General features: G+C 42.3%; 44 protein-coding genes, 7 tRNA genes, 1 other RNA gene and 1 pseudogene (2 of these 53 only partly in view). 22 read left to right on the forward strand and 31 right to left on the reverse strand.

The window, feature by feature from the left end; genetic code table 11:
- The 4 genes from HYD28_14550 to HYD28_14565 all read left to right on the forward strand — a co-directional run.
- Window positions 1-594 carry the 3' portion of a helix-turn-helix transcriptional regulator gene (locus HYD28_14550; protein ID QLE10077.1) on the forward strand. 252 nt of this gene lie to the left of the window's left edge, so the window shows 594 of its 846 coding nt (coding positions 253-846); its start codon lies off the left edge, out of view; the stop codon is at window positions 592-594.
- A 483-nt stretch (window positions 595-1,077) separates the two neighbouring features.
- Entirely contained in the window at window positions 1,078-3,312 is a 2,235-nt protein-coding gene (locus tag HYD28_14555) for a TonB-dependent siderophore receptor (GenBank protein QLE10078.1), read from the forward strand.
- Between the two features lie 59 nt (window positions 3,313-3,371).
- Window positions 3,372-3,827 carry a hypothetical protein gene (locus tag HYD28_14560; protein ID QLE10079.1) on the forward strand — a complete coding sequence of 152 codons (456 nt, stop codon included), beginning with the start codon at window positions 3,372-3,374 and terminating at the stop codon, window positions 3,825-3,827.
- Window positions 3,814-4,221, forward strand: a complete 408-nt coding sequence (locus HYD28_14565; GenBank protein QLE10080.1) for a hypothetical protein — start codon at window positions 3,814-3,816, stop codon at window positions 4,219-4,221. Before HYD28_14560 ends, HYD28_14565 begins: the two co-directional genes overlap by 14 nt.
- A 291-nt stretch (window positions 4,222-4,512) precedes the next feature.
- Here the strand turns inward: HYD28_14565 and HYD28_14570 are convergent, their stop codons facing one another.
- Window positions 4,513-5,232, reverse strand: coding sequence for a hypothetical protein (locus HYD28_14570; protein QLE10081.1), 720 nt, complete (start codon window positions 5,230-5,232; stop codon window positions 4,513-4,515).
- 872 nt (window positions 5,233-6,104) lie between these two features.
- Here HYD28_14570 and ltrA point away from each other — a divergent pair.
- Complete coding sequence (gene ltrA, locus HYD28_14575) at window positions 6,105-7,589, forward strand: group II intron reverse transcriptase/maturase (GenBank protein QLE10082.1); 1,485 nt, start codon at window positions 6,105-6,107, stop codon at window positions 7,587-7,589.
- A 250-nt stretch (window positions 7,590-7,839) separates the two neighbouring features.
- Here ltrA and gcvP read toward each other — a convergent pair whose 3' ends face one another.
- The 4 genes and pseudogenes from gcvP to HYD28_14595 form a co-directional block, all read right to left on the reverse strand.
- Window positions 7,840-10,731 carry an aminomethyl-transferring glycine dehydrogenase gene (gene gcvP, locus HYD28_14580; protein QLE10083.1) on the reverse strand — a complete coding sequence of 964 codons (2,892 nt, stop codon included), beginning with the start codon at window positions 10,729-10,731 and terminating at the stop codon, window positions 7,840-7,842.
- Between the two features lie 199 nt (window positions 10,732-10,930).
- Window positions 10,931-11,321, reverse strand: a pseudogene (gcvH, locus tag HYD28_14585) (glycine cleavage system protein GcvH).
- A 51-nt stretch (window positions 11,322-11,372) separates the two neighbouring features.
- Window positions 11,373-12,455: a glycine cleavage system aminomethyltransferase GcvT gene (gene gcvT, locus HYD28_14590; GenBank protein QLE10084.1), complete on the reverse strand. Its 1,083-nt coding sequence runs from the start codon at window positions 12,453-12,455 to the stop codon at window positions 11,373-11,375.
- 179 nt (window positions 12,456-12,634) lie between these two features.
- Window positions 12,635-13,234 (reverse strand): hypothetical protein, encoded by a 600-nt coding sequence (locus tag HYD28_14595; protein ID QLE10085.1) that lies wholly within the window; start codon window positions 13,232-13,234, stop codon window positions 12,635-12,637.
- A gap of 124 nt (window positions 13,235-13,358) precedes the next feature.
- On the opposite strand from HYD28_14595, the gene HYD28_14600 reads away from it, so the two are divergent.
- Together HYD28_14600 and HYD28_14605 are read left to right on the forward strand one after the other, a co-directional pair.
- Window positions 13,359-14,204: a LysR family transcriptional regulator gene (locus HYD28_14600; protein ID QLE10086.1), complete on the forward strand. Its 846-nt coding sequence runs from the start codon at window positions 13,359-13,361 to the stop codon at window positions 14,202-14,204.
- 1,064 nt (window positions 14,205-15,268) lie between these two features.
- Window positions 15,269-17,419, forward strand: coding sequence for a TonB-dependent receptor (locus tag HYD28_14605; protein QLE10087.1), 2,151 nt, complete (start codon window positions 15,269-15,271; stop codon window positions 17,417-17,419).
- Between the two features lie 423 nt (window positions 17,420-17,842).
- Here HYD28_14605 and HYD28_14610 read toward each other — a convergent pair whose 3' ends face one another.
- From HYD28_14610 to HYD28_14630, 5 genes are all read right to left on the reverse strand, one after another.
- Window positions 17,843-19,144: an MFS transporter gene (locus HYD28_14610; GenBank protein ID QLE10088.1), complete on the reverse strand. Its 1,302-nt coding sequence runs from the start codon at window positions 19,142-19,144 to the stop codon at window positions 17,843-17,845.
- A 208-nt stretch (window positions 19,145-19,352) separates the two neighbouring features.
- Window positions 19,353-20,519 carry an FAD-dependent monooxygenase gene (locus HYD28_14615; protein ID QLE10089.1) on the reverse strand — a complete coding sequence of 389 codons (1,167 nt, stop codon included), beginning with the start codon at window positions 20,517-20,519 and terminating at the stop codon, window positions 19,353-19,355.
- A complete protein-coding gene (ubiH, locus tag HYD28_14620) occupies window positions 20,516-21,697 on the reverse strand; it encodes a 2-octaprenyl-6-methoxyphenyl hydroxylase (protein QLE10090.1) in 1,182 nt (393 codons plus the stop codon). The genes HYD28_14615 and ubiH overlap by 4 nt, the downstream gene beginning before the upstream one ends.
- Before the next feature lie 8 nt (window positions 21,698-21,705).
- Window positions 21,706-23,031: a Xaa-Pro aminopeptidase gene (pepP, locus tag HYD28_14625; GenBank protein ID QLE10091.1), complete on the reverse strand. Its 1,326-nt coding sequence runs from the start codon at window positions 23,029-23,031 to the stop codon at window positions 21,706-21,708.
- A gap of 20 nt (window positions 23,032-23,051) precedes the next feature.
- Window positions 23,052-23,615, reverse strand: coding sequence for a UPF0149 family protein (locus tag HYD28_14630; GenBank protein QLE10092.1), 564 nt, complete (start codon window positions 23,613-23,615; stop codon window positions 23,052-23,054).
- Between the two features lie 194 nt (window positions 23,616-23,809).
- Here HYD28_14630 and ssrS point away from each other — a divergent pair.
- Window positions 23,810-23,993, forward strand: a non-coding RNA gene (gene ssrS, locus HYD28_14635) — 6S RNA.
- Window positions 23,994-24,372: 379 nt separating this feature from the next.
- Here ssrS and HYD28_14640 read toward each other — a convergent pair.
- The 10 genes from HYD28_14640 to HYD28_14685 all read right to left on the reverse strand — a co-directional run bounded on the left by HYD28_14640 (window position 24,373) and on the right by HYD28_14685 (window position 31,490).
- Window positions 24,373-27,453, reverse strand: a complete 3,081-nt coding sequence (locus HYD28_14640) for an efflux RND transporter permease subunit (protein QLE10093.1) — start codon at window positions 27,451-27,453, stop codon at window positions 24,373-24,375.
- Window positions 27,453-28,691 (reverse strand): efflux RND transporter periplasmic adaptor subunit, encoded by a 1,239-nt coding sequence (locus tag HYD28_14645; GenBank protein ID QLE10094.1) that lies wholly within the window; start codon window positions 28,689-28,691, stop codon window positions 27,453-27,455. The genes HYD28_14640 and HYD28_14645 overlap by 1 nt, the downstream gene beginning before the upstream one ends.
- A gap of 2 nt (window positions 28,692-28,693) precedes the next feature.
- Window positions 28,694-30,100 carry an efflux transporter outer membrane subunit gene (locus HYD28_14650; protein ID QLE10095.1) on the reverse strand — a complete coding sequence of 469 codons (1,407 nt, stop codon included), beginning with the start codon at window positions 30,098-30,100 and terminating at the stop codon, window positions 28,694-28,696.
- A 575-nt stretch (window positions 30,101-30,675) separates the two neighbouring features.
- Window positions 30,676-30,751 (reverse strand) — tRNA-Phe (locus HYD28_14655).
- Window positions 30,752-30,786: 35 nt separating this feature from the next.
- Window positions 30,787-30,862 (reverse strand) — tRNA-Thr (locus HYD28_14660).
- A 51-nt stretch (window positions 30,863-30,913) separates the two neighbouring features.
- A tRNA-Phe gene (locus tag HYD28_14665) sits at window positions 30,914-30,989 on the reverse strand.
- Between the two features lie 35 nt (window positions 30,990-31,024).
- Window positions 31,025-31,100, reverse strand: a tRNA-Thr gene (locus HYD28_14670).
- A 57-nt stretch (window positions 31,101-31,157) separates the two neighbouring features.
- A tRNA-Phe gene (locus tag HYD28_14675) sits at window positions 31,158-31,233 on the reverse strand.
- 35 nt (window positions 31,234-31,268) lie between these two features.
- Window positions 31,269-31,344 (reverse strand) — tRNA-Thr (locus tag HYD28_14680).
- Between the two features lie 70 nt (window positions 31,345-31,414).
- A tRNA-Phe gene (locus tag HYD28_14685) sits at window positions 31,415-31,490 on the reverse strand.
- A gap of 393 nt (window positions 31,491-31,883) precedes the next feature.
- Here HYD28_14685 and HYD28_14690 point away from each other — a divergent pair.
- A complete protein-coding gene (locus HYD28_14690; GenBank protein ID QLE10571.1) occupies window positions 31,884-34,646 on the forward strand; it encodes a response regulator in 2,763 nt (920 codons plus the stop codon).
- A 51-nt stretch (window positions 34,647-34,697) separates the two neighbouring features.
- Here the strand turns inward: HYD28_14690 and HYD28_14695 are convergent, their stop codons facing one another.
- Window positions 34,698-34,970, reverse strand: a complete 273-nt coding sequence (locus HYD28_14695) for an oxidative damage protection protein (protein QLE10096.1) — start codon at window positions 34,968-34,970, stop codon at window positions 34,698-34,700.
- Window positions 34,971-34,985: 15 nt separating this feature from the next.
- Window positions 34,986-36,065 carry an A/G-specific adenine glycosylase gene (mutY, locus tag HYD28_14700; protein ID QLE10572.1) on the reverse strand — a complete coding sequence of 360 codons (1,080 nt, stop codon included), beginning with the start codon at window positions 36,063-36,065 and terminating at the stop codon, window positions 34,986-34,988.
- Window positions 36,066-36,265: 200 nt separating this feature from the next.
- Here mutY and trmB point away from each other — a divergent pair, with 200 nt between their 5' ends.
- From trmB to arcA, 5 genes are all read left to right on the forward strand, one after another.
- Entirely contained in the window at window positions 36,266-36,991 is a 726-nt protein-coding gene (trmB, locus tag HYD28_14705) for a tRNA (guanosine(46)-N7)-methyltransferase TrmB (protein ID QLE10097.1), read from the forward strand.
- Window positions 36,992-37,008: 17 nt separating this feature from the next.
- Window positions 37,009-38,037 carry a 16S rRNA (guanine(1207)-N(2))-methyltransferase RsmC gene (gene rsmC, locus HYD28_14710; protein QLE10098.1) on the forward strand — a complete coding sequence of 343 codons (1,029 nt, stop codon included), beginning with the start codon at window positions 37,009-37,011 and terminating at the stop codon, window positions 38,035-38,037.
- A gap of 118 nt (window positions 38,038-38,155) precedes the next feature.
- A complete protein-coding gene (locus tag HYD28_14715) occupies window positions 38,156-39,778 on the forward strand; it encodes a HAMP domain-containing protein (GenBank protein QLE10099.1) in 1,623 nt (540 codons plus the stop codon).
- A complete protein-coding gene (locus HYD28_14720; protein QLE10100.1) occupies window positions 39,778-40,299 on the forward strand; it encodes a YfiR family protein in 522 nt (173 codons plus the stop codon). The genes HYD28_14715 and HYD28_14720 overlap by 1 nt, the downstream gene beginning before the upstream one ends.
- A 105-nt stretch (window positions 40,300-40,404) precedes the next feature.
- The gene (gene arcA / locus HYD28_14725) at window positions 40,405-41,121 is read left to right on the forward strand and encodes a two-component system response regulator ArcA (GenBank protein ID QLE10101.1); all 717 of its coding nucleotides are present in this window, start codon (window positions 40,405-40,407) and stop codon (window positions 41,119-41,121) included.
- A 6-nt stretch (window positions 41,122-41,127) separates the two neighbouring features.
- Here arcA and arcB read toward each other — a convergent pair whose 3' ends face one another.
- Window positions 41,128-43,455, reverse strand: coding sequence for an aerobic respiration two-component sensor histidine kinase ArcB (gene arcB / locus HYD28_14730; protein ID QLE10102.1), 2,328 nt, complete (start codon window positions 43,453-43,455; stop codon window positions 41,128-41,130).
- Window positions 43,456-43,629: 174 nt separating this feature from the next.
- On the opposite strand from arcB, the gene HYD28_14735 reads away from it, so the two are divergent.
- The 4 genes from HYD28_14735 to ampE all read left to right on the forward strand — a co-directional run bounded on the left by HYD28_14735 (window position 43,630) and on the right by ampE (window position 46,988).
- Window positions 43,630-44,550 (forward strand): GTP cyclohydrolase I FolE2, encoded by a 921-nt coding sequence (locus HYD28_14735; protein ID QLE10103.1) that lies wholly within the window; start codon window positions 43,630-43,632, stop codon window positions 44,548-44,550.
- Window positions 44,551-44,631: 81 nt separating this feature from the next.
- On the forward strand, window positions 44,632-45,225 hold the full coding sequence (locus HYD28_14740; protein QLE10104.1) for a DUF2726 domain-containing protein: 594 nt from the start codon (window positions 44,632-44,634) through the stop codon (window positions 45,223-45,225).
- 103 nt (window positions 45,226-45,328) lie between these two features.
- Entirely contained in the window at window positions 45,329-46,036 is a 708-nt protein-coding gene (gene mtnN / locus HYD28_14745) for a 5'-methylthioadenosine/S-adenosylhomocysteine nucleosidase (protein QLE10105.1), read from the forward strand.
- Window position 46,037: 1 nt separating this feature from the next.
- Window positions 46,038-46,988: a regulatory signaling modulator protein AmpE gene (gene ampE / locus HYD28_14750; protein QLE10106.1), complete on the forward strand. Its 951-nt coding sequence runs from the start codon at window positions 46,038-46,040 to the stop codon at window positions 46,986-46,988.
- A gap of 58 nt (window positions 46,989-47,046) precedes the next feature.
- Here the strand turns inward: ampE and HYD28_14755 are convergent, their stop codons facing one another.
- Window positions 47,047-48,246, reverse strand: a complete 1,200-nt coding sequence (locus HYD28_14755) for a tyrosine--tRNA ligase (GenBank protein ID QLE10107.1) — start codon at window positions 48,244-48,246, stop codon at window positions 47,047-47,049.
- 398 nt (window positions 48,247-48,644) lie between these two features.
- Here HYD28_14755 and HYD28_14760 point away from each other — a divergent pair, with 398 nt between their 5' ends.
- Entirely contained in the window at window positions 48,645-49,961 is a 1,317-nt protein-coding gene (locus tag HYD28_14760; GenBank protein ID QLE10108.1) for a peptidoglycan DD-metalloendopeptidase family protein, read from the forward strand.
- Between the two features lie 150 nt (window positions 49,962-50,111).
- Here the strand turns inward: HYD28_14760 and HYD28_14765 are convergent, their stop codons facing one another.
- From HYD28_14765 to HYD28_14780, 4 genes are all read right to left on the reverse strand, one after another.
- Complete coding sequence (locus HYD28_14765; GenBank protein ID QLE10109.1) at window positions 50,112-50,288, reverse strand: hypothetical protein; 177 nt, start codon at window positions 50,286-50,288, stop codon at window positions 50,112-50,114.
- Between the two features lie 97 nt (window positions 50,289-50,385).
- Complete coding sequence (locus tag HYD28_14770) at window positions 50,386-51,516, reverse strand: sodium ion-translocating decarboxylase subunit beta (protein ID QLE10110.1); 1,131 nt, start codon at window positions 51,514-51,516, stop codon at window positions 50,386-50,388.
- Window positions 51,517-51,528: 12 nt separating this feature from the next.
- On the reverse strand, window positions 51,529-53,301 hold the full coding sequence (oadA, locus tag HYD28_14775; protein QLE10111.1) for a sodium-extruding oxaloacetate decarboxylase subunit alpha: 1,773 nt from the start codon (window positions 53,299-53,301) through the stop codon (window positions 51,529-51,531).
- 15 nt (window positions 53,302-53,316) lie between these two features.
- Complete coding sequence (locus tag HYD28_14780; GenBank protein QLE10112.1) at window positions 53,317-53,565, reverse strand: OadG family protein; 249 nt, start codon at window positions 53,563-53,565, stop codon at window positions 53,317-53,319.
- Window positions 53,566-54,099: 534 nt separating this feature from the next.
- On the opposite strand from HYD28_14780, the gene HYD28_14785 reads away from it, so the two are divergent.
- Together HYD28_14785 and HYD28_14790 are read left to right on the forward strand one after the other, a co-directional pair.
- Window positions 54,100-54,273: a DUF1328 domain-containing protein gene (locus HYD28_14785; GenBank protein ID QLE10113.1), complete on the forward strand. Its 174-nt coding sequence runs from the start codon at window positions 54,100-54,102 to the stop codon at window positions 54,271-54,273.
- 49 nt (window positions 54,274-54,322) lie between these two features.
- Window positions 54,323-54,514, forward strand: a complete 192-nt coding sequence (locus HYD28_14790; GenBank protein ID QLE10114.1) for a hypothetical protein — start codon at window positions 54,323-54,325, stop codon at window positions 54,512-54,514.
- A gap of 546 nt (window positions 54,515-55,060) precedes the next feature.
- Here the strand turns inward: HYD28_14790 and HYD28_14795 are convergent.
- Window positions 55,061-55,984 carry a hypothetical protein gene (locus HYD28_14795; protein QLE10115.1) on the reverse strand — a complete coding sequence of 308 codons (924 nt, stop codon included), beginning with the start codon at window positions 55,982-55,984 and terminating at the stop codon, window positions 55,061-55,063.
- Window positions 55,985-56,107: 123 nt separating this feature from the next.
- Between HYD28_14795 and HYD28_14800 the strand changes: the two genes are divergently transcribed.
- Complete coding sequence (locus HYD28_14800; GenBank protein QLE10116.1) at window positions 56,108-56,575, forward strand: YcxB family protein; 468 nt, start codon at window positions 56,108-56,110, stop codon at window positions 56,573-56,575.
- A gap of 27 nt (window positions 56,576-56,602) precedes the next feature.
- On the opposite strand, the gene csrA is transcribed toward HYD28_14800, so the two are convergent.
- Together csrA and HYD28_14810 are read right to left on the reverse strand one after the other, a co-directional pair.
- A complete protein-coding gene (gene csrA, locus HYD28_14805) occupies window positions 56,603-56,794 on the reverse strand; it encodes a carbon storage regulator CsrA (GenBank protein ID QLE10117.1) in 192 nt (63 codons plus the stop codon).
- Between the two features lie 93 nt (window positions 56,795-56,887).
- On the reverse strand, window positions 56,888-57,671 hold the 3' portion of the coding sequence (locus tag HYD28_14810; GenBank protein ID QLE10118.1) for an aspartate kinase. It continues 434 nt past the right edge of the window; only the last 784 of its 1,218 coding nucleotides appear in the window; its start codon lies beyond the right edge, outside the window; the stop codon is at window positions 56,888-56,890.

Raw genomic sequence — 57,671 nt, forward strand, 5'->3', positions numbered from 1 at the left:
GGTGAAACGGAATGTTATTGCCTGTTCGTCGAGCCTGATGCCACACCGGATCTGCCAAAAACCTGCTGCACGATTGCAGTATCACCGCTGCTACGTGAATTGTTGCTCAAGGTGGCTGGCTTTCCCAAATTGTATGAACTCGGGAGCCGGGAAGAGCGGCTGATCGCTACGTTATTGGATGAGTTGGCGGCAGCTCCGGTAGAAAACCTCCATCTACCTATGCCGCGCGATCCGCGATTACGTCAGCTCGCCGAGATGCTACTGGCCAGCCCTTCAGACAAAACATTGAAGGGGGACTGGGCTACCCGCATCGGTATGAGTGAACGCAATATGAGTCGGTTGCTGCTGAACGAAATCGGCATGAGCTTCGGACGTTGGCGTCGACAACTGCATGTGATCCTTGCACTTCAACGTCTGAGCAAAGGCGAAAGCGTGCAGACAGTTGCGTTGGAGTTGGGTTACGAAAATGCCAGCGGCTTCGTCACCATGTTCCGCAAGGCCGTCGGTAAACCACCTGCTCGATACATCTCAGAACGAATGAGCAACGCGGAAACGACTGCTGTGCCAGGCATTGTGCTTTCTGACATAACCTGATAGGAGTTCCCGCCAGCACCGTTCCCATGCTTTCGTCAATGGTGAATGATGGACAGCCCACTGGCATCGGTGCAATCAGTAACCCCTCACAGAATTAATATCCCCACGGCTACCTTGCTGGAGCTGCTGCGAAGTCTCTATAAGACACTAATGCCTAAAATTCCGCTATCAAAATCAGAGCGAATCCGTGGTTTTGATATCGGTGTCTGGCAGGATAGACCTTTTCTGTATTAATCACGGATTCCATATTTGGCAAACCAAGCACGCTGGGTTGAAGAATAGCAGACCAGAAGAAAGCACAATCGACCTGCACGATGGGGATTCCACATGGCGAAATCAAGTCAATTCATTTTTCAGTAAGGCCAAAAACAGTGAGGCAAATATATTTGGCCGAAATGAATAACAATCAGGCCTAATTACACCATTACACCCAGGCAATTTTATTATTAAATAAAGCCTCTAATTGAAAATGAGTATTATTAAATGAGTTATAGCAAAACTATAAGGAAGCTTCGTGGGGAAATTGAGAAGAGCACACCCAGCACCGTACTTAGCTCTGTTGTTGCGGCGATAGTCCTCATCAGCACTCAGAGCGTATGCGCCAGTGAATCAGGGCAACTACAAAACAAGGATGGGGATAAAACGTCTAAGAAAACGGTAAACATGCCAATTATAACGGTAATAGGTGAAGGTACTAACGCCTACACCATGGGTGAGACTGCAGCGGCGACGGGCCTGCCGCTGTCGCTGCAGGAAACGCCAAATGCAGTAACGGTGATCACGCGCCAGCGCATAGATGATCAACAGTTGAATTCAGTGCAGGATGTGCTGGACAACACCACGGGCATCACGTTGAACCAGTCCGACAGTGAGCGCACGAGTTTCTATTCTCGCGGGTTCTTGATCAACAACGTTCAGTACGACGGTATTCCCATCGCCGTCGGCGATGTCGTCAATGGCAGCGGCATTGGTTCGCTCAATACCGCGTTCTACGAGCGGGTCGAAGTCGTGCGCGGTGGCTCCGGTTTGCTGACGGGCACCGGCAATCCCTCGGCCGCCATCAACCTGGTGCGCAAACGCCCAACCCGTGACTTCTCGGCAGCCGCCTCAATTGGTGCGGGAAGCTGGGACACTTATTGGGGCTTGACCGACCTATCGATGCCGTTGGCCGAAGATGGTCGTATTCGCGCCCGTATCGTGGGAACGTATCAAGACGGACATTCGTATCTCGACGACTACAAGCCGGAGCGGAAAGGGTTCTACGGTATCATCGAGGCGGATCTAACCAAGGACACCACGTTGAGCCTAGGTTATGACTATCAGAGCATCATGCCGAAGGGGGCGACCTGGGGTGGTTTGCCGTTATGGTTTAGCGACGGTACACAGGCGGAGTATTCTCGCGGCAAGAACTATGCGCAAGAGTGGAGCCACTGGGACAACACCCTCAAGACGGCGTTTGCCGAGATAGCGCATGTCTTCGATAATGGCTGGAATATTAAAGCCACCGCTAACCAGTACCGCACAGAATTCGATGCCGAATTGCTTGGTCTGGTCGGCCGCCCCGATCGTGAGACAGGCCTAGGCTTTTTTCCTTACGGGGCCTATCCGGTCGCGCTGGCATCCGGCGGTCGCAGTCGTCAAAATACCTTCGATGTGATGGCAAGCGGCCCCTTCGAATTGCAGGGGCGCAAACACGATTTAGTGGTGGGGGCGACAAGTTCACGCCGCACATCTCGCCAAGCGGATATTTCACCATTCTATGTCAGCACTGCAGCAGTCAATGTCTATGACTTGAGTCCAGCCCATCCCCGACCTGACTTCGAGACCATGGCTTCGGTACCGACCCATACCCGAGTCAAGCAGAGCGGTATTTATAGCGCAGCCCGGTTTTCGCTGGCCGATCCGCTAAAACTCATTATCGGCGGCCGCTTCAGTAACTACGAAATCGACGACGTCAGTGGTACCTCATTGCACTACAAAAAGAGCGGTGAATTCACCCCGTATGCAGGCTTGGTCTACGACATTAACAAAACCTATTCGAGCTACGTCAGCTACACGAGCATATTCAATCCGCAAACCGACTATCGCGACAGCAGCGGCAATGTGCTCACGCCGTCAAAGGGAAAAACCAAGGAAATCGGCCTCAAAGGTGCTTACATGGATGGGCGTCTGAATGCGTCGGTGGCCTTGTTCGACACCAAACTGAACAACGCGGCGCAGGTGGTCGCCGGAAGTTATACCCCTGGCGGTGCCCAAGCTTATAAGGGCGCTGATGGAACGAAATCACGGGGAATCGAGTTGGACTTGCAGGGTGAGCTGGCACTAGGTTGGAACATCTACGCAGGTATCACTCATTTCACAGCGGAAGATGGCGATGGCGTGCGTCTGAATTCAAAACTACCGCGCACTACGGCCCAACTTTTCAATACCTACCAGTTGCCCGGAGACTGGCACTCATTGACGCTCGGTGGCGGGATTAAATGGCAAAGCCGCTTCTACCAAACGCCCAATACCGGGACGAGCACATTGGGTGGGGAACAGGGTTCCTATGCTTTGGTATCACTGATGGGACGTTACGACATCACCCAGAAGTTCGATCTGTCAATCAACCTTAACAATCTTTTCGACAAGAAGTATGCGCTACAGAAGGGAGACTTCGACACCGTAAGCTACGGCGCACCGCGCAACGTTATGTTAACACTGAACTACAAGTTGTGAGTGTGGCCTTTATAGCACATTCGCTCTTGCTAATACCTAACTTAATAAGAGAGAAAACTATGTCATCCCCATCTAATCTATACCAACGCTACCCTACAGCTCCCCAACAACAGAACAGGGTTGCCCTATTTTGGCTGACCACCTGCGTGGGTGCCGTGCTTTTTGTCACCTTCCAGTTGTTCTTTTACGTCAACGGCTTTGTGAGAGCACATGGAGTAACGCCGACGATGACGTTTGAGCCCAACGTACTGTGGGTATTCCCCACATTTTATGGTTGTTGGATCATCACCGTGCTTATTGCGCTGATCGGAACCCGCAAGGCGCTGTGGGTAGCGCTGGTTCTCGGTAGTCTGATGGTTGTCCTAAATACTCTCGGCGGGATCGCCGATGGGGTTCGCGACGGTTGGTACGTTGCTTTCTCCGCCGTTTTTTTCATCACCTTGCCCGGTGTCCTTGCTATTGTGACCACCTGGCGTCAACTCAAAAGCAAAGGAGTACAAAATGTCGATGAATAGCACAAACTTCCCCTTCGTCTGGATGAGCTTTTCGCATGAGCCGGAACATGACCACGAGAAGGACTTTGAAGCATTCGAGGCCAATTTGCAGCGCGGCGAACCCTTCGTGATATTGACCGATACCGCACCTGCTGAAGACCATGCGCACTCACCGGAAGACAAAAGACGCACTGCGTTTTGGTTGAAAGAGCACAAGGCGGAATTACGCGAGCTGGTTCTGGCCATGATTCTGATTGAACCCAGCCAAGCCAAACGTCTTGCCATCAAGGCGTTTGCAATGCTTTTCGCCAAGTTCTGGGGCTACCCGTTAATGCTTGCCTCGTCGCACGAGGACGCGATGGAGATTGCCAAGGGACTGCTTTCTGGGCAATCCACATCATCCCCTGCGTCTTAGCACAAATGGCCTGTTGTTGATATCATCAAGAAGACCGATACCGCCGGAGAGCCCATTCTCCGGCAACCCCTTGGCCGACCATGAAGAGAGGAAATGCCTTTCTTGTAAGTTGTAGTAGCTCATATTTGATCTTACAATTCCGATAAATAGGTTTGAACTTTATCTGGCAGGCAGCTATGAGCCAGAAGCAGATGGCCGGACAAGCTCGTTTTTGGACAGTAGTGAGTTAGAGCTGAAGGACGGCTTTGTGCCATTTGCGGACTGTCGTAACCTTAGACTCTTGTTAGCCATTTACTCTGGTAGTGAAAATGTGAACTCTTGATAGTCGTGTTCTTTAGTCAGTGCTGAGGCTGTATTTTCAAAGTGCTGTAAAAAAAATTCAGACTCTACTGAATCAGGTGTCACATGCTCTTTCACAAATGGGTGCAATGCAATTCCTGCATTCAGAGACAAAGGCACAAAGTTGAAAAATATTTGAGATTTACTGAAACCTAAAGATTTTGCCTCTTCTTCAAATTTATCTGCATTTAAATAGTTACGAATTAGATCTCTAGCATTAGCTCTCAATCTTGATTCATTTCGTGGCAAAGTTAACAAATCGTCTAAATCAGACCAAGATAGAGGTATATCAAAGTACCCTCCACCTTCTTCCTCTTCAGGTACAACAGAATTTACGTATAGATACTTCTTTTTGTTTGTAGGCTTTTCACAAACTTGATTATGGTAGTTCCATAAACTTCTAATTCTGTTTGCTTTGTTATGGTGGCGAGCATTGCGAATTGCCAGAATTATGCAAAGTTCAGGGACTGAATACCAATCTACTGGCTTTCCTAATTCTTGCGCCATCAAATCATATAAATTATGGAATGCATTTAATTTTGCGTTAATTGCAGTTTCCACAGTACCCACGGCTTCTGCTCTATCAATATCAATTAATTGTTTTAATCTTTGATTCGATTCAAGCAGAACTCTAAACGTTTGAGTCAGGTCTTCGAAGGAATGGGTAAGCATATAAACTCCGTACGTATGAATTAATGGCTAACAGCTTATTGAACACCGTTTTGGTGGTTTATAACACACCAAAACGGCGTATATTACATACCCCGATAATTTCACCAATAATTTCCTTTGTAAACAAGTAATTAAAATAGCGAGATATTAAGCATGTTATTTTTCCCCAAAGCGGCGTTTAATAATGTTATCGAACAGAATTAGGCTCTTACTCAAAGAAGTAATAATAAATTTAACTTTTCAGTGTCCGCTCCTCGCTCAAAGCTGCCCTTAGAGCATTTACGTTAACTCGTTTTGGGGCGTGCGACGTGAAGTCGTATGAAGCGCTGTTCACCGCTTAATGAGTGAACCATCTGTATCACCAGATGATCCTAGGAGCCTGAATAAAGTAGCGGCTCTGACAATGTAACGAAGGTTGGTATGCGCCAATCGGGATCTTAATCGTGAGAGGACGATCCTCCTGATAACCACAAATCGGGTGAGTGCTAGGCAGTCAGTATGATGAACATAAGTGAATCCGCGTAAGGTGCGTTATACGATGAAACAGCGGAAGTGGTTAATACGCTGTAGCCAAAAGGCACGAGAGTCGGAAAGAGATTGCCCCATGCTCTTTCGTGATCACTGAACTCTCCGCACTATAGCGGGCATCTAACCTGACATTGCGCAACATACGGAACACGGTAAGCCTGTATCACTCCCTTTGGGAAAGCTTATATAGCCGATAGTGATGCAGGTAGAGGATGTTGGAGAAAGCAAAGGCTGGATTGTAATGATGCAGATACAGACGTCTGTCTGGCACGAAAGTGAGCTGACTTCCGACTGGTCTTCCGTTGCAAGAGAATTTGAAGAACTTTATTCAAGGAGAAACGCAAATGATGATTTCAAAAGAGATTAGTGCCTCCCCTGACAGTGCTCAATGGCAATCCATAAATTGGAAAACTGTTGAGTCGCACGTTTTAAAGCTTCAGATGCGTATTGCAAAAGCAACAAGAGAAGGTAAACACAGCAAAGCGAAAGCGTTGCAGTGGATACTGACTCACTCGCATTCGGCAAAACTTCTTGCTGTTAAGCGAGTATCACAAAACAAAGGCAGTAAAACGCCCGGAATAGACGGCGTCATCTGGAATACGGATACGCGCCGCATGAAAGCAGTCAATCAATTGAGCAGAAAGGCTTATCAAGCCAAACCGCTCAAGCGTATCTACATCCCTAAGAAAAACGGCAAGCTCAGACCTTTGGGTATCCCGTGCATGGTCGATAGAGCGCTACAAGCGCTTCACCTTCTTGCACTAGAGCCTGTGTCAGAAACACTTGCTGACCCAAATAGCTACGGATTTCGGCGCAATAGAAGCACTGCTGATGCTATTGCTCAGTGTTTTCTCTGTTTGAGTAAAAAGCAATCCGCGCAATGGGTTCTTGAGGGAGATATCAAAGCCTGTTTCGACAAGATTGGGCATCAATGGCTTATGAATAATATAGCTGTAGATAAACGAATGTTGGAACAATGGTTAAAGTCTGGTTTTATGGACAAAGGGCTGTTCTATCGCACTGACGAGGGAACACCACAAGGCGGGATCATATCTCCAACCTTGATGCTGATGACTCTTGCAGGTCTTGAGCAACGCATTAAGTCCACCGCACTTAAAAATGGGGCGAGAGCCAACTTTATAGGATACGCCGATGATTTCGTAGTCACATGCACTTCAAAGGACGTGCTGGAGAACGATATCAAACCGTTGATTGCTGACTTCTTAGCACATAGAGGCTTAACGCTCTCCGAAGAGAAAACGCACATTACCCACATTAGCCGTGGTTTTGACTTCCTAGGCTTTAACCATAGGAAGTACAAAGGAAAACTGCTCATTAAACCGAGCAAATCTAACACGTTAATATTTCTGAGTAACTTGCGCGAACTCATTAAAAAGCACGCAACTACCCCCGTTAACGATCTAATCAAGTTGATAAATCCGAAACTCAGGGGTTGGTCGAATTACTATCGCCATTGCGTTGCCAAACAAGTATTCGGATATGTGAGCCACAAACTATTTCTAGCGTTATGGCATTGGGCTAAAAGGCGTCATCCAACAAAATCAAAAACTTGGATCGCCATGAAGTACTTTATCAACCGTCGAGGCCAATGGCAATTTCACGGTTGGCAGAAGAGCATGAACATGAACATGAACATGGATTGTCAGTTTAATCTATTTCAAATAGCTAAGGTGCCAATAGAGAGACATGTGAAAATCAGGAGTGAAGCTACGCCTTTTGATCCTTTATACCAAGAATACTTGGCAAAGAGAAAAGCAAAGAGGCAATGCCGCAACTCTTGGAATGAGCCTAATCTCGCTGCTTTATAAGTTGCTGGGTACCAATTAGGTGCCTTCGTGAAGGCTTGAGCCGTATGCAGTGAAAGTTGCACGTACGGTTCTTAGGAGGGCGACACTTGGTAACAGGTGTCGTCTATCCGACAAAAACGAGTTAACAAAAAGGCGAACCTTTCGGTTCGCCTTTTTAGTGTTCAACTAGCTAGATTGTCACAATCTTAATTATCTGTCACAGACTTCATTAAAACTGTCACAAACTTCATTACCAGTTATCAATCAAACCTTAGTCACGGTATGTCTCAACCGCTGGGCATGAACAAACTAGGTTACGGTCGCCGTATACGTCATCGATACGGGTTACTGTAGGCCAGAATTTGTCTTTTGCTACGCTTGGTACAGGGAATGCTGCGTAGAAACGGTCGTATGCACGGTCCCACTCATTGCCTAGTACGTCTGCTTGTGTGTGCGGTGCAAACACTAGCGGGTTGTTTTCAATTGACCATTCGCCAGATGCGATACGGTCGATCTCTGACTTGATTGACACCATTGCTTCGATGAAACGGTCGATCTCAACCTTAGACTCAGACTCAGTTGGCTCAATCATTAGTGTGCCAGCTACTGGGAATGACATAGTTGGTGAATGGAAACCGTAGTCTTGTAGACGTTTAGCTACGTCCATTTCTGTAACGCCTGTTTGCTCTTTGATTGGGCGTAGGTCAACAATACACTCGTGCGCAACGCGGTTGTTACGGCCACGGTATAAAATTGGGTAGTGCTCGCTTAGCTTCTCAGATAAGTAGTTAGCGTTCACGATAGCCATTTCTGTTGCTTGTTTTAAGCCTTCAGAGCCCATCATAGCAATGTATGCCCACGAGATTGGTAAAATAGCTGCTGAGCCGTAAGGAGCAGCAGAAACCGCACCGTTACCGATGTTTGTGCCAGCAACATTAATTACGCTGTGGTTAGGCATAAATGGCGCTAGGTGAGATTTAACACCGATAGGGCCAACACCTGGACCACCACCACCGTGTGGAATACAGAATGTTTTGTGTAGGTTAAGGTGCGATACGTCAGAACCGATTGAACCTGGGCTTGTAACACCAACTTGCGCGTTCATGTTTGCGCCGTCCATGTACACTTGACCGCCGTGCTGGTGCACGATGTCACAGATTTCACGAATTGTTTCTTCGTAAACACCGTGTGTAGATGGGTAAGTGATCATGATACAAGATAGGTTTTCAGATACCTCTTCGGCTTTCGCTTTAAGGTCTGCCATATCAACGTTACCGTTTTTATCACAGTCAACAACCACGATTTTCATGCTTGCCATTTGTGCAGACGCTGGGTTTGTACCGTGCGCTGAACTTGGGATCAAACATACGTTACGGTGACCTTCACCGCGTGACTCGTGGTATTTACGAATTGCGATTAAGCCTGCATATTCACCTTGTGCACCTGAGTTAGGTTGTAGTGAAACTGCATCGTAACCTGTGATGTTTACTAACCAATCATGTAGCTCAGTCATCATGATTTGGTAACCCGCTGCCTGATCAAGTGGGCAGAATGGGTGTAAGTTTGCAAACTCAGGCCAAGTGATAGGGATCATCTCAGCTGTCGCATTAAGTTTCATGGTACATGAACCTAATGAGATCATTGAGTGGTTAAGCGCTAAATCTTTGTTCTCTAGGCGCTTGATGTAACGCAACATTTCAGTCTCGCTGTGGTACGAGTTGAAGTTAGGGTGCGTTAAAATTTCGTCATCGCGTACTAGGCTTGCAGGAATAGAGTTGCTGCCGTTTACTTCGATTTCGTTCGCCAGTGCGTCAACGCTTAGGCCGTGACCTTCACCTAAGATGATGTCGAATAGCTCAGCTACGTCTGCACGGGTTGTTGTTTCTGATACAGAAATTGAGTATTCACCTGCACGGTTAGACGCAAAGTTAACGCCGTTTGCTACTGCTCGTGCAACGATTTCGTCTTTGTTATCTGCAACAACAGTCAGTGTATCAAACCATGTGTCGTGCTTAAGGTTTACGCCTTTCGCTTTTAAGCCTGCTGCTAAGATGTCTGCAAAACGGTGAATACGCTCAGCAATCGTTTTCAGGCCTTGTGGACCGTGGTAAACCGCGTAGAACGCTGCCATGTTCGCTAGTAATACCTGCGCTGTACAGATGTTCGAGTTGGCTTTTTCACGACGAATGTGCTGTTCACGTGTTTGCATTGCCATACGTAGTGCGTCGTTACCTAAACGGTCTTTAGAAACACCGATAATACGACCTGGTAGTGAACGCTTGTACTTGTCGCGTGTTGCGAAGAATGCAGCGTGTGGACCACCGTAACCCATAGGTACACCAAAACGCTGTGCTGAACCAAGTACTACGTCTGCACCTAGTTTACCTGGTGCTTTAAGCATTAATAAGCTCATGATGTCTGCAGCAACACAGGCAATCGCTTTTTTGTCTTGTACTTGTGCGATTAGGTCAGTTACGTCAGTGATTTCACCGGTTGTTGATGGGTATTGGAATAACGCACCAAAAATCTCATGATTAGCCGCTTCGCTTGCAGGACCAACAACCACTTCAAAACCAAACTGGTCTGCACGTGTAGCAACAACGTCGATAGTTTGTGTGTGAACGTCATCAGCAATGAAGAAGATGTTTGCTTTTTTAGCTTTAGCAACGCGCTTTGCAAGGCCCATTGCTTCTGCAGCAGCCGTTGACTCGTCAAGTAATGACGCGCTTGCTAAATCAAGACCAGTTAGGTCTAGGGTCATAGTCTGGAAGTTTAATAATGATTCTAAACGACCTTGTGCAATCTCTGGTTGGTATGGTGTATACGCAGTGTACCAGCCTGGGTTCTCAAGTACGTTACGTAAAATTACGTGTGGTACGTGAGTTGGGTGGTAGCCTTGACCGATGTATGATTTGAACACTTTATTTTTGCTTGCTACTGATTTTAAGTAGCTTAGTGTTTCAACTTCAGTGCGGCTTTCGCCAATTGATAAACCTTGCTCTAAGCGAATGCTTGCAGGTACCGTTTGACCGATCAGCTCTTCAACACTCGATACTCCAAGAGCGCTCAGCATGTCGCTTACTTGCGCTGGGCTTGGCCCAATGTGACGGCGAATAAAATCTTGCTTTTGCTCTAATTGTTCAAGAGATTTGGCGTTTGACATTTGTCCAGATTCCTATGATCCAAAAAAAAGTGGTTACTGCCAATGGGTAACTGGCAATAACTTAAAAACAGGTTGATTCAGTAACTTACAGCGTATGGAAAAGTAAGCTATAAAATCATAAAAGCCCCAGTGAAACCCAAGCTACGCATTTAATTAGCTGGGGATCTAGACGGGGCTTTTAGTCGGCGTGACTAATTAATTAGTCTTCGTCGATTGTGTTAGCGTAGCCTTCAGCGTCTAACAGGTTATCAAGCTCTGATGTGTCAGATGCTTTGATACGGAATAACCAACCGTCAGTGTACGGGTCGTTATTTACTGTTTCAGGCGAATCTTCAAGCTCTTCGTTGATTGCAACGATTTCACCGCCGATTGGTGCGTAGATGTCTGATGCTGCTTTTACAGACTCAGCTACTGCGCAGTCTTCACCCGCGTCAACTTCATCACCAACTTCTGGTAATTCAACGAATACCATGTCGCCAAGAAGTTCTTGTGCGTGCTCAGTGATACCTACAGTAAACGTACCGTCACCTTCGTCGCGAAACCCACTCGTGTGAAGTAGCATATTTTAATTCGCTTGGGATATTGCTCATCTTTTTGTTCCTTTGGTTTATATTGGGTGATAACACCAAATTTTTTATAGTTTAGATAACTGATTTGCCGTTACGTACAAAGCAAGGTTTAACAACCTTAACGTTAACCAGTTTTTTACGCATCTCTACTTGGGCTGTTTCGCCAGTTGAACGCGGAACGCGTGCTAGCGCAACACTGTGACCAAGGGTTGGTGAGAATGTACCAGAGGTAATCACCCCTTCACCACCTTCAACGATTACTTTTAAACCGCTACGCAATACGCCTTTTTCTTCAAGCACTAAACCAACTAGTTTGTCTGTGCTCTTGTCAGCGCGTTGCTGTTCTAATACTTCACGACCAATAAACTTACGATCTTCTGGCTCCCATGCGATTGTCCACGCCATGTTTGCAGCAAGTGGAGAAACACTTTCGTCCATATCTAGACCGTAAAGGTTCATACCTGCTTCAAGACGTAATGTATCACGAGCACCTAGACCTGCTGGCGCTACGCCTGCGTCTAGAAGTTGTTGCCATAAATCAGCAGCTTGATCGTTAGGTACTACGATTTCATAACCATCTTCGCCAGTATAGCCTGTTGTCGCAATAAATAAATCACCTGCTTGCACACCAAAGAAAGGCTTCATACCTTCAACAGCAGCTTGTTGCTCTGTAGTAAGTACTGTTGCTGTTTTGGCACGTGCATTTGGGCCTTGAACAGCAATCATTGCAAACTCAGGACGCTCAGTTACCGTTACGGCGAAATCAGCTGAAACTTTAGCTAAATGCGCTAAATCTTTTTCACGAGTTGCTGAGTTAACAACTAAACGGTAGTTCGTTTCTGAGAAGAAGTAGATGATAAGGTCGTCGATTACGCCGCCTTCTTCGTTAAGCATACCTGTGTAAAGTGCTTTACCCGGTACTGTTAACTTAGCAACGTCGTTTGCAACTAGCTTACGTAAGAACGCTTGTGCTTGCTCGCCTTGAATATCGACAATTGTCATGTGAGATACGTCAAACATACCTGCATCTGTGCGAACCGCATTATGCTCTTCGATTTGTGAGCCGTAGTTGATTGGCATTTCCCAGCCGTGGAAATCAACCATTTTTGCGCCAGCTTCTAGGTGCTTAGCATGTAAAACTGTTTTAGAAGTCATAATATTCCTTCACTTTTAAATTAACCCACTAGTGTGGGGCGTGGCCTCAATTTAATGAGGGGGAATAACATGGGCGGCGATTATACATTAGTTGCACAGTTGTCACACCCAAATTGCGATTTTGTAACTAAAAAACAGCTAAACACCCAAGTGCGTAGCTGTTTTAAATATTTTATGTTTTAAGCAACGTTGGCTAAGGCTAAATCAAAGCCGAGCTGCTGTAAGTGCGTTTGCCATTTATCAAGCTCTGCTTGGCGCGCCACCAGCTGAAATTGCTGTGTTGCTTGGTTATCTATCGCAGTAATAAATACCTCACCGCTTTGTGCACCATAACAACTGCGCATGTCTGATAAACGCAGCCCCGGTGTTAGCTTAAAGCTGTCTACCAAGGCATCAAACGCCTGCTCACCACTTAGGGTTAGCGCGCTTAAATCGTCACGCATTACATAATCAATGTCGTAACGTAGTTGTTGCTCATTAATAAGCGACTGTAATTGCACGCTAGCATCTTTACCTAGCACAAAACGAAATGCAGTTTCGTTAAAGTAGTACAGGGCATAAGCGTAGCTGCTTGTTAGGTCATCGTCTAATGAACTACGTAAGCCTAAACCGCTAGCAGTTAGCTTATTAATATCAAGACCTAAAATAGCCGTTAAAAATGGGATTGCTTCAGTGCCACTAAAATCCATAATGGCAATATCGCTATTAGCTCGTAGCACATTATCTGCTGGAGTCTCAGCTTGGCTGTGGCGAGCAAACATTATTGGCGTAAAAGTCATATGTGACACCTATCAATCGTTAATGCTTGAAGTATATTGCGCCGTGCTGGCAACAACAAATTGTAATTATTTATCAATTGATAAATAATGCTTATATATATAGCCCTATAAATAGAATTTTTTAATGAAGAACATTTCTACCGATAGCTTACGTACTTTAGTAACCGTTGTTGAAGTTGGCGGGTTTGCCAAAGCAGGTGAATTATTGGGGCTATCGCAACCTGCTGTGAGCTTACAAATTAAGCGCCTAGAAGACATGCTGGGCCATAAGTTATTTAAAAAGCAAGGTCAGCGCCAAGTACTTAATCAATATGGCGAATTGCTTATGCCATTAGCTAAACAAATGCTGCAACAAAACGATGCTATTTTGCAGCAGTTCACCAGCGAAAATGTCACAGGTAAAGTGCGCTTGGGGATCCCAAGTGAATTTGCCGCACGTATTCTACCTTCAATCATTGGTGACTTCGTTGCCCTCTACCCGGATGTATCACTAGAAGTTCGCTCTCGCTTGAGTAAACATTTGTTGTCGGTCTCGCGCCAAGATCAATTCGATTTAGTACTGGCATTAAACGAAGAGCTAGAGTCAGCCAAGTTCCCTATTTTTATGCAAGACCAATTAGTATGGGTAGGCGATTTAAACCTTGCACAAAACGATGTGGTAACGCTAGTCACCGCACCTGAGGGATGTATTTATCGCCGCAGAGCAATAGAAGCACTACAAAGTGCCGGTATTAAATACCGTATTGCCTACAGTAATGCTGACTTAACCGGCCTGACTGCCGCGTTAAAAGAAGGCTTAGGCATTACAGTGCTTGCAAAAAGCACCGTACCTAATGAGCTGAATTACCAATTACAAACCAAAGACCTACCTGAACTTGGGCAAATAGGTATTAGTTTAATTAAACGCACTGAAGACCCAGGAACCGCCGTCGATAAACTTGCTGAGTTCATCGCCCTGCGTTTGACATAGGTGTGAGTTAGCAAGTTAGCAAGTTAGCAAGTTAGCAAGTTAGCAAGCTAGCAAGCTAGCAAGTTAGCAAGTTAGCAAGTTAGCAAAATTGTAGCAGCGATTTCATATCGCATAATAAAATGAATATTCACAAAGAGAAAAAGAGACGCTGCGCTTTAGAGGATAGTAACTAATAATTTTTATAGGGTTACTCATTCACTTCTCATTCTCTTCTCTTTGTGCAAAAAAAAAATTGAACCACAGAGTACACCGAGGCGCTTCGCGCTACATAGAGAAAGTAAAAATCACAAAGAGGACAAGAGACGCTTCGCTTTAGAGGAAAACAAAACTCTCTTTTGGCGTGTCTCATTCTCTTCTCTTTGTGCAAAAAAATATTGAACCACAGAGTACACCGAGGCGCTTCGCGCTACATAGAGAAAGTAAAAATCACAAAGAGGACAAGAGACGCTTCGCTTTAGAGGAAAACAAAACTCTCTTTTGGCGTGTCTCATTCTCTTCTCGTTCTCTTCTCTTTGTGCAAAAAAAATAATGAACCACAGAGTACACCGAGGCGCTTCGCGCTACATAGAGAAAGTAAAAATCACAAAGAAGACAAGAGACGCTGCGCTTTAGAGGATAGTAACTAATAATTTTTATTTGATTACTCATTCACTTCTCATTGTCTTCTCTTTGTGCAAAATAATATTGTAGATCGTCATTTATGGCGACACATAATCACTAACATTGACGGGCTAAAGCCCGACCTACGAATTACCCGTTGTTTAAGAAATATCGCGCGAAATAAATTTCACGCCTACAGGCGAGCATTTCAATTTAACTATGTGCAGGCACAATCTAGCTTAAAGCTTCTTTGCTCTTTCCCCTTTCTAACTCGCTAACTTGTTAAGTTTTACTTAACACATCACCGAACCAGAATGATATTACAATACTACTGTAATTTATTTAAATAAATGAATACAACAACTTACAGATAACAGTACTTTTATTACAAATAGGATTGATTCGCATTATATTACATGTTTTAATTGCGCCCGTTAAAAAAATCTAAATACACAGGACACACAATGACACCTAAGTTTATTGTTTCTACGCTTTCGACTGCGGTCGCTTTATCTTTAAGCGCGAATGCTTTTGCAAAAGATGTAACTAAAGAAGAGAAAAACTTTGAGCAGATCACTGTAATTGGCTCTGCATCTGCAATTAACGATATTCCAGGTTCTGCTACATTCATAGACGAGCAAGAACTAGAAAAGTTTGAATACACTGATATCTCTCGTGTTTTAAGTGCTGTACCTGGTGTATATGTACAAGAAGAAGACGGCTATGGTCTTCGTCCTAATATCGGTATGCGTGGTACAGGCACAGGCCGTAACGACAAAATCTCTGTAATGGAAGATGGTGTACTTGTAGCACCTGCACCTTACTCTGCTCCTTCTGCTTACTACTTCCCTACTATGGGTCGTATGGAGTCTATCGAAGTACTAAAAGGTGCTGCTTCTGTTAAGTATGGTCCGCGTACAACCGGTGGTGTTTTAAACTTAGTTTCGCGTAGCTTACCAACAGAAGGCTCTAAAGGTTTACTTAACGCTGAACTTGGTAGCGATGGTTTCTACAAAGGTCATGCTTACTTCGGTAAAAAGAAAAACAACGCTGCTGGCCTTGTAGAAGTATTTACTTACGGCGCAGATGGCTTTAAAGACTTACCAGTTGGCAGCGACAACACAGGCTTTGAAAAGAACGATTTCTTATTAAAGTTTGGTTTTGACTTTGGTGACAACGAAGCACACAGCCTAGAAATGAAATTAAAGTACTCAGACGAGCGTTCTGACGAAACTTACATGGGTTTAACTGACGCTGATTACCAAGCAACCCCTTATCGTCGTTATGCTGCATCGCAAAACGACGAAATGAACACACAACACAATGCATACCAAATTAACTATGCATACCGTTTTGGTAAAGGTTACGAGCTACTTGCTACAGCTTACTTAAACGACTTCCACCGTAACTGGTATAAAGCAAGTAAAGTAAGCACAAGTTACCTTGAGCAATATAGTGAATTTGAAGCAAACCCAACTAGCGAAGGTATTGAGGGTGTTGGCGTAAAAGCAAATAACCGTGATTACCAAGCAAAAGGCTTACAAACTGAATTCCATATTCCTGCAGGTAACCACTACTTTACTGTTGGAGCACGTTACCATGAAGATGAAATGGATCGTTTCCAGTGGGAAGACAAATACACGCTTAACCAAGACTTATCAATGACGCTAACAGAAAAAGGCGTTCCAGGTTCAAACAGTAACCGTTTAGATAGCGCCGAAGCGACTACCCTTTTCATTCAAGATGAGTGGTCACTTGATGCATTAGTAATTAGCGCTGGTCTTCGCTACGAAGACATCACAATCAAACGTGTTGAATGGGCTAAGTCTGATCCAAACCGTGAAAATGGTTTAACAAAAGACATCAGCAACGACACTGAGATCTTAGTGCCATCTCTAGGTGCAACATACACAGTAAGCGACAACCTAACGCTGCTTGCTGGTATTCAAAAAGGTTACGCACCAGCAGCCCCTGGTAATGCAAACCAAGAAGAAGAAGAGAGTGTCAACATTGAGCTAGGTGGTCGTTACGATTACGCTGGCATTCAAGGTGAAGTAATTTACTTTAACTCTGACTACACAAACATGCACGGTAACTGTACTGCGTCTGTTGGTTGTAGCGATGACAACATTGGCGATCAATACAACTACGGTGAAGTATCGGTGTCTGGTTTTGAGCTAAGCGCAGGTAAAGTGTTTGCTACAAACGCAGCTTCATTCCCAGTTCGCTTAACATACACTTACACTGATTCTGAGTTCGATAATGCATTTGAGTCAGATCTTTGGGGTAGCGTAGAAAAAGGCGATGCAATGCCATACGTACCTGAAAACCAATTAGCGCTTTCTGTAGGTGCTGAGTTCTCAAGCTTTGTATTCGATACACAAATGCGTTACGTGTCTGATGCACACGCAGACTTAACAGACTCAGGTCGCAATGCAATCGACAGCCGCGTTGTGTGGGATTTAGCTGCTAAATACTTAATCGACGACAAACAAAAAGTGTACTTAACAATAGACAACCTGTTTGACAAAACCTACGTTGCAAACCGTGCAAACGGTGGTATTCAACCTGGCAAACCACGTAGCCTACAACTGGGTTACAGCTACTCGTTTTAATAAAACGTTTTAGCGAAATTTAAAAAGCCGTGTGATGAAAATCCCACGGCTTTTTTGTGGGTGAGAGTTAGCAAAATTGTAGCTGCCATTTTATATCGCGTAGGATTGGTGCTAGGTGCTAGGTGCTAGGTGCTAGGTGCTAGGTGCTAGGTGCTAGGTGCTAGGTGCTAGGTGCTAACAGCATAGCGTTGGTTTTAGGTTGGAGTACCTCCCCCTTCAATTATTCAGCGTTATAACGCCTCCTACAACTCGCATCTCGACCCTCGAAACTCGTACCTTTCCCCTTTACTCTTTCTAACTCGCTAACTTTTTCTATCTGATAGCTGACGGCTGAAAGCTGATGGCTTTAGTTTACGATCAAAAAAGCCGCGGTGATGGGCGTACCGCGGCTTTACATAACTTTATAATTAGTTTGCTAATTTACTACCAGCTTCTCACCTTATGGCCTTTTAAGGCATAGAATAAAATGAATACATAACTTGGGATCATGACAATATATGCACCTTGTGCGCCAAGGCCAGCAACATTGCCTAAACCAATTAACAATGGGCCGAGTGCACCACCGGCAATACCCATAATAAGTAAGCCTGATGCAGTGCCTGTTAAGCGACCTAAACCAGCTAAAGCCAGTGGCCAAATAGCAGGCCAAACCATTGCATTAGCAAAGCCTAATAACGCAATGCACAAAAGAGGGTCCGGTAACTCAGGGCCACCAAATGGCACTAATAATAAGTTTGAAATAATGAATGAATCATTGCTGCCAAGTACCACTAGCAACACGGTAATAATACCAGCAATACCCGACATTAATAACGCTGTTTGTTGGCTCATAAAGCGCGGAATAGTCAAAATACCAATTGCGTAACCAATCAACATACACGCCATAGTATAAGAGGTCATGACTGAGTAGTCGGCAACGCCAATCTGTAATGCGTAAGAACCAATTGTGTCTGCCGCAATAACTTCAACAGCAACGTATAGTGCAATACCAACAACACCTAAAACCAAGTGTGGGTGTGCAAGCGTTTCTTTAATTTCACCTTTACCGTTTGATGTTTTGTCTTCATCAAAAACTAAATCAGGTAATGGAGCAAATTTAGCAAATGCGGCAAATAACATGATTAAAGCCGCAATCAATACATAGGGCATGATAAGACTATTAGCCATAATATCTTTTTGTTCTTGCGATAGTTTACCTGCGCCATCTACAACACCGCTTACTACCACTGCAGCAAAAATCACCGGCACGATCACGCCTGCAAATTTGTTTAATAAGCCCATAATACAAACACGCACGGCGGCTGATTTCTCAGAGCCCATTTTAACCACATATGGGTTAACTGCGGTTTGAAGCACGGTTTGCCCAACACCAATCATTAGCTGCGCGAACAAGAAAATCTCGATCATTTGCAGTTTTGCAGCGGGAATATACATCAGCGCCGATAAAGCCATAATCGCACAGCCAATCGCCATGCCATTCTTATAACCAACACGTTTGATCAGCATCGCCGATGGGATGCCGGCAACTGTTACTGCAATATAAAAAGAAGAGATGATAAACGAAGCTTGTAACGGCGAAAGCTCAAGCATTTGCTGCAAAAATGGTGTGATTGCACCATTAAGCCACGTTATACACCCTAAGATAAAAAACATTGAGCCGGCCAATACCATTGGCAGCCAGATGCTTTGTTTTGTGTTGTTGTCACACTCAACCGTTGCTTCCATAATTGTTCTCTTAGTTTAATTATTTTTATTTGGTTGGAATCTAGTATACAACTCGATAAAGCTGTTTAATTTCCATACCAATCACAAAAATTTAATCATACACTAACAAAAATGACAGCGCTATCATTTTGCGTTCATATAAGTGCAAAAAAGCCGCAGCTAATTGCTTAGCTGCGGCTTAAACTAAATAGTAACAACTAGTTAGATGTTATTTACCAATCGCTTCTTTTGCGAACAAATGTTTAATTGGGCCAAGGTTATCAACTAGGCTTAAACCAACACCACGTACGAGTTTTTTCAGTGGATTAGCGCCTGCAAATAGCTCTTTTAAGCCTTGCATCATGGCAATATGTTTTTGTGCATCAAGCTTGCGAGTACGTTCATAATCACGCAGTGTGCGTGCGCTTGCAAACTCACCTTGCTCATTACTTAAAAGCTCAATTAAATAAGCGGCGTCTTTTAGGCCAAGATTCATACCTAAACCAGCTAATGGATGAATGGTATGCGCTGCATCGCCCATTAATACCACTTTGCCAGACACCCACTGCTGGGCGTAACGCATTTTAAGTGGAAATGCCATGCGCTCACTTTGCACTTCACATAAACCACATTGACCATCAAAGGCTGCCATTACTGCTTTATTAAAGTTGCTATCATCAAGCGCTAAGAGTGTCTCGCAGTGCTCTGGACTTGTTGACCATACAATTGAATGCGTGTGTTTGTCTGGTAACGGTAAGAACGCCAGCGGCCCTGTTGGCAAAAATACTTGGCGTGCCGTGTTGTTATGCTCATCAGACGTTTTAACCGTAGCAACAATGGCGTGATGGTCGTAATCTTTAAAAGTAATTGGCATATTGAACTGCTTGCGAATAGCCGAATTAGCACCATCAGCAGCCACTAATAATTTAGCAATCACAGGCTCGCCGCTTTCAAGCGTAATAAATACATCAGATTCAGTTTGATGAATTTGCTGATAACGGGTTTCGAACAATAAAGTGGCATTACTTTGCTTTTCAAGTTCGCTAATTAAAGCGTAGCGAATAATATCATTTTCAACGATATGACCTAGCTGTGGTAAGTCGAGGTCGTTATGATCAAAATGAATTTTACCAAAGCTGTCTTGGTCACGTACATCCATCGACGTATAAGGTGTGGCACGCTGTTTAATGATCTCTTGCCAAGCATTCAAAGACTCAAATAAGCCCTGACTGGCAAGACTCAATGCGCTTACTCGAAGTGCATAATCATCACCCGGTAAGGTTTGATTTTTACTTGCATCAACAACTACAACACTGATATCTGCTTTTGCTAAACCAAGTGCTAGCGTAAGACCAACACAACCACCACCGACAATACAAACTTGTGCTTGTTTCATATCCGTTTACCTTGCTTAACCTGACCCATAAGCTGTTTTGCCAGCGGGGTTTTTAACGAGGAGAATAAATCCATTGAGAAAAGGCCAATGCTGCGACCAAGTGCGAGCAATCGTGATGAGTTTGAGAACAAACGCACTAGGCTGTCTGTGAGTGTCATCACAGTAGTAATGTCCTTGCTACGCGTTTGACTGTAATAACGGGTAAAAGCGTAATCACCAAGGTCGCTTCTATTAGCCATATCACACAATAGTTGTACATCTCGCAGGCCTAAGTTAAAGCCCTGCCCTGCAATTGGGTGAATAGCGTGGCCTGCATTCCCTATTAATACCGTGCGATGGCTGCTAAGTGACTCTGCTTTACCGTAAACCAGAGGGTAGCTTGCACGCATGCCTACTTTGCTAAATGAACCGCCGCAGTAACCAAATGCTTTTTGTAAAGCAGCTAAAAAAGCATCGTCTTCAAGTGTCATATAGTGCTCAACTTGCTCAGGCTCCATGCACCATACTAGTGAGTATCTGTTATTACTCATTGGCAACAGTGCCATTGGGCCGTATTCCGTAAAGCGCTCAAAAGCATGATGATGATGACCACCAGCCACTTCGATGTTGGCAATAATTGCCGCTTGCTGATAAGCGCGGGTATTAAACTCAATATTGGCCAACTTACGGCTTTGTGAATGAGCACCATCAGCAACCACCACAAGCTTTGCACTTAACTGCTCACCTGAGCTCAGCGTGATGTTGGCACAGTTGCTCAGGTATTCAAGTTTGGCGACTGTATCAGGGCAAAATAAACGGACATCAGTTCGCATGAGTTGCTGATGAAGACTACGCCCAAATGGATTCACTTCGACCACATAGCCAAGGGCATCATGGCCGTATTCTTGGCAATCAATATGTGTTTTACCAAAATGACCACGATCAGATACGGTTACTTTTTCAATCGCTGCCGCAAATGGCGCTTGGCAATCAAAGGCATTAATTGATTTTAAGTACTGCACCGACTGCTGAGCCAGCGCAATGCTTCTATCATCAAAGCTTGGGTGATAGTCTGCGCTTACTTCATTTGCCTCAATTACAGCGATTGATAACTGCTTATTGCTCTGTTTTAGGCCCAGTGCACAACTTGCACCCGCCATTCCACCGCCGATAATGACAACATCAAACTGCTTTGCCACGCTTGCTCCTAGCCTTTGTTTGCTTGCATCACTGCTTCAATGTCACTAATGGTTTTTGGAACCGAAATGGTCAGGTTTTCATGGCCATCTTGAGTGACAAGTAAGTTATCTTCAATACGAATACCGATGCCTTTATATTGCTCTGGTGCTTTTGCATCTTCGCTAATATATAAACCCGGCTCGATAGTTAGCACCATGCCCGGCTCAAATACACGCTCTTTTTCATCAAGCTTATATTCGCCAACATCGTGAACGTCTAACCCTAACCAGTGGCCAAGTCCATGCATGTAAAAGGCTTTGCACGCTTGGTTAGCCATTAGTTCATCAAGCTCGCCCGTTAGAATGCCTAAATCAATGAGCCCTTGCGTAAGTACCGTCGAGGCCAATTCATTGGCTTTAGACAAACTACCACCCGGTTTTACTTGGCTAAATGCCGCTTCTTGGGCTGCTAATACAATATTGTAAAGCGCTGCTTGAGGTTCGCTAAATTTGCCATTGATTGGGAAAGTCCGTGTAATATCTGCCGCATAACCTTCAAGTTCACAGCCAGAATCAATTAACACTAAATCACCATCTTTTAGTTCAGCGTCATTTTGTGTGTAGTGCAAAATATTGGCGTTGTCACCACTGCCCACAATCGTGCCATAAGCAGGATGACGAGCACCATTCATTGCATAATGATGATGCAGTTCAGCTTCTAATTGGTATTCAGTTGCGCCTGGTTTGGCAAACTGCATAGCGCGAATATGACCTTGCGCACTAATTTCGCAGGCTTTGCGCATAATGTTTAATTCTGCGTCAGATTTAAATAAACGCATTTCGTGCACTAAACCACGAATATCTTTAATGGTGTGCGGGGCTTTGTAGCCTTTTTTAGGTGCGCCGCGAAGTGTGCTTAATAAATCCCAGATCTTTGCATCGAAGTTTGGGTAAGTGCCTTGTGCATAAAATAAAATCTGCTGGCCGTTCACCAAATCTAATAATTGTTCATCTAGTTCAGTAAGTGGGCTAGTTGCGTCGAGTAAGTACTCAGATTTAGCCTTTTCGAAGCCTATTCTGCGACCATGCCAAATTTCAGCAAGTTTGTCTTTGTTACGGCAAATAAGAGTACTTGGCGTATCGCTCGACGGACACAATACTAAAACTGCATCCGGTTCGTTAAACCCTGTTAGGTAGAAGAAATCACTGTCTTGGCGAAATGCATACTCAGTATCACGACTACGTGTTACTTCTCCTGCAGCAGGAATAATAGCCACACTGTTTTTATCCATCATCGCAAGCAGACGCTCACGACGGGCTTTAAATTCAGCTTTATCGATTACAATAGACGACATGCTAAACCTCTGTAATTTGATTAGTGAAGGGTCTTCTTAGGATTTTTGTCTGTAGGCTCTTTACCTAGCTCAGCAAAACATAACAACGCAGAAACACGCACATATTCAATCACCTCGTGCAGTGCTTGGCTATCTTCTTCGGTCTCTTCAAACATGGTGTCTAAGCGGGTAATTTCACTAAAATCGCTAATTACTTCTTTCACATCAGCTGATAACTTGCCGTAATCTTTTTGTTTTAACCCAAAACCAAGCATAAAACCCGATACCCAAGATACTAATCCATTAGCTAAATCGATCAGTGTTTCATCATCGCTTGGTAAGAATAGATCAAACTGAAATTCTTCATCACTAAAGCTGGCCACAACCTGAGAATAAACGTCAGCAAAAAATGCTTTTAAATCTTTATTGAAGGCTAAGCCATCGTTGAATACATCACTTAGTAAACCTAAGTATTCTTCGGCTTCAATATTGATGCCACAGGCTAATAAACCACTGATCACACCATGGGCTTCGGCTGGTGCGACGAAAATTTCATTTTTTTCTAATAACAATTGGGCTTGTTGGTAATCAGGTAACGTGCTCATAACTTTTTCTTTGTTCGGCTAAGTAACGCCATGCTACCACTCGATAAATCGCAACTCCAATTAATTGTATGATTGAGGTCAAAAAGCAATCTGAAAAGTAAATAAGCAGTTAAAGGTGGGGAAAAACTACGCGAACGATCCGCTTTTTTTACTTCTATGGTTTAAGGATTGAAACTTGTCTTATATACTGAAGGTGTTCCCTAGGGTGTAGGAGCTTGGTTAAGTCCCTGAGCCGATAAATTTTATGTTAGGGTTTCTGTTCGTTTACTATTGTGCAAGCTCGGCATGTACCGAGAAGCCTACGGTAGACCGCAGATCCCCGCCCTGAAACCTCAAGGTTTCAGGACTGACACCGGGCACCGCATACTTGGGGAACACCATCAAGCTATCAGCTATCAGCTATCAGCTATCAGCTATCAGCTATCAGCTATCAGCTATCAGCTATCAGCTATCAGCTATCAGCTATCAGCTATCAGCTATCGAAAATCTTCCATGTAGTTTTTCTTTTATACAAGAACTTATTACTCTTATTCGCGCGAAATAAATTTCACGCCTACGGTATCGGGTTTAGCCATAGCAATGTGCGGGCACAATCTAACTTTACTCTTTCCCCTCGCTAACTTTATTCTTTTAAAACAAAAAACGCAGGATAAATCCGCCGCCACTCGTTACCTGTAGCAGCGGGTTTACCCCCGCGTCCTAGAACCTAGCTCCTAGCGCCTAATATCAACCAAGCGCTAACTGTTAACTTCGAGCTCTACTTAAACCACCCTTGAAAGCGCTCCATCAATAGATAATTAACCGGCACTAATAGCAAGGTGATAAGCGTTGCAAAGATAATCCCAAAACCAAGACTTACCGCCATTGGTATAAGAAATTGTGCTTGCGTAGCTTTTTCAAATAACAGCGGCATTAAACCAATAAAAGTGGTTAGACTGGTTAGCATAACTGGGCGAAAACGAGCTGCACCGGCAAGCTTAACGGTTTCAAGTAAATCACCGCCTTCTTCACGTTTCTTATTGATAAAATCAACCAGTACCAGTGAGTCATTCACAACCACGCCTATCAAGGCCAACATGCCAAGTAAACTCATAATGGTCAGATCCATTCCCATTATCCAGTGACCCATTACGGCACCTATCATGCCAAACGGTATAACGCTCATTACAATCAATGGCTGCATATATGATTTAAACGGAATCGCTAATAACGCATAAATAATAAAAAATACAAACACTAGGCCCCAAGCCAGTGAACCAAATGATTCACGCTGTTCTTTGGCTTCACCTTCTAGTGAATAATCAACTCCAGGATATTGCTGCATTAGCTCGTCTAAGTAAGTATTTAGATCTGCTTGCAGCACCGTCATATTGGTATTTGATTTTTCGACATCCGCAGTCACATTCAGTGTGCGATAGCGGTCAATACGATAAATAGATGATGGGCTTTGGCCCGGTACTAGAGTTGCCACATGCGAGAGCGGCACAGTCCCACCAGCAGGAGTTTTAATTAGAATGTCTTTCAAATCAGCAACAGAACGACGCTCTTCAATAGGTAAACGCACCATAACCCGCACATCATCGCGCCCACGTTGTATGCGCTGAACTTGCGCACCGAAGAACGAATTACGTACTTGCTGCGATACATCAACACGGTTTAAACCTAATGCTAAACCTTGCTCTGTCAGCTCTATTTGCAACTCCTCTTTACCGTCTGACATGCTATCAGCAATTTCGAAGACGGTTGGATAAGTCGATAATCGTTCTTTCACTCTTTCGGCTACTGCTTCAAGCATTTCAATTGAGCTACCATTTAGCTGTACATCAATTGGGCTCGATGTTCTGCCAAACTCAGCACGGAACGTTACACTTTCTGCACCCGGTATAATGCCAATTAAGTCTCGCCATTCACTAGCAAGTTCACGAGAGCCAATATCTGATTCTCGTTTTTCAGCTGGCATAATCTCAAATCTGACACTGCCCGTATTTGACGAGCCACCACGCCCCCCCGTAGTTGCCAAAATATTTAAAATTACACTTTGACCGTCTTCATCACGATATTTATCTTGTAACTCTTTTGCCTTGTCTGACATTTTGATTACATATTTATTCGTTACTTCAAACGGTGTACCTGCAGGAAAAGTAACAGATGCACGCACGGTTTCACTTGGAATTCGAGGGAAAAAAGTAAACTTAGTCCAACCACTTGTTATTAAAGTCATAATAATTATAAAAATACCGACAAATAAGCTCACAGTGGCTACTTTATTCTTTAAGGCTAAATTCAATAATGGTTGGTAATATTTCATTATTGCGTGTTCAAAACCGTCGGCAAAGCGCTGCTGAAGGCGTTCAAGTTTGGTCGGTTCACCCTTCTCGTGGCGCAGCTTTAAATACTTTAAGTGTGCAGGTAAAACAAACTTTGACTCGATTAATGAGAATAGTAAAACCGGAATAACCACGACAGGGATTTGTGCAAAGATAGCGCCACGCGCACCTTCAATAAAAGCTAAAGGTAAAAAGGCTGCAACGGTTGTCAACACACCAAAGGTCACAGGAGTTGCTACTTCCTGAGTACCACGAATAGCCGCTTGTTCACCACTTTCTGCCGTTTTTAAGTGGGTATAAACGTTTTCACCTGTAACAATGGCATCATCTACAACAATACCTAACACTAAAATAAAACCAAATAAGCTGATTACATTGAGTGTTATACCAAAGATAGGCATTATCAAAAATGCGCCCATAAACGATACAGGTATGCCAATAAATACCCAAAAAGCAATAGCTGGACGTAGGAATAGAGTTAATAGCGCTAGCACTAAAATTCCGCCCTGAATTGCGTTACTTGTGAGAGTTGCTATGCGGCTTTTTACAACTTCGGAGTCATCGTCCCAATAACTTAACTCAAACCCTTCTGGAAGTTGACTTTGATGTTCTGTGATAAAGTTTTTTACAGCATCAGCTACTTCAATCGCACTTTGTGGGCCAATACGGTATACATCAATAAAAGCTGCCTGTTTACCATTAAAACGAGTACGAACGGGTGTTTCTTCAAAATCATCACTAATACGGGCAATATCACCTAAACGGATAATAGTGCCATCGGCTTGGTTCTTAACCACTATATTAGCAAATTCATCTTTACGGTATGCTTGCCCTTTAGAGCGAATAAGTACATCACCGCCCTCTGTTTTTAAATTACCAGCAGAAACGTCTGTGCTTGAGTTCTTAATAGCTGAAGAAATATCCGCTAAACTCAAATCATATTGCCGCAAAGTATCTTGACTCACCTCTATGGCTATTTCGTAATTACGAACTCCACTTAACTCAACTTGAGTTACACTTGGCAAACGCAAAAGCTCATCACGTACAGTTTCAGCGTATTCAAGTGTTTCTTTTTCACCATAAATACTTGAAACAGATACTGCGATAACTTCGCGCTTCCATTCGGCAAGCGAAACTATCGGCTTTTCCGCATCAACCGGAAAGGTGTTAATCGCATCTACTCGACTTTTAATATCAGCCAATAGCTCCCTTGGGTCATAACCTGTCTCGACCTCTATACTTACTGATGAAGAGCCTTCTGATGAACGACTCGTGATCCGCTTTACCCCTTCAAGATCTTGAACAGCTTCCTCAATGCGAATAGAGACCCCTTTTTCTACATCCTCAGGCGTCGAGCCACGAAGTGATACACTGACACTAATGCGATCTGACTCAAACGATGGAAATACCTCAAGCGGGATTTGTGTCGAAACGCTAAATAAACCTGCTAATAAAATGCTGATCAGCAATAAGTTTGCTGCAACATGATTCTTTGTAAACCAAGCAATCATTATTGCGCTCCTTGCTCTTTAGGTTGCTCTTGATTATTAAGACGCTTAGCTTTCCCCCTCGTAGCTTGATACTCTTCGCTTCCCATCACAGTCACTTGCGTACCTGAGCTAACTTGTCCAAGCGGTGTAATAACTAAATTATCACCTGCAGACAGGCCATCAGCTACAACAGCTTGATTAGCATTTTGCCAAGCAAGTGAAATATTTTTACGACGTAAAACACCTTGCTCTTCAACATAAACATAAGTGCCTTGGTAAATCGCACTATTTGGGATCACAATGGCATTATCAATCGTCTTACCGGTGATCTGCGCTTTGATATATTGACCAATTTTGATTGGATATTGATTTATAGATGTTGCTTTATAAGGGTCATTAATTTGTGCAACCACATAAAGCTGCTGAGCGTTTTCGTCAATGGCACCTTCGGTGCGGACAACTTGACCTTGCCAATGCTGTTTACCAACAAGGTCTGAGCTGAATTTAACTAATGAACCCGCACTATTTTTAGCGCCGTCACGAAACTGCTCAGGTAAGTTAATAAACGGCAAGTCTTTATTTTTGATTGGTAAGCGGATCTCAACACGGTCAATCGCATAAATGCTCGCTAGTTCCATGTTGTTACTCACAACTTGGCCTAAGTCTACACTGCGACTTAAAACACGACCTGCGTAAGGTGCTGTAATTTTTGTACGCTCTAAGTCGAGTTTAGCTTTCTCAAGGGTGGCTTGAGCCGATAATACACTCGCTTCAGCTGCAGCTAATTGTGGTTTACGCAGCACTAAGCTACTAGCTTCTTCGCCCTTACCTAAGCGCTGCCAGTCAGTTTCAGCTTGGCGACCGCGAGCTTGTTCTTCAAGTAAGCCTTGCTCTGCGGTTAATAAAGCAGCTTGGGCTGATTTCACTTCGGCGCGGTGATCTCTATCGTCTAGCTGCAACAACACATCGCCTTTTTCAAAAAAACCACCTTCACGAAATTGTTCACTAATTTCTATAATTTGTCCTGAGGCCTGAGCAACTAACAAACTTTGCGTACGCGGCTTAACCGTTCCAAAACTATCTATCATCACTTGATAGGATTCTGGCGTCAGCGTTTTAACAGCAACATTTACTTTCGCTTTCGGTGGTGAAGAAAAGCGGTTTGCTTGTGGTGGGTTGCCTTTAATAAACATGACGAGCAGTACCGTCACAGCTATAACTACAAGTGGGATTAATATTTTACGTGTCTTACTATTCATGATTATTGCTCTTCTACTTCGCTGTTTGCTGCACTAAAGTCACCACCAAGGGCAATGTGTAAGTTAATTCGATTTTTAATAAGCTGATTTTTAAGCTCGATGACCGAACTCTGCGCGTTGAAAGAACGATCTTGCGCATCTAGAACGGTGGTATATGTTACTAAGCCACTTTGATATTGCTCAAAGGATAAGCGCTCAGCGGCAACCGCATTTTCTTGGGCTTCTAAGGTTTTTTCATAACGAACTTTTAAAGCTTGTTCTTGGCTAATTGCAGTTTCAACATCATTAAATGCATCATAGAGTGTGGCAAGGTAAGCTTGCTCTTGACGTTTAACGGTAAGCCTTGCTTGTTCTTCATTAGCTTGTAAACGCCCCCCTTCAAAGAGCGGCATTGAAATGCTACCAATCAGCGACCAAGCTAAGCTAGAAGGCGAAAATAAATCACTTACTCTATTGGTGCTGTCACTGATTGATGCTGAAAGATTTAAACTCGGAAAACGCTGTTTATGCGCATAAGCAAGCCCTGCGTCTGTGCTTAAAAGCTGATACCAGCTCGCCATTAGCGCTGGTTTGCGGGTGATGAGCTCTGAAGGCAACCCCAACGGAATAGTGTTCTCAAGTAATGGCAAATCTGCACTGACAGTTAATGCGCCTGCAGGATATTGACCTGTTAAACGCTCTAAATCACGAATCGATTGAGTTAGCTTGGCTTGCTGCGCGGCAATATTCGAGCGCTCAGTATTTAACTCATTACGCGCAAGATATACATCAAGCGCTTCATTTAAACCTTGGCGGTATCCTGATTCAATAATATCTAAATTTTTCTCGGCGTTTTGTTCTCGTTGCTTAAACAACTCAAGCAATTTGTGATTAGTAATAACATCAAACCAACCAGCTACTACATCAGCCACTAATTGTTGTTTGCTTTGCGCAAATATGGCTTTTTCTGCTAGATACTCAAGGTTTGCCTGTCTTTCTGAGGCCGATAATTTTCCCCATAAATCAACTTCGTAGCTTAATTCTAGCGATGCTGAGCTGGCATTACTGTAACTGACAGGGCGATTATCTTTACTGCGGCTAGCACGTGTTGATAAATCTAGGCTTGGCCATAAATCAGCCCCTGCAGCAATAAGCTGCTGCTCTTTAATTGCCACATCAAAACCAGCTTGTAAAATTGCTTGGTTATGCGCCAATGCTTGCTCAACTAAATTAAAAACTTGAGGATCGTGTAATTGCTGCAACCAGTTATCTTGAACTGCAAGCACCTTGTCGTCTGCGGGAAGCTGCTGCCATGCACTCGGTACCGACTCAAGTTCAGCAACTCGTTCATTGTGAGCCGGCTGGCTTGCACATGCACTTAGCAAAATTACACTTAAAGCCAAAAAACTCGGCTTATATTGCCAATTCATTCTAAAAACCTGAAAACATCTATTTATGAGTGTAATTCAAGCACCACGTTAAGTTTTGCTCAACTCACTTTACATAACATTACACTGCCTGGCATGTGGCTACGATGAACGGTAGGAAAATGGAGGTAAGTTGCAAACTATCAGCTATCAGCTATCAGCTATCAGCTATCAGCTATCAGCTATCAGCTATCAGCTATCAGCTATCAGCTATCAGCTATCAGCTATCAGCTATCAGAACTTTGATCTAGCTTCTCTCTTTTACAAGAGTTTATTAGCGTGTAATAAATTTACATATACGGGTGAGCATTTATCTGAAACTGAGTGTAGGCACTTTTCAATCTGACTTCTAACGACTGATATCTAATAACTCTTTTTTCGGCGTTAAAACGCCTCCTTCAACTCGTATCTCGGGCCTCGAAACTCGTACCTTTACTCTTTCTAACTCGCTAACTTTTTCATCTGATAGCTGACGGCTGAAAGCTGATAGCTCTAAATTTCACGCCTACGGGATGTAAAATCGTGATTTGGAGGAGCCAAAAACAAAAAAACCTCGCAATTGCGAGGCTTTGAATCAATGGTGCCCAGAGGCGGAATCGAACCACCGACACGAGGATTTTCAATCCTCTGCTCTACCGACTGAGCTATCTGGGCAAAACAATTAGCTAAATGCTAACTATTAAAATAAATGGTGCCGACTATCCGAGTTGAACGGATGACCTACTGATTACAAGTCAGTTGCTCTACCAACTGAGCTAAGTCGGCACACTAAACCTGTGTGCGTTGTGCACTTAATCACATTGTGATTATAAATAATGGTGCCCAGAGGCGGAATCGAACCACCGACACGAGGATTTTCAATCCTCTGCTCTACCGACTGAGCTATCTGGGCAAAACAATTAGCTAAATGCTAACTATTAAAATAAATGGTGCCGACTATCCGAGTTGAACGGATGACCTACTGATTACAAGTCAGTTGCTCTACCAACTGAGCTAAGTCGGCACACTAAAATCGTGTGCGTTGTGCACTATAATCACTTTAAAAGAGATTATCAAATAATGGTGCCCAGAGGCGGAATCGAACCACCGACACGAGGATTTTCAATCCTCTGCTCTACCGACTGAGCTATCTGGGCAAAACAATTAGCTAAATGCTAACTATTAAAATAAATGGTGCCGACTATCCGAGTTGAACGGATGACCTACTGATTACAAGTCAGTTGCTCTACCAACTGAGCTAAGTCGGCACACTAAATTTGCGTGCTATGCACTATACTGATGTTTTAATCAAAAATTAAACACCAATATATTTAATAATGGTGCCCAGAGGCGGAATCGAACCACCGACACGAGGATTTTCAATCCTCTGCTCTACCGACTGAGCTATCTGGGCAATATTTAGTTTTATGCAGAATATCCACAAGGATTTTCAATGCAATTCCAAAGGGCTCTAATACCGAGCTATTTTGGCACTAAATTTTAAACGCACTTTTAAGCAACAAAACTGGTTGTCGCTGTCTGGGCGTGCGGCGTATTAAACGGGTTTTGCCCTCTCAAGTCAACTTTTTTTTGAGGATTCTAACTGTTTGCACAGTTTTCAATCAAGATTGCTGTTTTTAATAGCTTTTAGCTTATTTAATCTACAAACTTAGCGCTTTTGAGTTGACCCTCATCATAAAAGGGTTACCTATGTTAAAAACGTGGTGAATTTTTCTTCGTAGATGATAGGATTATCTAATAATCAAGAATATGCTCAATGTTGCTGTTTAATTGTTGGACTAATGCCATGCCAAGTAAATCGAATTCACCTGTTAAAGGCCTCTTACCGCTTTTTATAATCACGAACCTTGTCATCGCCTTGCTAGCGGTTGTTGCTTATTCCTTTTATCCAACTAGTAATAAACCACAAAAGATAGATAAACCTCAATTAACAGCTCAGCAACTATCAGCTCAACTCACTTCTCCACTTGTCAGCGCATTAACTATGCCAGGTCAAGACAAAGTAAAAGAAGTTTTAGACTTAGCACATCTCCTTCAGGCTAACTTTGATTATTACTTGTATAGATACGAATTCAATGGTGACGTTTCACTGGTTTACGCTAATAACAAAAAGCTCATAACGCCAAGTAAAGTAAACCAACAACTAGAACAAAACTCACTCATTCACACTGTACTTGAACTTAATGACCAACCTGTCGGTGAACTTATAGTAAAACAACATCCATCTGAGCAGCCTGTTACACAATCAAAAGGGGTTTCACTCGCCCTTGCAGCCATGACTCTTCTTGCATTAATTATTTTATCCTTCGCACTGAGCATTTTTATCAATAAACGTTTTAGTAAAAGCAGTAGCGCTTTGAGTCAAGAGTTAAAAGCAATTACCGAAAATGCAGATTATCAGACCCACGTAACTGAAGAATTGGATTTTGGATTAAACTCTGTAGCTAGACACATCAACTTGCTTCTAAATAAAGTTCAGTCAGCTATAACGGAAAACAAAGCTTCTCAGGCTGATTTACAAAAACTACAAAGCAGCCTTGAAAATGAAGTACACAAGCGAACCCTTGCTCTTGAGCAAGCAACCCTAAAAGCCGAGCAGGCAAACGAAACTAAAACTACTTTCTTGGCGACCATGAGCCATGAGATTCGCACCCCTATGAACGGGGTTATCGGAACTATTGATTTACTGCGCCAAACAGAGCTAGATGGTGCACAGCACAGACTAAGCACAATTATTCGTGATTCTGCATTTTCATTATTAGGAATATTAGATGACATTCTCGATTTCTCGAAAATTGAAGCGGGTAAATTAAACATCGATAACATTCCTTTTTCTGTGTCAGACACCATTGAAGAAGTCGCTCGTGTTTTATCATCGGTTGCTAAAAAGCGTGATCTTGAATTAGAACTTGCTATTGCCCCTGATATTCCTACGAACTTGATTGGTGATACAGTGCGAGTTCGCCAAGTTCTTTATAACTTATGTAGTAATGCGATTAAGTTCACCTCAACAGACGACAAACGTAAAGGACACGTCAAGATTTCGGTAGAGGTGGCACAAAACACCACTGACCACTACACCCTGCGTTTTAGTGTATTAGACAACGGTAAGGGTATGACGCAAGCACAGCTTCGCGAGATCTTTAACCCATTCATTCAAGCTGAAGGCTCAATCACCCGTGAATACGGTGGTACGGGCTTAGGTTTATCTATTTGCAAAAGCTTAACTGAGCTAATGCTAGGAACTATTTCTGTATCTAGTGACCTAGGAATAGGCAGTGAGTTTGTTGTCGAATTACCTTTTAGTACACAAGGTAAAGTTGAATATGCTCATAAGCAGGTAATGAAAAACCAACGCGTAGTGGTTGTAACTAACCATGATGGTCGTAAAAAGATACTTACTCGTTATCTATCATTTATGGGAGCAACTCCTGTTATCGCTGACAACAGCGATATAATCGAAGTAGAACAGGATAAAAAAGATATTATTTGGATCCTCGATGGTATCGAGAGCATGGAAGATATTAACTATATCTTGCGCCGCTTACTCTACACCCTAGAAGATAATAAACAACAAGTTATAGTTCTAAGTAAACTGGACGAAGCCGCCGTAAATCATAAAAATATTTTCTACCTAAACGCAGCACCGCTATGCAAGTCCAACTTTATGATGTCGCTACTTGTGGCAGCTGGTTTACATAAACCAAAACAAATAACTTCAAAAAAATCACTTAACGACTACTTAAGTGTTGATAAAGCCCGCGAAGAAAATAAGCTAGTATTACTTGTTGAAGATAACGTGCTAAATCAACAAGTGTTAACCGATCAACTACACCTGCTAGGCTATGGTGTTGAGCTGGCTGAAAATGGTGAAAAAGGCCTTGAAGCATGGCGTGAAGGAAAACACTCAATTATTCTGACCGACTTACATATGCCAAAAATGTCTGGTTACGATATGGTTGAAATAATTCGTAATGAAGCGTCACAGCTTGAAGATATCAATGCACAACCTTACGTGATTGCCATCACAGCTAATGCTCTTAAAGGTGAAAAAGAGCGCTGTTTGAGTATAGGTATGAACGATTACATCACTAAGCCAGTTGAATTAAATGTACTAGAAGCCACATTACACAAATGCGCTTACAAAACGAACCCTGAGGCTACTAAGCTCGAAGTGAAAAGACCGGCAGCACCAATCGATATGAATGTATTGGCTGATTATGTTGGTACTGACGAGAACAAAAAACTACGCTTCTTTAAAATGTACTTAGAGCAAAGCTACCAGCTAAGTAAGGAAGTCAACAGTGGTGTCATTGAGCAGGATCTAGAGGCCATTATATCAGCCTGTCATCAGCTCAAGTCTATTTCAAAAACGATTGGCGCAATGAAAGTTGCAGAACTAGCTGCTGTATTTGAACAACGCTGTAAAGATGATGAACTTTCTAGTGATGACTTAATTGAACTGCGTGACAGCTATGAAATTGAATATTCCAAAGTAGCGCAGTATTTAAAAGAACAAATAAAAAAAGCAGAGCAAGATACTGAATAACACCTATCAAAAAAGGGCCACAACGGCCCTTTTTGCTTTTAGATCATAGGCTTATTTTTCTGGTGGACGGTAGCCTTCTATTTCTACGTCTTTACCTTCAAATAAGAAACCTACCATTTGCTCTTCTAAAAAAGCACGGTGCTCTGGGTCCATCATGTTCAGATGCTTTTCGTTGATCAGCATTGTTTGCTTGTGTTGCCATTGGCCCCAAGCTTCTTTACTGATGTTGTTGAAAATCTTTTCACCAAGCTCACCTGGGTATAGTTGGAAGCCTAAGCCTTCAGCTTCTTTTTGTAACTTTTGACAAAATACTGTACGTGCCATAATTGCTCTCTACTCTTATTGCGTGATGCTATTGTAATCTATTGCGCTTAATTGTTTAACCAGCTTTTTCGTAGGCGCTGCAAGACCAACTTCAACTGACTCATCAAGCGGATACCAAACCAATTGACGCTCATTGATAAGATCAGGAATGTTCGGCAGTGTTAAAACATGCGGATTAATAGTCAGCTCAAAATGCGAAAATATATGGGTAAATGCTTCAAGTGCCTGCGTATCGTTAGATAAACCATGCTGGGCTAAAAATGTTTCCAGCTCAGTTAACTCGCTAAACTCAAAAAAGCCAAACAAACCACCCCATATCCCTGAACTTGGGCGTTTTTCCATGAGTACTTTATTATCACAGGCTAGAATAAGCTGATGACATGACTTTTTAGGCACTGCTTTTTTAGGCTTTGAATGTGGAAACTCTTTAACTTTACCTTCATTAAAAGCAAGGCATTTACTATTTAAAGGGCAAGGCTCACAGTCGAATTTACTCCGCGAACAAAGGCTTGCTCCTAAATCCATCATTGCCTGATTAAACTCAGTGACCGACTCTTTAGGCGTTAATTGCGATGATAATGACCAAAGTTGATTTTCGACCTTTTTCACTCCATACCAGCCTTCAACCATAAAAAAGCGTGCTAGTACTCGTTTAACATTGCCGTCGAGAATTGGATGATGTTGGCCAAGCGATAAAGACAAGATAGCCCCAGCAGTTGAACGTCCAATACCCGGCAAGTCCATCACCTCTTCAAGAGTTGTTGGAAATTTACCTTGGTATTTATCGCGGACTATTTTTGCCGTTTTATGCAAGTTGCGCGCACGGGCGTAATAGCCAAGCCCTGTCCAGTGGTGTAGCACCTGATCTTCATCCGCATTTGCAAGCGCAATGATGTCAGGAAAGCTTTGCATAAACTTTTCAAAGTAAGGAATAACAGTAACGACCTGAGTCTGCTGTAGCATAACCTCAGAAATCCATACTTTATAAGGGGTTTTATTTAACTGCCATGGCAGCGTTTTACGGCCGTGAAGGTGATACCAGTCAACCACTTGGTTTGCAAACCAAGTTGACTCCTTATTGCTTAAATTCAAAATAACGTCTTTACCTGCTGAAGCTCATTGCGGCCAAGTCTATTGCAGTTAGTTAGGCCAAGCAAGTCGAACAGCAGCAGCTTTACCTCAATGTCAAAATTAATCTCGCAAGATAAACAGGCCCTGACTATTGTACTCAAGGCGCTGGTCAGGGATAATACGCAACCTTTTTCTATAGTCAGTGTTTTTATCAGGCCAAATTTATGAATGATTCAAGCAACCCAAACCTCGAGCAAGCAAAGCAAGAGGGTAAATATATCCGCACGATTCGTAGTTTCGTTAAGCGCGAAGGTCGCCTAACAAAAGGCCAAGCCGCCGCCATCGAAAAGTGTTGGCCAACGATGGGCCTTGAGCACAAAAATGGCATGCTAAACCTAGCTGAAGTGTTTGGTAACGATAACGATGTCGTACTAGAAATCGGCTTTGGCATGGGCAAATCGCTAGTTGAAATGGCTAAAAACGCACCTGAGCTTAACTTCATTGGTATTGAAGTTCACCGCCCGGGTGTGGGTGCCTGTTTAATGGATGCGGACGAAGCTGGTATAACAAACTTACGTGTATTCGAACACGATGCGGTTGAAGTGCTTGCTGATTGTATTGCTGATGAAAGCTTATCTAAGCTGCAATTATTCTTCCCTGATCCATGGCATAAAAAACGTCACCATAAGCGTCGTATTGTACAACCTGAGTTTGCGCAAAAATTACGTAGCAAGTTAAAAATTGGTGGTGTTTTCCATATGGCGACTGACTGGGAAAACTATGCTGAACATATGCTTGAAGTAATGCAAGTTGCTGAAGGTTACAAAAACCAGTCAGAAACTAACGATTATGTTCCTCGCCCAGACTCACGCCCACTGACAAAGTTTGAACAACGTGGTCACCGCTTAGGTCACGGCGTATGGGATCTAATGTTTGAGCGTACTAAGTAATAGAAGGTAAAAGCAACATGAGTAAGTTAACCAATCCAAGTTTATTATTGCTTCGAAATGAAGACGAACTTATTGGAAAATCGATTTTAGTGGTTAACTTTGAGCAAGATGGCTTTTTACACGAACTTAAAACACTCAATCCTGACTCAGTAATTACCGCGTTCAGCTATAACCACGCAAATTTCATGTATGCCAGCAAAATTGCCGGCGTACATGCTGTGGTTGATCACACTATTCCACATGGTAACTACGATTTAGTTATCTACTATTACCCTAAAGCTAAGCCAGAAGCACAAATGTGCCTTGATAACATCCGTGCTGTTTGTCATCAAGATGTACAACTTTTTGTGGTAGGTGAAAATAAAAGCGGTGTTAAATCAGCAGAGAAACAGCTAAAAGACCACTGTAATTTTAGTAACAAAATCGATAGTGCTAAGCACTGTATTTTGTATTTATTCTCTGAGCTTACGCTAAACGATAGCTTTAATATCAGCCGTTACCATAAGCAATTTCAGGTAAAAGCGGGCGAAGTCGAATTTACTGCGATCAGTGTGCCAGGGGTATTTAACCATGGTGCTCTTGATGTTGGTACTGCGGTACTTTTAAATAATGCGCCAAGTATTAGCAAGGGCAAAGTACTCGACTTTGCTTGCGGCGCCGGCATTATTGCGACTTACTTAGGTTTAAAGCAGCCTGAGCTTGAATTTGTTTGTAGCGATGTAAGTGCATTAGCAACTTATGCCACTGAGCAAACACTGGCGTTAAATCACCTTAAAGGCCAAACGGTATTGAGTGATGGCTTGGCAAATATTAATGGTAAGTTTGACTTAATCATCAGTAACCCGCCTTTCCATACCGGTATTGCTACAGACTACACCATTGCCGAAGCATTTCTTAGCTCAGCTAAGCAGCACTTAAGTAAACAAGGTCAGTTGACCATAGTTGCAAACAGCTTCTTAAAATACCCACCTATTTTAGAAGCGCAATTTGGCCAATACAGTACCGATTTCAAGAATACTAAATTTGCAGTTTACTCAGCTAAATAAAAGTTGAGTAAATAGCTTATTCGTAGTAAAAATATTTTTTAAAATATTTAGTTACTTTCAATTGTCTTTGCTAGACTAAACTCTTACTAATAACAAAAATTCTGGCCTTCAAAAGCGCATGCCGACATTTTCGACACAAACAAGTATTCGTAAAGCGTTGACCAATGCGGTAATGCTAGTTACTGCGTTATGTTTGTCTTTGTCTATTTCTATTTCGACTTACTTAGATGTCAAAGAACAAAAAGCACTGATTGTCGATAAAATCTCTATTCTATCGAAAATAATCGCCTACAATGCACAAATCACCGTATTGTTTGATGATAACGAAACAGAATCTGAGCGCTTAAAATCATTTGAGTCTGTGCCGCTCATTAAAAACATCCACATCTACTCAATCGATGAATTATCAAACGAACCAGTGTTTTTTAGTAGTTTTAATGCCAACCGAACACCACCTGTACCCATTAAAGTCGGTAGCATCGATAATTTATTAGAACCGCGTTTTAAAGATGAAGATATAGAGCTAATAACACCTATCGTATACGAAGGCGACACCATTGGTTACGTGTACGTTCGCGGCGGCTTAGATAGGCTAAACCAGTACATTAATCGTAAGATTATCATCGATATTTTGCTCACCTTATTTGTTCTAGTTCTGGTGTACTTTGTTGCTCGACGTATTCAAAAACGCATTGCAAACCCTATTGATGAGCTGAGTAACCTGCTGCAAGATGTATCGAAAAATCATAACTATGAAACTCGTGCCAAAAAAACCAATATTGATGAAATAAATCAACTTGCTGGCAGCTTAAACATCATGCTCGCGCGCACTAAAAAGCAAATTGAGCGCCACGAAAAAGACAAACAAGAGATTAAACAACTAAACCAAAGCCTTGAAGAAAAAGTAAACCAGCGCACAATCGCATTACGTGAGGCTAACCAAGAGCTACTCAACACCCTTGAGCGAATGCATCAATACCAAAACCAAATCGTCGAAAACGAAAAAATGGCGTCACTAGGCCAAATGGTTGCTGGCGTTGCCCATGAGGTAAATACACCTATTGGCTTGGGCATTACAGGCTCTACTCTACTCCGTGATAAACTCGCTGAAATTAATGCCCTATTTGAACAAAAAACTCTAACTTCAGCACACTTAAAACGCTTTATTAATGACGGCATTGAAAACTTAGACCTCATCTATCGCAACCTAAATCGCGCTGCTGAACTAGTTTCTAGCTTTAAGAAAGTTGCCGTTAATCAAGATGTCGAAGTCACCACCAAAATAAACTTAAATAATTTATTGAGCGATGTAGTGATGTCGATGCGCTCTGAAATTCAATACCGTAATCCAAAAATCACGATTAACTGCAACAATGATGTTAGTATTGAAACCAAATCTGGACCGTTACAACAAGTGCTACAACAGCTGTTAAGTAACTCGGTGATACATGCATTTAGTGACGATCAAAATAACGAAATCACCTTTAACGTTGAGCGCAACGAAAGTAGCTTGAGCATTCATTACTTTGATAATGGCCATGGTGTAGAAAAATCGATTCGAAAACGTATTTTTGACCCATTTGTGACGACTAAACGTGGTGAAGGTGGTAGTGGTTTAGGCATGCACTTGGTGTATAACCTAGTGACTCAAGCACTCGGTGGTAGCATCGTATACGATGAACTAGTCCAAGAAGGTACACACTTTATAATTACCCTGCCGTTGCAAGAAGGTGCAGCGTAATGAGATTAGTGAGTTGTATCTTATTAACTTTGCTTGTTGTGTGCCCGGTATCTGCAAAATCACCTGACCAGGTAAAATCGGCATTTTTGTATCAAATTGCCAAGTTCACTAAGTTTAATGAGCAAATGGATCCTCCACCTATTTCATTCTGTTTTTATGACTTAGATAAAGGCCCTGGTGCGTTTCTTAAAGATAGAAATGAACTGCAAATTAACAAAAAGCCAATCAAAGTTATATTAGTGAAAAAAACCCAGCAAATTTCTGAACTTTCTCAAGTTTGTGATATCACATACATTGATGAAACATTAGAAAATGATATACTTCCACTTTGGACCGATACAATTTCATTGGATACTTTAACGATAGGTGAAAGTATCAGCTTTTTAGAAAATGGCGGTATAGCCTCTCTGGTTCAAGAAGGAAATAAAATCCGACTGTATATCAATAAGCAGCACGTATTGCAGCATAACTTTAAAGTGCAATCTCGATTGTTAGCTATGGCTAAGTTTTATCCAAATTGATTTTACTTGTTAACAATTGGATCTAATCCTATAATCTCTAGTATTCGGTTTTGCTTGATAATACCGAATTTTTGTAAATAAAATTTCCGAAAAGGTTAATATACAATGCAAACGCCAGTCATTCTGATCGTAGAGGATGAAGACGTAACTCGACTAAACCTCGTTAGTTTATTTGAAGCTGAAGGTTACAAAGTTATTGAAGCCATTGATGGCGATGATATGCATGACAAGCTTACAAATAATGATGATGTGAACCTTGTAGTTATGGACATCAACCTACCAGGTAAAAACGGGCTAATCTTAGCGCGTGAATTACGTCAAAAACGTAACGTTGGTTTAATTTTCTTAACAGGTCGTGACAACGACGTTGATCGCATTTTAGGTCTTGAAATTGGTGCTGATGATTACATCACTAAACCTTTCAACCCTCGCGAATTAACTATTCGTGCTCGTAACCTTATTTCACGCACAGCCCTTGGTGGCGAAGAAGCGAATATCGAAACAAATGGTGTTATCACATTTAACGGTTGGGAACTTGATGAAAACAGCCGTTGTTTAACATCACCAAGTGGCGATGCGAAGCGTTTACCTAAAGGTGAATACCGCGCGCTACGCTTAATGCTTGACTCACCGGGCCGTATTTTCAGCCGTGAGCAATTAATCAAGCACATGACTGGTCGTGAGCTTCGCGCTAATGACCGTACTGTAGACGTAACGATTCGTCGTATCAGAAAACACTTTGAAAGCGATAACAGCACTTCTGAGCTAATCAGCACCATCCATGGTGAAGGCTACCGCTTCATTGGTAAAATCGACAGCTAATTAGAATTAATCTTCTAACTGTTGCAAGAATAATTGGAGGGCTTCACGCCCTTCATTTATTTTAACTGCTAGTTCATCAAGCCACAGTTGTAACTCTTCACTACTTTCATCAAGCGCGCCGTGTTCCATCTTCTTAGCGTGTAACTGCACATCATTTAAGCCTACAGAACCAGCCGCACCTTTTAATTTGTGTGCCACCGATTTGTACTCTTCTCTATCATCTGCCGCTAAGGCATCTGCCAGCTCAGTTTGGTACTGAGGGTTTAACTTATTAAATAACTCACAGCTACGATTAAATATAACCAGCCCCATAGAGCCTACAAAGTCTTCGATGGTTTCTATGTCGAGTAACTCAATGCGAATACCTGATAAATCTTTTTCAGTCACGGCTTTGATTGGCTCAGGCTGACAGTTTTTTTGCTGTTTGATATCAAATAGCTCGCCGAGCATTTTATCAAGTTTAGTGGTGTTGATAGGCTTGGCAAGTGCTCCTTGAATATTGATGCCAGCAAGCTCTTCTTCGGCGCTACGTACGTTGGCAGTCAAGGCGACGATTGGCAGCTTATCAAAGTGTTCATCGTCACGAATTTGACGAGCTACTTCATCACCATTGATATCAGGTAATTGCATATCAAGCAGAACTAGATCTAAGTCATCTTCTGTATAGACAAACGACAGCGCATCTTCACCAGTTTCAGCCCAAATAACTTCGTGCCCTCGCTGCTCAAGTAAGTTAGTAGCTATTTCAGCATTTAACGGCACATCTTCCACTAAAAGAATGTTTAAGCTACGAACTGCATAACTTTGCTCTGTAGGCGCAATACATAACTGAAGCGGTATTTCGACTACAAAAACACTGCCCTCACCTTCTGTACTGCTGACATTAATTTCACCTTTCATCGCGCTAACGAGTGCTTTCGTTACCGCAAGGCCGATACCAGAGCCGATGGCATTAGTACCATTGATATCAGGTGCTTTATAGTACATGTCAAAAATACGGTGTAGTTGCTCTTGCGGAATACCCTGCCCTGTATCACTGACTCGCATAACTAACCACGGACCATCGGCACGATTCTCACGACGACATTCAAGTTCAACATGGCCTTGTTGAGTAAACTTAACCGCATTGTTGATAAGGTTCCAAACAACTTGGCGTAAACGAGTTGGGTCGAGCGATGCGTAAACATCCAGCGTACCTTTGCGCTTAATATTGAACTCTAGCCCTTTTTGTTCAGCAATCAGACCGGCAAAGTTCACTACATCATTAATAAAGTCGGCCACGTTGACTGAGTCGGCAACAATATCGAGCTGCTCACGGTCAATTTTATCTAAATCAATAATATCGTTAAAAATATTGCCAAGGGTTTCGGCACTCGAAAATACCGTGTTACACCAGCTACGTTGCTGTTTATCTAGTTCAGTATCAAGTAGCATGCGGGTTAAACCCACAATACCGTTAAGCGGCGTTCTTAACTCATGACTTAAAGTCGCAATGAACTTACCTTTATCTTTATAGGCTGCTTCAAGTGCTTGTGCTGCTTCTTTACGACTGGTGATATCACGTCCAAAAGCAAGTAAACCAATGTACTCACCTTTTTCATTAATAAAGGGTAACTTACGCATTTCAAACCAACGCTTTTCACCCCCTACTGGATATTCAACATCAAGAGTAAGAGCTTGGTGAGTTTGTGATACCTTTTTGTCGGTGCGCAGTACCTCAGGTAAATAATCACTTGGGTAGATTTCTTCAACACTTTTACCTATTAACTCATCGCTGCTTTTCCCTATCACTTGTTCGAACATTTTATTACAGCCAGCAAATACGCCGTTGTTGTCACGGTAATAAAACAAATCGGGAGACGAGTCGACAATAGAGCGCAATAACATACCTTGTTGCGCAAGCTCTTGTTGGGTTTTCTTACGCTCGGCAATCTCACGCCTGAGTTCTTCGATTGCTCTGTGTTTGGCATGAAACGCCATTTTACGCTCATCAATCTCTTCATTTAAGCGACTGATATTGTCTTTTAACGTTTGGTTGAGTAGTTTTTCTTGTTTGGTTGCGCTATCTAGATAGCTGTAAGAGGCTTCTAACTGACGAATTGAGTTAAGCAACACAGTAATTAAAATCGGCGATACCACCGCAGTGAAGAACATCACCGCCAAAACATCAACTAAAGTCACCGTACCGACTGCTACATAATAAAACATGCACGATAAGATCAGTGACATGACCAATAATAAGGCATAACAGGCGGCGGCAGTTTTAAACTCACCGTATTTAGAAATAAAGCTTGAGAGTGTGCGAGCCCACGGACTCAAAGAAGAATCAATCATATATTAAAGCTTAGGCACATAATCGAAAAAAAACAGCATAGCTGATTTTATCACTATTCCTTTAGAAATATTCATATTGTGCGATAAACATAGAATTTTTTCATCAACGCCGCTTTTTTATATTTTTTCATGTAAAATACCGCGCTTTAATAATTGCAAAGAATGAGTATTACCATGCAAACCACGATGCCAGATATTGCTGATACGGCTCCCGCCCTACAAACAGGTAAATTAGACTGGGTTGGCATGGGCGAAATTGAACTTCCTTTCATTTTTGAAACTCGCAATATTGCCCCTGTAAATGTAATTGCCAAGGCACGAGCTTTTGTAAACTTGCATAAAGAAGACGCGAAAGGCATTCACATGTCGCGTTTATTTTTAGCGTTAGACACTTTATCAACCGAGCAGCAAGTTAATCCACAAACACTTGCCCAAGCACTTGATGCCTTTATTAGTAGTCATGATGATTTAAGTGACCAAGCACAAATCGAATTTAAATTTGAGCTGCCTTTACGTCGTAGATCTTTATTAAGTGGCAAAGTGGGTTGGAAAAACTACCCTATTCACCTGATCGCGAAGATCAACCAAGGTGTTTTAAGCTTTGAGTTAATGGTTGATGTAACTTACTCGTCAACATGCCCATGTTCAGCAGCCCTTGCTCGTCAATTAATTCAAAATGCGTTTAGCGAAAAGTTTGCAGAGCAAAATGTTGATAAGCAAACTGTTTTAGAATGGCTAGGCACAACTGACGGAATTGTTGCTACACCACACTCACAGCGTTCAATTGCAAACGTGAAAGTAAAACTCGATAGTAACGTTGACAGTTTTGATGTGGTTGGCTTAATTGATGCGTTAGAAGCTGAGCTAAAAACACCTGTGCAAGCGGCAGTTAAACGTGAAGATGAGCAAGAATTTGCCCGCTTAAATGGTCAAAACTTAATGTTCTGCGAAGATGCTGCACGTAAAATTAAAGGCTTACTTGAACAGCATAACTACGCAGATTATTGGTTGCAAATCAATCACTACGAATCACTTCATGCCCATGACGCAGTAGCAATCGCAGTTAAAGGGATTGCAGGCGGATACACAGCTTAAAAATTTCGAGTACCTCCACACACTTAGGCACGCTAATTGCTTTTAATTTTCAGTGTCAATTTGTTGTTGTGGAGTTACCGTATGGAATTCGCTTTATTATCAATTTTAGTTTTAGTCGTAGTAGCCTCTGTTGTTGCGTCGAAGTTTACCGATGAAGGCGGAAACCCCTATCCTTTCACTCGTAAGCAAACTGTTTTTACGCAAGTTGAGAGTGCTTTTTTACATCTTCTTGAACGTGCTGTAGGCGATCAGTATAAAATCGTAAGCCGCGTTAAACTGATTGATTTAATCGACTGTAAACAAGGTTTATCGGTAAAAGCTAAACGCGCAGCGATGGCTAAAGCCAAAAACAAACAGTTAGATTATGTACTTATCGACAAAGATAAACTAACTATTGTTGCCGCTGTTGATTTGGTAAATAACACCAACCGCGACGGCCACAAAGCTCAACGTGATTGGTTTGTTAGCGGCGCATTAGAAGCTGCAGGCATTCCACATATTCGTATGAAGGTAAAATCAGGTTATCAACCAAGAGAAGTACGTGATGCAATCATGTTTAAGCTTGGTAAACCTGCAGCAGCACCAGTTAGGCCCGCACGCAACCGCGTAACTAAACCAGCCGTGTTGTCACCATCACAAGCAAAAGCACACTCAACGGCGCTCGCTGAAATCTAGCCTGTCATAATATTGGCAAAAGCAGACTTTAAAGTCTGCTTTTTTGTTTGTTTTAGCTGTTTTTAGGTATAATCATTCTATTCAATCTAAGGAATCAAATATTATGCACGTTGGTATTATTGGCGCGATGGAGCCAGAAGTAAAAATCTTACGCGAAGCGATGGCAAACCCAAGTATCATGACTAAAGCTGGTTTTACATTTTACACCGGTGAATTAGCGGGTAACACTGTTACTTTAGTTCAATCTGGCATTGGTAAAGTAGCTTCTGCAGTAGCAACAACACTACTAATCGATAACTTCAGCCCAGATTGTGTGATCAACACAGGTTCTGCAGGTGGTTTTGAACCGTCACTAAATGTAGGCGATGTGGTTATCTCTTCAGAAGTGCGCCATCACGATGTAGACGTTACTGCATTTGGTTACGAAATTGGCCAAGTACCACAAATGCCAGCAGGCTTTGCTGCTCACCCTAAACTGATTGAAGCGGCAGAGCAAAGCGTAAACCAAATCAGCGATGTTAAAACCATGATTGGCCTAATTTGTACCGGTGATTCATTTATGTGTGACCCAGTACGAATTGAAAAAACACGCGCTGAATTCCCAACGATGCTTGCTGTAGAAATGGAAGGTGCGGCAATTGCTCAAGCTTGCCACGTATTAGAAACACCATTTGTTGTGATTCGTTCAATGTCTGACATTGCTGGTAAAGAATCGCCGCAATCATTTGAAGAGTATATCGAAACTGCATCTATCAACTCTTCTAAAATGGTGGTTGCTCTACTTGAAAAACTGACGTCGGTGAGTTTATAAGGTGATTACAAATATTGTTCAAAACCATTTGGACATTATTGTATTTTTTGTAGCGCTCTTAGCTGAGCGCTTCTTTCCTTTGGTTAGTTGGTATCATCCAAACACCTTTTTAACCGTTATTTTCTCTGCACTCGGCGAGCGTTTATACAACCCAACGAACCCCAAAAGCTATCAGTATTTAGCCTCAACTTTGGCTTTTACACTCACTATTTTAGTGATAGTGACATTGATCGTGCTGTTTTTAGAGTTTGCTTTTTACCCTGAGTTATTAAATGGCTTAATTTTATATTTGTTACTCAGTAGCCGCGCTCAAGAGAAGAAATCTTTACGTATTGCCAGATTACTCAAGCTCAATCAAAAAGCGACAGCTAGAGAGCTACTAGCTAGCCTCGTTGCCCGTGATGTATCACGTTTATCAGATCCTGGAATTTGCAAAGCAACGATGGAGTCACTGGTGCTACAAAGTGCACGGCATTATTTTGCCGTTATTTTCTTTTATATACTTGGCGGCGCTATCCTTGCTTTGGTTTATCGCTTACTCACATTAATTCATCAAGCATGGCGAAAAAACCGCAAACCCGACAACCCGTTTTTGGCTCCCATTGCTAAGCTCCTGTTTGTATTGGAGTGGCTACCCACTCGATTAGTCGCATTAACGATTGCAGCAACCAATGCCAGCAAGCAATGTATTCATTATATAAAACACTATGGCAGACACTTTTATCAAACCAATACAGGGTGGCTGTTGAGTGTTACATCGGCTGCTTTGCAAGTGCAGTTAGGTGGCCCTGCCCTATACCAAGGTGAGCGCTTTAATAAAATGCGTGTTGGTACCGATCGCCTACCAAATGCTGATGATATTCCCGCATTAGTCAATCGTTTAAATCAAGCGAAAGCATTTTGGTTACTGCTTATAGTCGGGATTGAAGTAATTAGCCTATTCACAAACTAATCAAAATATAAGCACAAAAAACCAGCCGCAGCTGGTTTTTTTATACCTATTAGCTTTATTAAGCTAAGGTGATTTTAGCAAACTTACGCTTACCTACTTGGTAAATCTGTGTTGTACCTTTAGCAACTTCAAGCTTAGTATCCGTTACTTTTTCTTCACCATTAATCTTTACAGCGCCCTGCTTAATCATACGCATTGCTTCTGATGTACTTGCTACAAGGTTAGCTTCTTTTAATAAATTAGTGATGAACACAGTGTCTTCAGCAATCGTTACTGTTACTTCAGGGATCTCATCTGGTAATGCATTCTTTTGGAAACGCTTGATAAAATCTTGATGAGCGCCTTCAGCTGCTTCTTCACTGTGGAAGCGAGCAATCATTTCTTTCGCTAGCTCAATCTTGATGTCGCGTGGGTTCGCACCATCAGCAACACGCTGTTTAAGTGCAGCAATTTCTTCGATTGATAAGGCACTTAATAAGTCATAGTAACGCCACATTAGCTCATCGCTAATAGACATGACTTTACCAAACATATCGTTAGGCTCATCAGTAATACCAATATAGTTACCTAATGACTTAGACATTTTTTGAACGCCATCAGTACCTTCAAGCAGTGGCATCATTAATACTGTTTGTGGCTTCTGACCTTCATCTTTTTGTAATTCACGACCCATTAATAGGTTAAAACGTTGGTCTGTACCGCCAAGCTCTACATCAGCTTCTAATGCAACAGAATCCCAACCTTGTACCAGTGGATATAAAAATTCGTGGATAGCAATTGATTGACCGCCGGCATAACGCTTTTTAAAGTCATCACGTTCTAGCATACGTGCTACTGTTTGACGCGCAGCCAATTTAATCATACCTGCAGCACCGAGGTTCTCCATCCAAGTAGAGTTGAACGCAACAGTAGTTTTAGCAGGGTCAAGTATCTTAAATACTTGCTCTTTATATGTTTCAGCGTTAGCTAGAACATCTTCACGAGTTAACGGTTTACGTGTTACGTTTTTACCCGTTGGATCGCCAATCATACCGGTGAAATCACCGATTAAGAAAATTACTTCATGACCTAGATCTTGGAAGGTTTTCATTTTGTTGATAAGAACTGTATGACCTAAATGCAGATCAGGCGCAGTTGGATCGAAACCCGCTTTGATCTTAAGTTTCTTACCAGACTTTAGCTTTTCAACTAATTCGTCTTCAATTAATATCTCTTCTGCACCGCGTTTTATCTCAGCTAGAGCGGTTTGTAAATCCACTGTGTATTACTCCAAAAATTCAGCTACCGGGGCGTGGTGGCCTGTCAGGGTTATAAATATAGAGCTAAAAACTTTAAAGTTTAGCTAGTTAGCACCAAAAAGCGACACTAGAAAAAAGCCTAACTTAAATAGTTTAAGAAACAGCCCTGAAGGCAGCGCGCATGATTGTTCTTTATACCGCGTTATTGCAATTTTATGAAGGTACTTTAGTTAACTAATCTAGATTTAGTTTAACCATAGGCATCTGCTGCAATTTCAACCAAAAAAGTTTAACGCGCAGGCCAATTCTAGCGTAAAATAGCGCCAGTTTAAATCTACAAAACACTGGTATTTGCTCTATTTTAGGTATATCCTGCGATATTAGTATTTAAATTTCTTGACAGCAGAAAAGGCACGATATGGTTCACGTAGTGCACAAACTTCCCAAAAAACACAAACTGCTTATTCTCGGTTTGGTTTCTGCTATTGTCGGCTTGGCATTATTGCCTTCTGAAAAAGCCACCGCATCAAAGGACAACAGTGCGAACGCACTTGAAATTGGCAAACGCTACGAATTACAAGTTAAAGTTGATGATAACGAAAAACTAACTGAGCTAAATTCGGAGCAAGCAGCAGCAAAACTTCCAGAATACGAGCTTATCGACCATGAAGTACGTAATGGCGATAATTTAGCACTTATATTCAAACGTGCGGGTTTCTCAGCGCAAACATTACACAAACTAGTTAATACCAACGCTGAAACTCGTAAGTTAACAAAAATTCACCCAGGCGAAATCTTAAGCTTTGCAACGGCCGAAGATGGCTCTCTAGCGCAGCTTCGTTATGTGATTTCAAAAACAGATACCTTATACGTTACATTAAATGACGAAGGTAACTACGACACCGCTATTGATAGCAAAGAAATCGAAACGCTAAGTAAATCAGCTGGCGGTGAGATCTCTAATAGTTTTTGGACGTCTGGTATTGCCGCTGGTTTAAGCGAGCGTCAAATTATGAATTTTGCTGACATCTTCGGTTGGGATGTCGACTTCGCTAATGACATTCGTAAAGGTGACCAATTTGGTCTTATTTACGAAGCTCACTATGTTGATGGTGAGTACATTGGTGATGGTAAAATTATTGCCGCAGAATTTATTAATCAAGGCGAGCGTTATACCGCTATTCGCCATACAGATGGTAACTTCTACACACCTGAAGGCCGTAGCATGAAAAAAGCCTTCTTACGTGCGCCAGTTAACTTTAAGTATATTAGCTCGAGCTTTAATCCTCGCCGCTTACACCCTGTGACTAAGACGGTAAAACCACATAATGGTATTGATTACGCTGCACGTACAGGTACGCCAGTGGTTTCATCGGGTAATGGTAAAGTAATTAAAGCTGGTTATAGTAAGTACAATGGTAACTACGTATTTATTAGCCATGGCACACAGTATGTGACTAAATACTTACACTTAAACAAGAAAATGGTTAGAACAGGCCAAAAAGTGAAGCAAGGCCAAAAAATTGGTACCGTTGGTGCGACAGGCCGCGTAACAGGCCCACACTTACACTATGAATTCTTAGTAAACGGTGTGCACCGTAATCCGAAAACAGTCAAACTACCTAAATCAGAGCCTTTACCGCGCGATGAGCTAGCTAAGTTTAAACCAATTGCTGATAACTTCTTAGCGCAATTACAGCGTAACAGAGAGTTACAACTAGCGTTAAATAAGTAGCTAAGTAAACATAATAAAGCCGCTTCAATTGAAGCGGCTTTTTCGTTTCTGAGACAATTCAAGCTAAAACGGTTATGGCGTTATCAAACTAAACTTATTGCCGACTCTATTCATACCTTAAATTAAACACGCTCATTACCGATACAATTATTATCTTAATAATACATAGATAAGCTGAATAATTAGCGAAATCATCACTAGTGGCCAAATATACTTTGCATATTTAGTTGCGCCATCAAGCCCCATTTTAGACTGATACTTTTCAAGTAGCGGTATTAGAATAACCAAGGCAACAAAAAGGCAGAGTAAGATAATAAAAATATTCATGATGGCTTCCTTACACAAGAATCATTTAACTACCTAGTCTATAGACAAAAAAAAGCGCAGTAAAATTACTGCGCCAGTCGGTTGGAAGTAAATCGACTTAGCCAACAATAGCTAAAAGAATACCTGCTGCAACGGCACTTCCTAATACCCCTGCTACGTTTGGCCCCATGGCATGCATTAACAAGAAGTTATGCGGGTTGCTCTCAAGACCAACCTTATTAACCACACGTGCTGCCATTGGTACCGCTGATACACCTGCTGCGCCCACTAATGGGTTGATTGGCGATTTAGAGATCTTATTAAGCCCTTTTGCCATAAACACACCTGAAGCTGTACCTATCGCAAAGGCCAAAGCACCTAACACCAAAATACCTATTGTTTCTACGGTTAAGAACTTATCTGCCGCAAGCTTTGAGCCCACCGCTAAGCCTAAGAAAATGGTGGTAATGTTGATGATTTCGTTTTGTGCACTATTACTTAAACGATCAACCACGCCCGATTCACGCATCAAGTTACCCAAGCAGAACATACCTACCAGAGGTGTTGCAGCTGGTAAAAACAAGATGGTTAAACTCAACACCATTAACGGGAAAACAATTTTCTCTTTCTTCGATACAGTACGAAGTTGCGGCATTTGAATTTCACGCTCTTCTTGTGTAGTTAGTGCACGCATAATTGGCGGCTGAATAATTGGCACCAATGCCATGTATGAATAAGCCGCAACTGCGATTGCACCAAGTAAATCAGGCGCTAACTTAGATGCTAAGAAAATAGCTGTTGGACCATCTGCACCACCAATTATGGCAATCGCAGATGCATCTTGTAGTGTAAATTCAAAGCCAGGAATAAAGTTAAGTAGTATTGCACCAAATAGAGTAGCAAAAATACCAAACTGTGCAGCCGCACCTAACAACAACATACGAGGGTTTGCTATCAAGGCACTAAAGTCTGTAAGCGCACCAACCCCCATGAAGATCAAAAGTGGGAACACCCCAGAATCAATCCCGATGTGGTACACATAATAAAGTAACCCACCCGGCTCAGATAACCCGGCCACAGGGATATTCGTTAAAATAGCCCCAAAGCCAATAGGTAATAACAACAGTGGCTCAAAGTTACGTGCAATTGCTAAATAAAGTAACAAGCAACCAACCGCAATCATGATCAATGCCGCAAAGGTAAAATTAGCAATACCCGTGGCATGCCAGAGGTTTAAAACACCATCCATCCTCTGCCTCTCCTATGCTAGCGCGATTAGCGCATCGCCAGTGGCAACAGAGTCACCCTCAGCTACTAATACTTCTGCAATTGTACCTGAGTGTACGGCGCGAACTTCTGTTTCCATTTTCATCGCTTCCATGATAATAACCACATCACCTTCATTTACTGTTTGGCCTGGTTTCACTTTCACTTTAAAAATATTACCAGCCAACGGCGCATTGAGTGTTTCGCCTGCTGACGCTGAAGCAGACTGAGGAATTAATTCACTGTCTTTTAAAGTTACTTCTTTAAGCTCACCACCTTGTGCTACGACGACATCGTAAACTTTACCATCAACTTTAACGCTGTATTGCTCCGCTTTTACAGGGCTTGAAGAAGCAGGTTTGCTTTCAGACTTGGCAACTTCACCTGTTGGAATTGCTTCAAACGCATCTGGGTTGTTGCGGTTTTTAATAAATTTAAGGCCTATTTGTGGGAATAATGCATAAGTAAGTACATCATCAATCACGTCATCAGCAAGTTCTAAACCTTGCTCTTTGGCTTCACTTAATAACTCAGCTTCAAGTTTCTCAAGCTCAGGCTCTAATTTATCTGCAGGACGACAAGTAATTGCCTCTGCGCCTTCTAGCACTCGTTCTTGCAGCTCTTTATTCATAGGTGCAGGAGTGGCACCATATTCACCTTTGAGCACGCCCGCAGTTTCTTTAGTAATGGTTTTGTAACGCTCGCCAGTTAATACGTTAAGTACCGCTTGGGTACCTACAATTTGCGAGGTTGGCGTAACCAAAGGAATAAAACCTAAGTCTTCACGAACACGTGGGATCTCAAGTAATACTTGATCAAGCTTATCAGCCGCGCCTTGTTCTTTAAGCTGGTTTTCCATGTTAGTTAACATGCCGCCAGGTACCTGTGCTAATAAGATGCGACCATCAACGCCTTTTAAGCTACCTTCAAAAGCAGCATATTTCTTACGTACATCACGGAAGTAAGCTGCAATTTCTTCTAATTGGTTTAAATCAAGGCCAGTATCTCGCTCTGTGCCTTCGACAATTGAAACTATTGTCTCCGTTGCGCTATGACCATAAGTCATACTCATTGACGAAATCGCCGTATCAAGCATATCAATACCTGCATCGATTGCTTTTTGATAAGTTGCAGTGCTTAAGCCAGTAGTAGCATGGCATTGCATCGCAATAGGAATAGACACGGTTTCTTTTAGGCCTTTGATCAACTGCTCACAATCATATGGCTTTAATAAACCTGCCATATCTTTAATACAAATCGAATGACAGCCAAGCTCTTCAAGCTGTTTTGCAAGTTTCAGCCACATATCAAGTGTATGTACAGGACTTACTGTGTATGAAATTGTACCTTGAGCGTGAGCTCCCACTTTAACAGCTGCTTTAATAGCAGTTTCAAGGTTTCGTACATCGTTCATCGCATCGAAAATACGAAATACATCAACACCATTTTTGTGTGCTCGCTCGACAAACTTTTCGACCACATCATCAGCATAATGACGGTAGCCTAAAAGGTTTTGTCCACGAAGTAACATTTGCTGCTTAGTGTTTGGCATTGCAGCCTTTAGTTCGCGAATACGTTGCCAAGGATCTTCACCTAAATAACGGATACACGAGTCAAACGTTGCCCCCCCCCATGATTCAATTGACCAATAACCCGCATTGTCGAGTTTTTCGGCTATGGGTAGCATGTCGTCTAAGCGCATACGCGTTGCCAAAAGAGACTGGTGTGCGTCACGCAATACTAATTCGGTTAATTTTAATTTAGCCATGTTCGAGCTGCCCCGTTATTTTTGTTTATTTCGAAATTGAGCGATTGCAGCGCTTATTGCTGCAATATGTGCCTGAGGCACACCCTGTTGAGGTTGAATTTTTGCTGTTCGCGTAGGTTCTGCACTTGCTGGATCATCAAATCGACCCACTAGTTTTGACATTAAAGTGACTGCTGTAATCAGAATAGTCAGAAAAACAAACACGCCTACCATGCCTGTTACCATCAAACTGGCCGCAGTGGTGAGTAATCCACCTATATCCATACGACTCCCCTTGCTTACTTAAAATAAAAAGTTATTTTTGTTAAATAATTATGCACCAATAATAACAAACCAAAATCATTTGTATAGCACCATTGTAAATTGGTAAAACCAATTAATTTTAAAATAACATGCCGCACATATAATTAACACCCTACATTTCCATCATTCAAAGCCTCGATATAGATGATATAAATAGTCGATATAGCCATAAGTTATATGTTCAGCTATTAACTAAAAACCAGCAAGCGTCTAAAAACCACACACAACAAGGTGTTAGACTTTACCAACCAATAAAAAGTTAAATTGGTCTTACCAATACTGTGGCAATCTGATGTTTTCCTCATGCAACTCAATATGAAAAAATATCACTATGAATAACTTACATGCTTACTCGTAAATGTTACCAAGTGATGAACATCTACCAGCATCACAAATAAAGGTAAACCATTGAAATAAAACAAGTAAAACATCTGGCACAGAACTCGCTTCAGTTACATCGAACTTTAGAAAATTTAAATAGCCAAGGAGACCATTATGTTACGCTGGACCATTACTTTTTTAGTTATCGCGTTAATCGCAGCAGTGTTAGGTTTTGGTGGTATCGCAGGAGCCGCTGCAGGCATCGCTAAAATTATCTTTTTTATATTTTTAGTACTACTAGTTATTTCACTGGTATCTGGAGCTCTTAGAGGTAACGCCCCTAAGTAGTTATAAGCAAATAACCACTTAATTTATTTTATTTACAAGGAATTTCGTTATGAAAAATTCAACTTTGAAAGCCGCTACTATCGCTCTATTTTCAGGTCTATTCATCATGGGTTGTGAAGATAACTCGGCAGAAGATGCAGGTGAGCGTATTGATGAAGCAATTACTGATACACAAAATGCTGTTGAAGACGCATGTGAAGAAGTAAAAGAAGGTGTTAACGCAGAAGAAACTAACTGCTAATCACAACACTTTATGAAGAAAGCGGCCAAGTGTCGCTTTTTTTGTGTATGCAAGTTAGCAAGTTAGCAAGTTAGCAAGTTAGCAAGTTAGCAAGTTAGCAAGTTAGCAAGTTAGCAAGTTAGCAACTCTAGGCTGCCTGCTGCTTGTGTCAAGGAGCTTGCTAACTTTACTCTTTCCCCCAGAAACACGCTAATTTGTTAGGTTTCGCTCCGTTTTGCCCTACGTCATATAGGTCGTCATTTATGGCGACACGTGTTTTATCACACATACGTGACGGGCTAAAGCCCGACTTACAGCCGCATAAATTGAGAGAATCGCGCGAAATAAATTTCACGCCTACGCGGGGTAAACCCGCAGCTACCTTAAGCTCGTAACTTTACTCTTTCCCCTAGAAACTCGCTAACTTGTTGGGTTTCGCTCCGCTCTACCCAACCTACAGGCTCTTTTGTTTTAATCTGATAGCTGACGGCTGAAAGCTGATAGCTCCTTTCTCTAGAAGCTCGCAACTTTACTCTTTCACCTAGAAACTCGCTAACTTGTTGGGTTTCACTTACAACCCGTTGTGAGGGGCTCGTTTGTCGTTACACTCGCTATATGCCACTTCCCATCAACAAAGCTCACTTTTGCTACATCACTCACAGCAAAATCACCAGGTACATTCAAGCGTGTTAAGTTACTTGCTAACTGTTGTTTACAGTATGGACCTGTATCACCATGCATCACTAACACAGGCTTATTGGTGTGCTTTGCGAAGTCACTAATGGCATCACGGTATACTTTAAAAGCATCACAGTTTGAGCGCTGTGATTCACTACAAACTGGTTTACTGGTCGGGTGGTAAATATCAGCCTGAAAGCCAAACACATACGCCTTAGCATCTTGTTGAACGAGTGCTTGTTTTAACCAAATTAAATTGTACTTATCACGTTTGTCGGCTGCATCAAGTGCTGCGCTTTTGTCACTTTTTAAAATTTGCGAGCGACCATTAAAAGTACCTGGTATATGTAAGGTGCGAAACTCAATGCCATCGAATTGCCAACGAGCATTCTCTAGCATTTCAGCTTGTGTTACATAACCCTGTAACTGTTTTGCTTTTTGTCTATAAGCATCGTCGAACATTAAGCCTTTAACAAAACTTAGCCGTTCGAGCTCATCGAATTGAGGAGTTAATGTGACGCGGTCGCAATCTGTCCACTCATTATCACCTGGGGTGTAAATAAAAGGCTGCGTAGTCAGCGATGTTAATAACGCCTTATTAGTTTGCAAAAGCTTATTCGTGCAAGCAAGCGCTCCTGATTTCATATCGCCAAGGTGCATTAAAAAGCCATGGGGTGTTGCAGCGATTGCCTTAGTAATTTTTCCGTCATTTGCGAGATTAATTTCATCAATCGGGGTGTATGGCATATCGCCCATAACTAAAAAAGTATTTGAAGTCATTGCAAGCGCTAATGACATTGAACTAACAAACATACAACTTACCCCTAAAAATACAGATACCTTAAGCTCTCATAATGACAACTAAATGAAAACCAACTGCGGCAGTTTTTTTCTATCAATGTTAAACTGCTGCCAGTCGAATAAGTGAGTCTGAGAATGACATTAAGTACAAATTACACACTAGATAAACCGTATTATTACGAATGCTTTGATGAGTCTTTACCTTATTCATCACAAGCCAAGCCTAAATACCCGCTGTTGGCATTGTTAATAACCTTAGGCTTATTAGCTTTTTATCAATTAGAGAACCATTATCTGGGCAGCTTTATGATTATGCTTGCTGTCGTTGAGTGTTTATCGTTTTATTACAAGCGCCCATGGTGGGTCGCAAGACAAATGATGAGCCGAGCATCAGGTAGCGAAGTGATCATCATCTTTGATGATGAAGGAGTGAAGGCCGAAAACCCACATAAAAGCTACCAATTAAGCTGGCAACAAATTAGTGAGATTATTGAAACTGAGCGAGGTTATATTTTAAAGGCGCAGCGCGGTATGCAATATATTTCTAAACAAGCGCTAAATGATGAAATAACAGCTGAACTAAATAAAAGAGCCACTCAATGAGTGGCTCTTAAAAATATCTATCGCTGATTAAACATTGCCCGGATTTGGGTTAGATTTCTCTGCTTGGATTCGCATGTAGATTTCTTCACGATGTACTGATACATCTTTAGGTGCATTTACACCAATGCGAACTTGATTTCCTTTAACACCAAGAACAGTAACTGTTACTTCGTCACCGATCATAAGGGTTTCACCTACTCTACGAGTTAGTATTAGCATTCTCTTGCTCCCATGTTCCAAAAAATTAAAAGATTCCGCGTCAAAAACATTCTAATGAAATCTAGACTTAAAAGTAAGTAAAAACTCTAGATCTTATTCATTTTCAGTTAAAAAAACTTTGTGTAGTGCACGTACAGCCAGTTCTAAATATTTTTCATCAATTAAAACTGATATCTTTATTTCTGATGTCGATACAAGCATCACTTTGATGTTTTCTTCGCCAAGCGCATTAAAAAATAAGCTTGCCACACCAGAGTGAGATTTCATCCCTACACCTACAGCAGACACCTTGGCAACATTGCTGACCCCTTTAATAGATTCTGCGCTGATACCACCTTGGTTTTTGGTCAGAATTTCGAGCGCTTGCTCAAAATCATTCGTGTGCACAGTAAAAGCATAGTCTATTTTTTCAAAGTTATGATTAACTTGATTAATCATATCTATTTCGATGCCGAATTCTGCGAAAAGTTTCAATATTTTTGCAAGGTTTTCCGTCCCTTGGTGCACGCCATTGACGTAAATCAAACTTTCGTCACGATTAAAGGCGATACCCGACACAATGTTTGCTTGCACATCCGGTTCCTCAAAACTGATCAAGGTTCCTTGATCCGGGTTAAAACTCGATAACACTCTGAGCGGTATATTGTATTTTCCTGCGGCTTCGACACTGCGAATATGCAGAACCTTAGCCCCAAGACTGGCCATTTCAAGCATCTCTTCGAAGGTAACATGGCTCATACGTCGCGCATTTGGTTCAATACGCGGATCAGTGGTGTATACCCCATCAACATCGGTGTAAATTTGACATTCATCCGCATTGACAGCACCTGCAATCTCAACCGCAGAAGTATCTGTACCACCGCGACCGAGCGTGGTG

This window comes from Pseudoalteromonas shioyasakiensis, assembly GCA_013391845.1.
In the GTDB taxonomy this organism is placed as follows: domain Bacteria; phylum Pseudomonadota; class Gammaproteobacteria; order Enterobacterales; family Alteromonadaceae; genus Pseudoalteromonas; species Pseudoalteromonas apostichopi.

What these genes read in the sequence shown, in the direction of transcription:
- HYD28_14555 (QLE10078.1), top strand. Translation starts at nt 1,078, where the DNA reads ATGAGTTATAGCAAAACTATAAGGAAGCTTCGTGGGGAAATTGAGAAG.
- HYD28_14560 (QLE10079.1), top strand. Translation starts at nt 3,372, where the DNA reads ATGTCATCCCCATCTAATCTATACCAACGCTACCCTACAGCTCCCCAA.
- HYD28_14565 (QLE10080.1), top strand. Translation starts at nt 3,814, where the DNA reads ATGTCGATGAATAGCACAAACTTCCCCTTCGTCTGGATGAGCTTTTCG.
- HYD28_14570 (QLE10081.1), bottom strand. Translation starts at nt 5,232, where the DNA reads ATGCTTACCCATTCCTTCGAAGACCTGACTCAAACGTTTAGAGTTCTG.
- ltrA (QLE10082.1), top strand. Translation starts at nt 6,105, where the DNA reads ATGATGATTTCAAAAGAGATTAGTGCCTCCCCTGACAGTGCTCAATGG.
- gcvP (QLE10083.1), bottom strand. Translation starts at nt 10,731, where the DNA reads ATGTCAAACGCCAAATCTCTTGAACAATTAGAGCAAAAGCAAGATTTT.
- gcvT (QLE10084.1), bottom strand. Translation starts at nt 12,455, where the DNA reads ATGACTTCTAAAACAGTTTTACATGCTAAGCACCTAGAAGCTGGCGCA.
- HYD28_14595 (QLE10085.1), bottom strand. Translation starts at nt 13,234, where the DNA reads ATGACTTTTACGCCAATAATGTTTGCTCGCCACAGCCAAGCTGAGACT.
- HYD28_14600 (QLE10086.1), top strand. Translation starts at nt 13,359, where the DNA reads ATGAAGAACATTTCTACCGATAGCTTACGTACTTTAGTAACCGTTGTT.
- HYD28_14605 (QLE10087.1), top strand. Translation starts at nt 15,269, where the DNA reads ATGACACCTAAGTTTATTGTTTCTACGCTTTCGACTGCGGTCGCTTTA.
- HYD28_14610 (QLE10088.1), bottom strand. Translation starts at nt 19,144, where the DNA reads ATGGAAGCAACGGTTGAGTGTGACAACAACACAAAACAAAGCATCTGG.
- HYD28_14615 (QLE10089.1), bottom strand. Translation starts at nt 20,519, where the DNA reads ATGAAACAAGCACAAGTTTGTATTGTCGGTGGTGGTTGTGTTGGTCTT.
- pepP (QLE10091.1), bottom strand. Translation starts at nt 23,031, where the DNA reads ATGTCGTCTATTGTAATCGATAAAGCTGAATTTAAAGCCCGTCGTGAG.
- HYD28_14630 (QLE10092.1), bottom strand. Translation starts at nt 23,615, where the DNA reads ATGAGCACGTTACCTGATTACCAACAAGCCCAATTGTTATTAGAAAAA.
- HYD28_14640 (QLE10093.1), bottom strand. Translation starts at nt 27,453, where the DNA reads ATGATTGCTTGGTTTACAAAGAATCATGTTGCAGCAAACTTATTGCTG.
- HYD28_14645 (QLE10094.1), bottom strand. Translation starts at nt 28,691, where the DNA reads ATGAATAGTAAGACACGTAAAATATTAATCCCACTTGTAGTTATAGCT.
- HYD28_14650 (QLE10095.1), bottom strand. Translation starts at nt 30,100, where the DNA reads ATGAATTGGCAATATAAGCCGAGTTTTTTGGCTTTAAGTGTAATTTTG.
- HYD28_14690 (QLE10571.1), top strand. Translation starts at nt 31,884, where the DNA reads ATGCCAAGTAAATCGAATTCACCTGTTAAAGGCCTCTTACCGCTTTTT.
- HYD28_14695 (QLE10096.1), bottom strand. Translation starts at nt 34,970, where the DNA reads ATGGCACGTACAGTATTTTGTCAAAAGTTACAAAAAGAAGCTGAAGGC.
- trmB (QLE10097.1), top strand. Translation starts at nt 36,266, where the DNA reads ATGAATGATTCAAGCAACCCAAACCTCGAGCAAGCAAAGCAAGAGGGT.
- rsmC (QLE10098.1), top strand. Translation starts at nt 37,009, where the DNA reads ATGAGTAAGTTAACCAATCCAAGTTTATTATTGCTTCGAAATGAAGAC.
- HYD28_14715 (QLE10099.1), top strand. Translation starts at nt 38,156, where the DNA reads ATGCCGACATTTTCGACACAAACAAGTATTCGTAAAGCGTTGACCAAT.
- HYD28_14720 (QLE10100.1), top strand. Translation starts at nt 39,778, where the DNA reads ATGAGATTAGTGAGTTGTATCTTATTAACTTTGCTTGTTGTGTGCCCG.
- arcA (QLE10101.1), top strand. Translation starts at nt 40,405, where the DNA reads ATGCAAACGCCAGTCATTCTGATCGTAGAGGATGAAGACGTAACTCGA.
- arcB (QLE10102.1), bottom strand. Translation starts at nt 43,455, where the DNA reads ATGATTGATTCTTCTTTGAGTCCGTGGGCTCGCACACTCTCAAGCTTT.
- HYD28_14735 (QLE10103.1), top strand. Translation starts at nt 43,630, where the DNA reads ATGCAAACCACGATGCCAGATATTGCTGATACGGCTCCCGCCCTACAA.
- HYD28_14740 (QLE10104.1), top strand. Translation starts at nt 44,632, where the DNA reads ATGGAATTCGCTTTATTATCAATTTTAGTTTTAGTCGTAGTAGCCTCT.
- mtnN (QLE10105.1), top strand. Translation starts at nt 45,329, where the DNA reads ATGCACGTTGGTATTATTGGCGCGATGGAGCCAGAAGTAAAAATCTTA.
- HYD28_14760 (QLE10108.1), top strand. Translation starts at nt 48,645, where the DNA reads ATGGTTCACGTAGTGCACAAACTTCCCAAAAAACACAAACTGCTTATT.
- HYD28_14765 (QLE10109.1), bottom strand. Translation starts at nt 50,288, where the DNA reads ATGAATATTTTTATTATCTTACTCTGCCTTTTTGTTGCCTTGGTTATT.
- HYD28_14770 (QLE10110.1), bottom strand. Translation starts at nt 51,516, where the DNA reads ATGGATGGTGTTTTAAACCTCTGGCATGCCACGGGTATTGCTAATTTT.
- oadA (QLE10111.1), bottom strand. Translation starts at nt 53,301, where the DNA reads ATGGCTAAATTAAAATTAACCGAATTAGTATTGCGTGACGCACACCAG.
- HYD28_14780 (QLE10112.1), bottom strand. Translation starts at nt 53,565, where the DNA reads ATGGATATAGGTGGATTACTCACCACTGCGGCCAGTTTGATGGTAACA.
- HYD28_14785 (QLE10113.1), top strand. Translation starts at nt 54,100, where the DNA reads ATGTTACGCTGGACCATTACTTTTTTAGTTATCGCGTTAATCGCAGCA.
- HYD28_14790 (QLE10114.1), top strand. Translation starts at nt 54,323, where the DNA reads ATGAAAAATTCAACTTTGAAAGCCGCTACTATCGCTCTATTTTCAGGT.
- HYD28_14795 (QLE10115.1), bottom strand. Translation starts at nt 55,984, where the DNA reads ATGTTTGTTAGTTCAATGTCATTAGCGCTTGCAATGACTTCAAATACT.
- HYD28_14800 (QLE10116.1), top strand. Translation starts at nt 56,108, where the DNA reads ATGACATTAAGTACAAATTACACACTAGATAAACCGTATTATTACGAA.
- csrA (QLE10117.1), bottom strand. Translation starts at nt 56,794, where the DNA reads ATGCTAATACTAACTCGTAGAGTAGGTGAAACCCTTATGATCGGTGAC.